Annotated in this window: 47 protein-coding genes and 1 riboswitch (1 of these 48 running past the window's edge); of the genes, 31 read left to right on the top strand and 16 right to left on the bottom strand. The window is 37.9% G+C overall.

Going from position 1 to position 43506, the window contains the following annotated elements:
- The 3 genes in view from OK414_RS01650 to OK414_RS01660 are tightly spaced (at most 39 nt apart) and all read left to right on the top strand, a layout consistent with a single transcriptional unit that may run on beyond the window.
- Nucleotides 1–122, top strand: the 3' end of a protein-coding gene (locus OK414_RS01650; protein ID WP_013055128.1) for a low molecular weight protein-tyrosine-phosphatase. Its footprint begins 352 nt before the window's first position; only the last 122 of its 474 coding nucleotides appear in the window; its start codon lies off the left edge, out of view; the stop codon is at nucleotides 120–122.
- A gap of 39 nt (nucleotides 123–161) precedes the next feature.
- Entirely contained in the window at nucleotides 162–500 is a 339-nt protein-coding gene (locus OK414_RS01655) for a hypothetical protein (RefSeq protein ID WP_013055129.1), read from the top strand.
- Between the two features lie 14 nt (nucleotides 501–514).
- Nucleotides 515–1354 (top strand): YihY/virulence factor BrkB family protein, encoded by an 840-nt coding sequence (locus tag OK414_RS01660; protein WP_016762848.1) that lies wholly within the window; start codon nucleotides 515–517, stop codon nucleotides 1352–1354.
- Nucleotides 1355–1583: 229 nt separating this feature from the next.
- Here OK414_RS01660 and OK414_RS01665 read toward each other — a convergent pair whose 3' ends face one another.
- Both OK414_RS01665 and OK414_RS01670 read right to left on the bottom strand, forming a co-directional pair.
- On the bottom strand, nucleotides 1584–3503 hold the full coding sequence (locus OK414_RS01665; protein ID WP_095380375.1) for a heavy metal translocating P-type ATPase: 1920 nt from the start codon (nucleotides 3501–3503) through the stop codon (nucleotides 1584–1586).
- Nucleotides 3504–3727: 224 nt separating this feature from the next.
- Nucleotides 3728–3877 (bottom strand): BH0509 family protein, encoded by a 150-nt coding sequence (locus OK414_RS01670; RefSeq protein WP_013055132.1) that lies wholly within the window; start codon nucleotides 3875–3877, stop codon nucleotides 3728–3730.
- A 208-nt stretch (nucleotides 3878–4085) separates the two neighbouring features.
- On the opposite strand from OK414_RS01670, the gene OK414_RS01675 reads away from it, so the two are divergent.
- A complete protein-coding gene (locus tag OK414_RS01675; protein WP_013081523.1) occupies nucleotides 4086–4403 on the top strand; it encodes an ArsR/SmtB family transcription factor in 318 nt (105 codons plus the stop codon).
- Between the two features lie 15 nt (nucleotides 4404–4418).
- On the top strand, nucleotides 4419–5342 hold the full coding sequence (locus OK414_RS01680) for a cation diffusion facilitator family transporter (protein ID WP_013081524.1): 924 nt from the start codon (nucleotides 4419–4421) through the stop codon (nucleotides 5340–5342).
- Nucleotides 5343–5357: 15 nt separating this feature from the next.
- Here OK414_RS01680 and OK414_RS01685 read toward each other — a convergent pair whose 3' ends face one another.
- Complete coding sequence (locus tag OK414_RS01685; RefSeq protein WP_263045961.1) at nucleotides 5358–6542, bottom strand: MFS transporter; 1185 nt, start codon at nucleotides 6540–6542, stop codon at nucleotides 5358–5360.
- 375 nt (nucleotides 6543–6917) lie between these two features.
- Between OK414_RS01685 and OK414_RS01690 the strand changes: the two genes are divergently transcribed.
- Both OK414_RS01690 and OK414_RS01695 read left to right on the top strand, forming a co-directional pair.
- Nucleotides 6918–7406: a phenolic acid decarboxylase gene (locus OK414_RS01690; RefSeq protein ID WP_043975666.1), complete on the top strand. Its 489-nt coding sequence runs from the start codon at nucleotides 6918–6920 to the stop codon at nucleotides 7404–7406.
- A 189-nt stretch (nucleotides 7407–7595) separates the two neighbouring features.
- Complete coding sequence (locus OK414_RS01695) at nucleotides 7596–7979, top strand: OsmC family protein (RefSeq protein WP_016762854.1); 384 nt, start codon at nucleotides 7596–7598, stop codon at nucleotides 7977–7979.
- Between the two features lie 145 nt (nucleotides 7980–8124).
- Here OK414_RS01695 and OK414_RS01700 read toward each other — a convergent pair whose 3' ends face one another.
- Nucleotides 8125–8541: a pyridoxamine 5'-phosphate oxidase family protein gene (locus tag OK414_RS01700; protein WP_016762855.1), complete on the bottom strand. Its 417-nt coding sequence runs from the start codon at nucleotides 8539–8541 to the stop codon at nucleotides 8125–8127.
- Between the two features lie 200 nt (nucleotides 8542–8741).
- Here OK414_RS01700 and cax point away from each other — a divergent pair, with 200 nt between their 5' ends.
- Together cax and OK414_RS01710 are read left to right on the top strand one after the other, a co-directional pair.
- Complete coding sequence (cax, locus tag OK414_RS01705) at nucleotides 8742–9797, top strand: calcium/proton exchanger (RefSeq protein ID WP_016762856.1); 1056 nt, start codon at nucleotides 8742–8744, stop codon at nucleotides 9795–9797.
- A 177-nt stretch (nucleotides 9798–9974) separates the two neighbouring features.
- A complete protein-coding gene (locus OK414_RS01710; RefSeq protein ID WP_034654789.1) occupies nucleotides 9975–10775 on the top strand; it encodes a YfkD famly protein in 801 nt (266 codons plus the stop codon).
- 36 nt (nucleotides 10776–10811) lie between these two features.
- Here OK414_RS01710 and yfkAB read toward each other — a convergent pair whose 3' ends face one another.
- The gene (yfkAB, locus tag OK414_RS01715; protein ID WP_205662169.1) at nucleotides 10812–11930 is read right to left on the bottom strand and encodes a radical SAM/CxCxxxxC motif protein YfkAB; all 1119 of its coding nucleotides are present in this window, start codon (nucleotides 11928–11930) and stop codon (nucleotides 10812–10814) included.
- Between the two features lie 203 nt (nucleotides 11931–12133).
- Here yfkAB and OK414_RS01720 point away from each other — a divergent pair, with 203 nt between their 5' ends.
- The 6 genes from OK414_RS01720 to OK414_RS01745 all read left to right on the top strand — a co-directional run bounded on the left by OK414_RS01720 (nucleotide 12134) and on the right by OK414_RS01745 (nucleotide 20794).
- Nucleotides 12134–12319 carry an SE1561 family protein gene (locus OK414_RS01720; protein ID WP_013081532.1) on the top strand — a complete coding sequence of 62 codons (186 nt, stop codon included), beginning with the start codon at nucleotides 12134–12136 and terminating at the stop codon, nucleotides 12317–12319.
- Between the two features lie 163 nt (nucleotides 12320–12482).
- Nucleotides 12483–14024: a fumarate hydratase gene (locus tag OK414_RS01725; protein WP_016762857.1), complete on the top strand. Its 1542-nt coding sequence runs from the start codon at nucleotides 12483–12485 to the stop codon at nucleotides 14022–14024.
- Nucleotides 14025–14118: 94 nt separating this feature from the next.
- On the top strand, nucleotides 14119–14928 hold the full coding sequence (gene pdaA / locus OK414_RS01730; RefSeq protein WP_034654793.1) for a delta-lactam-biosynthetic de-N-acetylase: 810 nt from the start codon (nucleotides 14119–14121) through the stop codon (nucleotides 14926–14928).
- A gap of 162 nt (nucleotides 14929–15090) precedes the next feature.
- Complete coding sequence (gene rlmD, locus OK414_RS01735; RefSeq protein WP_034654795.1) at nucleotides 15091–16476, top strand: 23S rRNA (uracil(1939)-C(5))-methyltransferase RlmD; 1386 nt, start codon at nucleotides 15091–15093, stop codon at nucleotides 16474–16476.
- A gap of 251 nt (nucleotides 16477–16727) precedes the next feature.
- Nucleotides 16728–16808: riboswitch (glycine riboswitch) on the top strand.
- Between the two features lie 159 nt (nucleotides 16809–16967).
- Entirely contained in the window at nucleotides 16968–18320 is a 1353-nt protein-coding gene (locus OK414_RS01740; RefSeq protein ID WP_016762860.1) for an amino acid permease, read from the top strand.
- A gap of 332 nt (nucleotides 18321–18652) precedes the next feature.
- Entirely contained in the window at nucleotides 18653–20794 is a 2142-nt protein-coding gene (locus OK414_RS01745; protein ID WP_263045962.1) for a PAS domain-containing sensor histidine kinase, read from the top strand.
- Nucleotides 20795–21220: 426 nt separating this feature from the next.
- Here the strand turns inward: OK414_RS01745 and OK414_RS01750 are convergent, their stop codons facing one another.
- The 4 genes from OK414_RS01750 to OK414_RS01765 all read right to left on the bottom strand — a co-directional run bounded on the left by OK414_RS01750 (nucleotide 21221) and on the right by OK414_RS01765 (nucleotide 24346).
- Nucleotides 21221–21337 (bottom strand): YfhE family protein, encoded by a 117-nt coding sequence (locus OK414_RS01750; RefSeq protein ID WP_013055148.1) that lies wholly within the window; start codon nucleotides 21335–21337, stop codon nucleotides 21221–21223.
- A gap of 101 nt (nucleotides 21338–21438) precedes the next feature.
- Nucleotides 21439–21999, bottom strand: coding sequence for a GNAT family N-acetyltransferase (locus tag OK414_RS01755; RefSeq protein WP_013055149.1), 561 nt, complete (start codon nucleotides 21997–21999; stop codon nucleotides 21439–21441).
- Between the two features lie 255 nt (nucleotides 22000–22254).
- A complete protein-coding gene (locus OK414_RS01760; RefSeq protein WP_263045963.1) occupies nucleotides 22255–23382 on the bottom strand; it encodes an amidohydrolase in 1128 nt (375 codons plus the stop codon).
- 61 nt (nucleotides 23383–23443) lie between these two features.
- Nucleotides 23444–24346, bottom strand: a complete 903-nt coding sequence (locus tag OK414_RS01765; RefSeq protein WP_016762863.1) for a TIGR01777 family oxidoreductase — start codon at nucleotides 24344–24346, stop codon at nucleotides 23444–23446.
- Between the two features lie 97 nt (nucleotides 24347–24443).
- On the opposite strand from OK414_RS01765, the gene recX reads away from it, so the two are divergent.
- Nucleotides 24444–25253: a recombination regulator RecX gene (gene recX / locus OK414_RS01770; protein WP_013081541.1), complete on the top strand. Its 810-nt coding sequence runs from the start codon at nucleotides 24444–24446 to the stop codon at nucleotides 25251–25253.
- A gap of 289 nt (nucleotides 25254–25542) precedes the next feature.
- Here the strand turns inward: recX and OK414_RS01775 are convergent, their stop codons facing one another.
- Nucleotides 25543–26196: an SDR family NAD(P)-dependent oxidoreductase gene (locus OK414_RS01775; RefSeq protein WP_016762864.1), complete on the bottom strand. Its 654-nt coding sequence runs from the start codon at nucleotides 26194–26196 to the stop codon at nucleotides 25543–25545.
- 82 nt (nucleotides 26197–26278) lie between these two features.
- On the opposite strand from OK414_RS01775, the gene OK414_RS01780 reads away from it, so the two are divergent.
- Nucleotides 26279–26593, top strand: coding sequence for a YfhH family protein (locus OK414_RS01780; RefSeq protein ID WP_034654804.1), 315 nt, complete (start codon nucleotides 26279–26281; stop codon nucleotides 26591–26593).
- Nucleotides 26594–26671: 78 nt separating this feature from the next.
- Here the strand turns inward: OK414_RS01780 and OK414_RS01785 are convergent, their stop codons facing one another.
- Entirely contained in the window at nucleotides 26672–26827 is a 156-nt protein-coding gene (locus tag OK414_RS01785; protein ID WP_016762865.1) for a small, acid-soluble spore protein K, read from the bottom strand.
- 135 nt (nucleotides 26828–26962) lie between these two features.
- On the opposite strand from OK414_RS01785, the gene OK414_RS01790 reads away from it, so the two are divergent.
- On the top strand, nucleotides 26963–27232 hold the full coding sequence (locus tag OK414_RS01790) for a YfhJ family protein (RefSeq protein ID WP_013055156.1): 270 nt from the start codon (nucleotides 26963–26965) through the stop codon (nucleotides 27230–27232).
- 63 nt (nucleotides 27233–27295) lie between these two features.
- Here OK414_RS01790 and OK414_RS01795 read toward each other — a convergent pair whose 3' ends face one another.
- Complete coding sequence (locus OK414_RS01795; RefSeq protein ID WP_026106492.1) at nucleotides 27296–28276, bottom strand: metal-dependent hydrolase; 981 nt, start codon at nucleotides 28274–28276, stop codon at nucleotides 27296–27298.
- A 239-nt stretch (nucleotides 28277–28515) separates the two neighbouring features.
- Between OK414_RS01795 and mutY the strand changes: the two genes are divergently transcribed.
- Nucleotides 28516–29610, top strand: coding sequence for an A/G-specific adenine glycosylase (gene mutY, locus OK414_RS01800; protein ID WP_263045964.1), 1095 nt, complete (start codon nucleotides 28516–28518; stop codon nucleotides 29608–29610).
- Nucleotides 29611–29643: 33 nt separating this feature from the next.
- Here mutY and OK414_RS01805 read toward each other — a convergent pair whose 3' ends face one another.
- Nucleotides 29644–29868, bottom strand: coding sequence for a hypothetical protein (locus OK414_RS01805; protein ID WP_014461827.1), 225 nt, complete (start codon nucleotides 29866–29868; stop codon nucleotides 29644–29646).
- A 116-nt stretch (nucleotides 29869–29984) separates the two neighbouring features.
- On the opposite strand from OK414_RS01805, the gene fabL reads away from it, so the two are divergent.
- The 5 genes from fabL (at nucleotide 29985) to OK414_RS01830 (ending at nucleotide 34225) form a co-directional block, all read left to right on the top strand.
- Entirely contained in the window at nucleotides 29985–30734 is a 750-nt protein-coding gene (gene fabL / locus OK414_RS01810) for an enoyl-[acyl-carrier-protein] reductase FabL (protein ID WP_016762867.1), read from the top strand.
- Nucleotides 30735–30831: 97 nt separating this feature from the next.
- Nucleotides 30832–31125: a gamma-type small acid-soluble spore protein gene (locus tag OK414_RS01815; RefSeq protein WP_013081547.1), complete on the top strand. Its 294-nt coding sequence runs from the start codon at nucleotides 30832–30834 to the stop codon at nucleotides 31123–31125.
- Between the two features lie 189 nt (nucleotides 31126–31314).
- The gene (locus OK414_RS01820; RefSeq protein ID WP_014461824.1) at nucleotides 31315–31575 is read left to right on the top strand and encodes a YgaB family protein; all 261 of its coding nucleotides are present in this window, start codon (nucleotides 31315–31317) and stop codon (nucleotides 31573–31575) included.
- A gap of 195 nt (nucleotides 31576–31770) precedes the next feature.
- Nucleotides 31771–32307 carry a DUF402 domain-containing protein gene (locus OK414_RS01825; protein WP_013055163.1) on the top strand — a complete coding sequence of 179 codons (537 nt, stop codon included), beginning with the start codon at nucleotides 31771–31773 and terminating at the stop codon, nucleotides 32305–32307.
- 169 nt (nucleotides 32308–32476) lie between these two features.
- A complete protein-coding gene (locus OK414_RS01830; protein ID WP_263045965.1) occupies nucleotides 32477–34225 on the top strand; it encodes an ABC transporter ATP-binding protein in 1749 nt (582 codons plus the stop codon).
- 35 nt (nucleotides 34226–34260) lie between these two features.
- Here OK414_RS01830 and OK414_RS01835 read toward each other — a convergent pair whose 3' ends face one another.
- Together OK414_RS01835 and OK414_RS01840 are read right to left on the bottom strand one after the other, a co-directional pair.
- Complete coding sequence (locus OK414_RS01835) at nucleotides 34261–35349, bottom strand: FUSC family protein (protein WP_013081550.1); 1089 nt, start codon at nucleotides 35347–35349, stop codon at nucleotides 34261–34263.
- 548 nt (nucleotides 35350–35897) lie between these two features.
- Entirely contained in the window at nucleotides 35898–37196 is a 1299-nt protein-coding gene (locus tag OK414_RS01840) for a glutamate-1-semialdehyde 2,1-aminomutase (RefSeq protein WP_028410116.1), read from the bottom strand.
- Between the two features lie 202 nt (nucleotides 37197–37398).
- On the opposite strand from OK414_RS01840, the gene OK414_RS01845 reads away from it, so the two are divergent.
- From OK414_RS01845 to perR, 6 genes are all read left to right on the top strand, one after another.
- Complete coding sequence (locus tag OK414_RS01845) at nucleotides 37399–38412, top strand: ATP-binding cassette domain-containing protein (protein WP_263045966.1); 1014 nt, start codon at nucleotides 37399–37401, stop codon at nucleotides 38410–38412.
- Nucleotides 38405–39196 (top strand): ABC transporter permease, encoded by a 792-nt coding sequence (locus OK414_RS01850; RefSeq protein ID WP_013081552.1) that lies wholly within the window; start codon nucleotides 38405–38407, stop codon nucleotides 39194–39196. The genes OK414_RS01845 and OK414_RS01850 overlap by 8 nt, the downstream gene beginning before the upstream one ends.
- A gap of 9 nt (nucleotides 39197–39205) precedes the next feature.
- Nucleotides 39206–39991: an ABC transporter permease gene (locus OK414_RS01855; RefSeq protein WP_034655325.1), complete on the top strand. Its 786-nt coding sequence runs from the start codon at nucleotides 39206–39208 to the stop codon at nucleotides 39989–39991.
- Nucleotides 39992–40084: 93 nt separating this feature from the next.
- Nucleotides 40085–40477 carry an ion channel gene (locus OK414_RS01860; protein ID WP_013081554.1) on the top strand — a complete coding sequence of 131 codons (393 nt, stop codon included), beginning with the start codon at nucleotides 40085–40087 and terminating at the stop codon, nucleotides 40475–40477.
- A gap of 69 nt (nucleotides 40478–40546) precedes the next feature.
- Entirely contained in the window at nucleotides 40547–41017 is a 471-nt protein-coding gene (bcp, locus tag OK414_RS01865; RefSeq protein ID WP_013055171.1) for a thioredoxin-dependent thiol peroxidase, read from the top strand.
- Nucleotides 41018–41271: 254 nt separating this feature from the next.
- Entirely contained in the window at nucleotides 41272–41706 is a 435-nt protein-coding gene (perR, locus tag OK414_RS01870) for a peroxide-responsive transcriptional repressor PerR (RefSeq protein WP_013055172.1), read from the top strand.
- A 22-nt stretch (nucleotides 41707–41728) separates the two neighbouring features.
- Here the strand turns inward: perR and OK414_RS01875 are convergent, their stop codons facing one another.
- The gene (locus OK414_RS01875; protein WP_013055173.1) at nucleotides 41729–42088 is read right to left on the bottom strand and encodes a YgzB family protein; all 360 of its coding nucleotides are present in this window, start codon (nucleotides 42086–42088) and stop codon (nucleotides 41729–41731) included.
- Between the two features lie 222 nt (nucleotides 42089–42310).
- On the opposite strand from OK414_RS01875, the gene OK414_RS01880 reads away from it, so the two are divergent.
- Entirely contained in the window at nucleotides 42311–43177 is an 867-nt protein-coding gene (locus OK414_RS01880; protein ID WP_034654810.1) for a nucleotidyltransferase-like protein, read from the top strand.
- The last annotated feature ends 329 nt before the right edge of the window (nucleotides 43178–43506 follow it).

Here is a 43506-nt window from a genome sequence, read left to right on the forward strand (position 1 = left end):
TACATATTGAAGATGTGCCTGATCCTTATTTCACGGGAAATTTTGACGAAGTATATGACTTAGTTCAAGAAGGATGCAAGGCTCTTTTAGACGAAATTATAGAGAAGCATTTTTCGGAATAAGCGATACTTAAAAAATAAAAAACGGAGGAGAAACGACAAATGGGTAAACGAAATAAGCTAGTAGAAGGTATTGTCATTGGAGCAATTATAGGAGGAGCTGTTTCTTTATTTGATAAAGAAACAAGAAGCTCCGTCATTCAAGGAAGTAAAAAACTGAAAGACAAAACAACAACTCTTATTCAGCACCCTGAACTTGTAACGGATACTGTCAAAGAGAAATATGAAACCATCCGTACGACCATCGAGCAAGTTTCTGAAGATGTATCATTTGTAGCAGGAAAAGTAGAAAAGTTAAAAGAAACAACACCTCAGGTGATGGAAATTGTAAACGATACAAAAGAAGCATTTGTGGAGAAGTATGGTGATGAACAAAAATAAATAAGGAGGCACATATGGCTGGAATGTACATAAATAACATCGTAAGGTTTGGCAAAGAACTGATGGGCCGCATTCATCGAGATGAGCTGCCCAGTTTATCAGCTGAATTGGCTTATTATCTGCTGCTCTCGCTATTTCCTTTTTTAATTTTCTTAATTACGCTGATTGGATTTTTGCCATTAGAATCAACAGACCTGCTTGACCTGGTCGAAAATGTAGCGCCACAGCAAACGCTGCACATGATTGAAAGCAACGTTTCCCATATCATTGGTTCTCATAATGAAAAGCTATTATCCTTTGGTATCATTGCCACGATGTGGTCTGCTTCAAATGGAATTAATGCGATCGTAAGAGCATTTAACCGAGCATATCACGTACAAGAAAATCGGCCTTTTTTAGTGGCGAGAGGTATGGCAGTTCTCCTTACTTTTGCGATGATATTTGTTATTATTGTAGCGCTTTTACTTCCTGTTTTCGGTCATATGATAGGCCTTTATTTATCGTCTACATTTGGGTTTTCAGAAACTTTTCTCGCTTTATGGTCTGCTTCCCGCTGGATTATCAGCGGCCTCATTTTATTTACTGTTTTTACGGGGTTATATTACTTTGCTCCTAATAAAAAACTGCTGATTCGAAATGTTGTAAAAGGAGCGGCTTTTGCTACGATCGGATGGACAGTGGTATCGATGCTGTTTGCATATTACGTAAATCATTTCAATAACTATACAGCTACATATGGAAGCTTGGGCGGAATTATTATCCTGCTTATTTGGCTGTACCTATCGGGGATGATTATCGTTATTGGAGGAGAAATTAACGCTATTTTCTACGACCGTCGAGTCAAATCTTCATAGTCATAAATTGGGATGAAATCATTCGCAAGATATGAGCATACTAACAAAGTGAAAGGGAGGTTTTACATCATGACAAAGCATACAAAAAAAGACGGAAGCAATACAAAGCAAAATAAAAAGAGCCAGCCAAAGCATAAAACAAGCAACAGCCAAAATGGACAAAACGGTTACCATTAAGGCATTGATTTCCATAATAAAAAGCCTAACAAATACGTTAGGCTTTTTTGCGTTAAGATTTTAGCAAGCGAAGGCCGTTTAAGATAACTAAAATGGTGCTTCCTTCGTGACCTATAACACCAAATGGCATATCAAGCACTTGGAAAAAATTCGAACAAATTAATAAAAAGATGACGGCAATAGAAAAAATAACGTTTTGTTTCACAATTGAGTTCATTCGTCTGGAAAGAGCTACTGCATCCGAAATTTTTGATAGATCATTTTTCATTAAAACGATATCGGCTGTTTCAAGTGCCACATCCGTTCCTTCTCCCATAGCTACTCCAACGTTAGCAGTAGCAAGAGCAGGGGCATCGTTAATGCCATCTCCCACCATTGAAACGGTAGGGAATTTTTCTTTTAACGCTTTAATTTTATCTACTTTCGCTTCAGGCAAACATTCTGCAATGTATTCATCGACTGCACACTCTTTTGAAATAGCTTCGGCTGTTTTTTCGCTGTCTCCTGTAATCATGACGGTATGAATGCCCTGCTCTTTAAGAGATTTAACAGCGTCTACAGCTTCTGTTCGTACAACGTCTTTTAGCGCAAGCAATCCCACAATACCATGCTGGTCTTTTGCGTACACAATCGTTTTTCCTTCACTGGCAAGCGTAGATGAAATCCCATTTTCAAATTCAGCTGCATCTTCTTTACCTACAAAATCTGCTTTTCCTATTTTCCACGTATCTCCTTGAAGAGACCCAATGACACCGTATCCGGGAACGTCTTCAAGCGAATCTGGCTGAACAAGCGTCAATTCCTGCTTATTTTTCACAAAGTCAACAATAGATTGAGCAAGCGGATGATTGGACTGACGTTCAATTGATGCGATTTTAACAAGAAATTCCTGTTCGTTTATATCAGAACGGACAATGACATTTGTTACTTCTGGCTTTCCTTTTGTTAACGTTCCTGTTTTATCAAAAGCAATTGCGCTTAAATGGCTTAACCTTTCCAAATGCACGCCGCCTTTGAACAAAATTCCTTTTTTTGCTCCGTTTGAAATAGCAGATAGCGAAGCAGGGGTGATAGATGCAACCAGAGCGCAAGGAGACGCTACAACTAAGAGAATCATTGCACGGTAAAATGTCTCGGTCCAGCTCCATCCAAGCACATAGTGTGGGAGAAATAGCATAACTGCCACAACCGATAGAACAATTTTTACGTATGTGCCTTCAAATCGTTCAATAAACAATTGAGAAGGCGACTTTTCACTTTGAGCCGTTTGAACAAGTTGAATGATCTTTTGAAACAGCGTCTCAGCACTTGGCTTTGTCATTTTAATGGTAATGGCGCCTTTCACATTCACCGTGCCCGCGAATACTTCATCATCGAGCTGTTTTAATACAGGAACAGATTCCCCTGTAATAGCAGCCTGATCAATCGTTGTTTGACCTGAGACAACAATACCATCGGATGGCACTCGTTCACCCGGCTTAACTAACAGCAAGTCACCGATTTGTAAATCCGAAATGGATACAATTTCTTCTTGATCTCCAATCAGACGCGTTGCTTCTTGCGGCTGTAAATTCATCAAGGCGCTAATTTCTCGGTTGCTTTTATTCATGGTGTACGTTTCTAATGCACCGCTTAATGCAAAAATGAAAATAAGCATAGCACCTTCTGTCCAGTAGCCAATTACAGCCGCTCCAATGGCTGCAATAATCATTAACATTTCGACATTCAATTCTTTATTTTCAATCGTTTCTTCAATGCCTTCTTTTGCTTTAGCAAATCCGCCTATCACGTAAGCTAATACAAAGAGCGTAATAGATACAACAGTATCCTGCTGTTTTGATAGCAGCCAGCCGGCTAAAATCAGCACTCCGCTCAACAGTGCAGCAATGAGTTCACCATGTGTTTTTAATACGTTGACAGCAGAAGATGTTTGAGGCGTTTGTTCTTGTTTTTTAGGTAACGCATTTTCCATACAAATCCTCCTTGAACGATAATTGAGAAGAATAATCACAATCATTACCCCTAAAAAAACACGAAAGCTGCCATCTCAGCGATAGCAGCACATTTTTTTAGTTCTTCTCTTTTAAATTGGGATATTTAGTATAGTATAGCACGGAACAAGCAAGGAGGTAACGACTAACGCCTAAAAAATAAAAACAGAATGCAGCTGGACGTCTGCATTCTGTAAAAAACGTACTACATATCTAAATGTTCTTCATAATATTTATAAGCGGAAGTGTAAATGTGCTCGATATCGGCATCCGTCATGTACATTAAGGTTTCACGGTCAATCCCCTTCATTGTTTCAATAAATGTAATCATGTTTTTGCGTTCTTGTCTGCTCATTTATTATTCTCCTCTCCATCTGTTTTAATACAGTTTATTATATTTAATTGTATTATATAACAGAAAAAGTATTTTGTGTGGATTTTTTTTAAAAATAGGCAAAAAAATTTAGAAAGACGTAAATAATTGACTATATAGAAAAAGGTGTTTTATAATTTATATATGAACATATGCTCATATACTTGCATATAATGAACGGAGAGATGGTATGAAAAAAGATGAACATTCGTTTTTATCGCCTCAAACAGTAGAAGAAGCGTCAAGAATACTAAAAGCTATTTCAGATCCTACGAGAATGAAAATTCTTTATTTGCTATTTCAAGAAGAGTGTTCAGTCGGTCATATGGTTGAAGTGCTTGGTGTTTCACAATCAGCTATTTCACATCAGTTAACTCACTTGCGTCATTTACGTTTAGTAAAATATCGCCGTGAAGGCAATACGTATTTCTATACGTACGATGATGAACACGTGGTTGGAATACTGCATCAAGTAATTCAGCACGTAGAATGCGCACATAATGAATAAAAGGAGGGGCTTTGCATGAGTCATGATCATCACCACCATCATGGTCACCATCACCATTTTGATACACAGCGTGAAGGCAACAAAAAAGGTCTGTTAATTGCACTCATTATCACCGCGGGTATTATGGTTCTTGAGTTTGTTGGAGGGCTTTTTACAAATAGTTTAGCGTTATTATCCGATAGCGGACACATGCTTTCTGATACAAGCTCACTTGCTCTTAGCCTTGTAGCGATATGGTTTGCTAACCGAGCTGCATCGGCTAAAAAAACGTACGGTTACTATCGTTTTGAAATATTAGCGGCTCTTTTTAACGGAGTGGCACTGTTTGTAATAGCAGGATTTATCATCTATGAAGCCTATCAGCGCGTATTAGAGCCGCAGTCTGTAGCAAGCGGCAGCATGATGCTGATTGCTACTGTTGGTTTACTCGCTAATTTAATCAGCGCATGGTCACTTATGAGACAAGGCGATGTAAAAGGAAATGTAAATTTACGCAGCGCTTACTTACACGTATTGGGAGATGCTTTAGGATCTATTGGAGCTATTGTAGCAGGACTTCTTATGATGATGTTTGGATGGTATATTGCTGATCCTATTATTTCTGTAGTTGTGTCTGTATTAATTTTAAAAAGCGCTTGGGGCGTGCTTGCTCATAGCGTTCATATTTTGATGGAAGGCTCTCCTGAAGGGGTAGATCACAGTGAAATAAAAAACCTTCTTAAAAACATTGAAGGAGTCAAAGATGTGCATGATTTACACATTTGGACGATTACTTCAGGACTGGACTCATTGAGCTGTCATATGCGCGTAGAAGATGAAAAAGATTGTCAGCAAATTTTGCAAAAAGCCATCGATTTAGTACATGATCACTGCGGCATTGAGCATACCACGATACAAATTGAAAAATCAGCTCTTCAGCATCGAACGCTAAAAGTTTAAAGAACGAGCGAGAACCTATAGGTTCTCGCTCGTTTTTTGTTGCATAGGTACCTTTTGTCCGAATACAAAAAGAATAATAAAAATAAAGCCAAACATCCCGCTAATAATATTAAAAAAGCTGATATGGTGAAAGAACTGAATAAAAGTACCGCCTATGTAAGGGCCGGCAAGGCTTCCGATACTAAAAGCAATGCCGCATAGTAAATTACCTGTAGGCAGTAGACGAGCAGGAATCAAATCCGTCATATAGCTGATTCCTAAACTAAACGTCGAGCCTACAACCATGCCAGCTATAAATAAACAAGCTACTAATGGAATAGCGGTCTCTTCCAAGAGGCTTGCTGTAAAAAACGTAACGGCTCCAATGGATAAAATCCATCCTAATACTAATTTCCGTCCAAATTTATCGCTCAGTATTCCGAGAGGAAGCTGAAATACAATAGCTCCAACTGCAAAGGAAGTCAGCAGCAGTGAAATAAACTCTACTTGCAAACCAATTCGTAAGCCATATACAGGAAAGCTTCCGTTCAGTGATGATTCTAAAAATCCATATCCAAAAGGAGGCAAAAAAGCAATCCAAGCATACTTAGCCGCCTTAGAAAATCGCTTAGCCGTTTCTTTTAATGAATTAACCTCCACTTCCTGTAGGGGAAATTCATTTTTTATCAAAAATAAAAACACCCATGTTATGAGGCAAAGAGCTGAAGAAATCATAAAAGGAAGCGCTTGATTAATTTCAATTAACGGCGTCATTAAAGGGCCAACAGCAAAACCAATACCGAAAAAAAGCCCGTACAATGAAATGTTTCGACCTCGTTTATCAGCAGGTGAAGACGATGTAATCCACGTTTGAGTACCAAAGTGCAGCGCGTGATCTCCTATTCCAATAAATAAACGGAGCACAAACCAAAAAACAACAGATTTCCAGAGGGGAAACAAAGCTAAAGATACAATAACTAAAAGTCCCCCTGCTGCGATAATTGGTTTATATCCGTATCTGCGAAGCGGCCCTTCCATGAAAGGAGAAATAAATAAAATACCTAGATACAATCCAGTTGCGTTTAATCCGTTTATAGTAGAAGAAAGACCATCTTTCTCCAAAATAATAGCAATTAAAGGAAGCAGCATACCTTGGCTGAATCCAGAAATGGCGACAAGGCTAACTAAAATCCAGAAACGTTGTTTATGAGTAGCACTCATAGCATTCAACCTCTTTTTATCTATATTTTGTCAATCCAACTGTTTAATCGTACAAGGAAAACGCTTTATTGACAAGGATGTAGACGTGCTGTGCTGTTAATTTGACATCTTTTTATAAGGAAAGTAGAATAAAACATGTAAATAGTTACATGTTTTAATTTACAAGTAAAAGGTGATCGCTAGAATACAAACAGTGCTTAGGAAAATAGCGACATTCACAATCAATGTCGGTACAACAAGTGTCATTGGTCATACAGGAAGTGCAAAATATAAACGCTTACACAACTGCGTTTTTCTAGGCATTGCTGTGAGACACTTAGATCGCGTTGTGTCAGACATATACGAAGTGTTATAAATCAAAGGAGCGATATAAAAATGGAAAAATTTATTGGAAATCATATGATTTACACATACGAAAACGGATGGGAATATGAAATTTATATCAAAAACGAAAATACAATCGATTACCGTATTCATAGCGGAATGGTGGCAGGACGATGGGTTCGCGACCAGAAAGTAGATATTGTGAAATTAACAGAAGGTGTATATAAAGTATCGTGGACTGAACCGACTGGAACAGATGTATCTTTGAACTTTATGCCTGATGAAAAACGGATGCACGGCATTATCTTCTTCCCAAAATGGGTACATGAACATCCTGAAATTACCGTGTGCTATCAAAATGACCATCTTGATTTAATGCATGAATCCCGTGAAAAATACGAAACATATCCTAAATACGTTGTACCCGAATTTGCTGACATTACATTTATCAAAAATGTCGGAGCGAACAATGAGGAAGTTATCGCTCAAGCGCCTTACGAAGGAATGACAAATGATATTCGCGCCGGAAAATTAATTTAACACAGAGTCATAAAAAAGACTGAGGCAAAAGTATTATAGCTGAAGGAAGATCCGAACGATGAATCGAGATTCTTGATGGAGAATCAAATTCGTTCGGATCTTTTTATGGTGACGGTGTAACAAGTATCCGTATTGAGAGTAGTTGGTTATATAAAAAGCGGTTTATAATGAAGTAAAGGAGTGAAGGAAATGGAATTTAACATGAAAAAAGAGGCGGGATTTACAACAAATCTTCCTTATGGAGAGCTACATATCGCCGGAGATGAAGAGTATGGCTTTCGTCCGTATCAGCTAATGGTATCGTCCATTGCTGTTTGCAGCGGAGGCGTGTTAAGAAAGATTCTAGAGAAAAAAAGAATTGCTTTTTCTGATTTACGAATCCAAGCTGGTGTGACGCGGAATGATGAAAAAGCGGGGCGAATCGAAAAAATTCATTTGCACTATATCATTACAGGAGAAGAGCTTCCATTAGACAAAATTGAAAAATCAATTGAGCTAGCACGAAAAAATTGTTCGATGCTACAGTCGGTTATTGACAGTATTGAAGTGACAGAAACCTTCGAAATTAAATGAGGTTGGGACAAAAGTATTTTAGCTGAAGAAGATCCGAACGATGAATCAAACTCGTTCGGATTTTTTATGGTGTTATTACAAGCGGTGCAGCGCTTTGCACCCATTTGTTCGTCTTTAGATGAATGGACTTAGCTACGCCTCAATCTCATATTTCCTTCGGTTTGCTGCCGGCTTTATCAAAATAGCGCATGCGTTCAGGAGTCAGCTGAAGAAGCAAATAATTTGGGTCATCTGGACTTTTAATCCACTCTTTTAACTTTTCATTCCAAAATTTCTTTTTTAACTCTTCGTTTGTTTCTACATTTACTTTGGCTTCTACCTCTACATACGGATCACTCCAACCTTGCCCATCATAGCCTAACAAAATATGAACATAAGGGTTTTTTTCTAGTTCTTCGACTTTATGGGTATCTTTATTGGTGGCGGTGTAGAGCACAAGATCTTCATGAAAAAACATCATAAAGCGTGAATAAGGATTTCCATCTTGAATTGTAGCTAATGTTCCAATTGTATAGTCATCCAGTACGGATAAAATTTGATTTTTCACATCATTATTGCTCATTTTTTCACTCCTTATTATATCTTTTCACCCTTGGTAGTTTGGCTGATTTTTAACTATCTTAAACAAAAATCAATTAAGGGTTTATCATTTATAAAAATAGGTTAAAAATACTAACATTGACGGTGAGTCTATACAAATTCCATTAATTTGATATGATTGATTTTGTTGTCAAAAAATGAATAAGGTGGGTGTACATATCGATGATCAATCGGATTTTTCTTATAGCGGTTATTCTTGGGGTGCCGCTATCTGTTATTGGGCACATGATGCACTGGTCAGATGTTCTTATGTTTATTATTTACTGTTTAACAATCATTGCCCTCGCAGCTTTTATGGGGAGAGCAACAGAGAGCTTAGCTGTTGTAGCTGGTCCTCGAATAGGCGGTCTATTAAACGCTACGTTTGGTAACGCTGTAGAATTAATTATTTCTATTTTTGCTCTAAAAGAAGGCCTTACAGCGGTGGTGCTTGCATCGTTAACGGGTTCTGTATTAGGAAATCTTCTTCTTGTAGGCGGTCTTTCATTCTTCATTGGAGGATTAAAATTTAAGCGTCAAGAATTTAATGTCTATGATGCAAGACATAATTCTGGATTATTGATCTTTGCCGTTATCGTTGCGTTTGTTATTCCTGAAGTGTTTGCTAGCGAAATGGACGAAGCGAAGACCATGTCCCTGAGTGTCGGAATCTCCATTATTCTCATCATCTTGTACTTAGCGGCGTTATTTTTTAAGCTGGTAACGCACCGAGGGGTGTATCAGCATAAAAGTGAAGAAGTGGAAGAACATGAGGAGCCAGAATGGTCAATGTGGAAAGCGATTACTGTTCTCTTTTTGTCTACGTTAGCTGTAGCTTACGTATCCGAAAGCTTGGTTAGTACAATCGAAATTGTATCGGAAAGTTTTGGGTGGAGTGAGCTGTTCATCGGGGTCATCATCGTAGCGATTGTTGGAAACGCAGCAGAACACGCTTCGGCTATTATTATGGCCGTTAAAAACCGCATGGGTGTAGCTGTTGAAATTGCTGTGGGATCCACTTTACAAGTAGCGATGTTTGTAGCACCAATATTAGTGTTAGTTTCGCTGATGTTCGAAAACCAAATGTCTCTTGTCTTTACTTGGCCTGAGTTGATTGCGATGGTAACGGCCGTATTTTTAACTATTGCTATTTCTAATGACGGAGATACAAACTGGTTCGAAGGTGCAACTCTTTTAGGTGCTTATATTATTATGGGAATTGGTTTTTATCTTATTTAAAAAGAAGAGGCTGAGACAAACATGTTTTAGTTGAAGGAAGAATCCGAACGATTAATCGTTCGGATTCTTTTTGTGTAAGTGAATAGAAGAATTTCCCTTTTGGTATTCAGGATAAAACAGGAGATGTTTGAAAAAACTATGGTTGCATTCATTAACGATGTTGAAAGGAGTTTCTAGATGTTACGTAAATTGCTTTTATTTGTGTTTACCATCATTATTTCATTTTCATGTTCAACGAAGATCGCCATTGCGAAAACAGCTCAGCCGACCATCAACGTGCCTTCTTCAGCTTTAAATATTTCAAAAGAAAATACGTATCCAAATGCTAGTCAAGATACGCCATATTTGCAGCCAAGTGAGTTTACAAAAGAGCTCATTGAAACATCAAATGTAAAAATTGAAAACCCTGATTTAATTCGTATATTAAATGAATCAAACATTTCTAAAACTCCATGGGCAATTGGTTTTAGAGCAACCGTCTTTTTAGGACAGTGGCCATTAAATTACGAATCAACAGAAACAAACGTTAACTGGCAACACCAGCGAATCAATACAAATCATTATGATAACAGAGCAGGAAAAACTCAGTACAAAATGATGTACAGTCAGGAAAATCAAAGTCATGTAAAAGGCGGATTAACAGCAAAAGTGCCTCAGCCTGAGCATGTTAAACAAATGATGCTAATTGAAGCAGCTAAAAAAACAAAGCTCACTTTATCATTTCAAACGTTTGTAGGTGCCGGAACGAAAAAAGACCAGGTCTATAACGTAGCTCCTAAAAAAGTAGGTTATCTGTATGCGTATACGCCTGCTGTAAGTGAAAAGGGAAAAGTAACATATGGAGAAGTGTATGTTACAGTAAAAGGCAGCAAGCGCTCAATTGTGGTGAGAAATGTAACGTCTCAAGGAATTGGAGCATGGATTCCAGTACAAGATTATGTTTCCTTAAGCTTTGGAGCTTATGACCAGCCGAGATAACAAAAAAGAGATTCCATTGTGGGAATCTCTTTTTTGTTATTTTGTAATGCTCGCTTGGAGTTTGCTAAAATCAGTATCTTGATAATAGCTGTTTTTCACCAAAATATTAGGTCCTAAACAAGACACTGCTGAACAATGACAGCTAAGTTCTTTAGAAATCGTGCTTTGCTGCCACATATCAAAAGCGTCTGTAAGCTTTGTATCTTGAATGTTGCCAAGAGGAGGCGTATCACCAAAATCCGTTACGATAATATCTCCGTCGAAAATATTTACATTTAGGCGAGAGCGCCCGTCTGGATCGTTTCGAACGGTTACATTTTTACTGCTAAACAAACGCTGTAAAAGCGATAAGTCTTCCTCATTATTACTGCATGCATAAAACGGTAACGTACCGAATAGCATCCACACATTTTCATCTCGAATATCAAGAAGGTGATGAATAGCTTTACGCATTTCAGGAAGAGATAATGTTTCTAGAGTGCTAGCAAAGTCACTTGGATACATAGGGTGTACTTCGTGACGCTGACAAAGCATTTCATCAACAATTTGACGATGAATCTTTTCCATGTGAGGAAGCGTACGTTTGTTTAACATCGTTTCAGCTGATACGGTTACACCCGCTTTTACAAGCGCGCGGCTGTTTTCAATCATACGATCGAAATATTTGGCGCGCTGCTCATAAGTAGGCTTTCGCTCCATCATTGCAAAGCCAGCTTCCACAAAATCGTCCATCGTTCCCCAGTTGTGAGAAATATGTAAAACATCTAAATAAGGAATGATTTGTTCGTAACGAGCAAGATCTAATGTTAAATTTGAATTAATCTGTGTACGGACACCTCGTTCATGTGCATACTTTAATAAAGGCACCACATAATTTTTCACAGAAGATAGAGACATCATCGGCTCTCCGCCCGTAATGCTTAACGCTCGAAGAGTTGGAATTTCATCGAGACGTTTTAAAATTAAATCAAGCGGCAGTGCGTTTGGGTCTTTTGGCTGCAGCGTATATCCAACTGCACAGTGCTCACATCGCATATTACAAAGCGTCGTTGTGGTGAATTCAACGTTTGTAAGCGTCGGTTTGCCATATTGTTTCATATCTAAATACGCTTCCCACGGATCGAACTCCGGGGTAATTCGTTGTAAAGTGGCCATAAAAAAACTCCTTTTATTTTTCCGTAAAGTGAAATGATGATGAAAACATCTCACGGTCCGTCCTGCTAGACTAAATTATACGTCTCATTCAAAACGGACACCAGTGACTATTATGGATTTTATTGCTTTTAGTTGTCAAATATGAAAGTATTCGTTAGGATATAAGGAAATACGATTGAAAAGCTATATCAGGAGGGTTTAAAATGGGAAACGCCGTTCGAGATAAAGATTCACAAGTACGTTATTTAAAAGATCGTTTAAATATGTTTGTACACGTATTAGACTCTATGGAGCCTGAAAACACAGACCTAGAAGACATTGACCGTTTGATCACGATGATTGATGACCTTGAAGCAAAATGTGAGCAGTTTAAAAAAGATAAAGAATGAACAAAGAAAAAAGCGCTAGAAAAACTAGCGCTTTTTTGCTTGAAGTGGAAATCCTCCTATAAAGGTCTTTCGAAACAATTTTTGAAGGAGTATAATAAATTTTGAAAGTTGTACGACAGATAGATAAATACATACATTAGCGGGATATGGGAGGAATTAAGTGATGATTGAAGCTTTAAAACAAAGCATGTACGATTTAATTGTTGAAACATCTACAAAATTGCCAAAAGACGTTCGACGTGCTATCGCAAAGGCAAAAGCGCGTGAAAATGCAGGAACGCGTGCAGCAATGTCTTTAGCGACCATTACCAATAATATTAAGATGGCGGATGATAATTTATCGCCAATTTGTCAAGATACAGGTATGCCAACATTTAAAATTAAAACCCCCGTAGGAGTGAATCAGCTTCAAATTAAAGAAGCGATTTATTGGGCAATTGAAGAAGCAACAAAGCACGGAAAGCTTCGCCCTAACTCCGTAGATTCGTTAACGGGAGAAAACAGCGGTAATAATTTAGGCGGAGGCACGCCGGTTATTAAGTTTGAACAGTGGGAAAATGACTATATTGATGCGCGTCTTATTTTAAAAGGCGGCGGCTGTGAAAATAAAAACATTCAGTATAGCCTGCCTTGTGAAGTAGAAGGGTTAGGTCGAGCTGGCCGCGATTTAGACGGCATTCGTAAATGTGTGATGCACTCAGTATACCAAGCGCAAGGTCAAGGCTGTAGCGCCGGCGTCATTGGTGTTGGAATCGGTGGCGACCGTACAACAGGCTATGAATTAGCAAAAGAGCAGCTGTTCCGAAACTTAGATGACGAAAATCCAAATGCTCAGCTGAAAGAATTAGAAGAGTATGTAATGGAAAATGCTAATAAGTTAGGAATCGGTACGATGGGTTTTGGTGGAGAAACGACATTACTTGGCTGTAAAGTCGGCGTAATCAATCGTATTCCTGCTAGCTTCTATGTGTCAGTTGCGTATAATTGCTGGGCTTACCGCCGCTTAGGTATTAAAATCAACGCCGATACAGGAAGTGTTCAAGAGTGGCTGTATCAAGAAGGCGAAGAAGTAGATTTTAATAAAAATGCAGGCGCCGAAGAGAAGCAAAATGCGGATGAAACAAAAGAAGTTGTATTACAAGCACCTATTACAGAAGAGCAAATTCGTGAATTAAAAGTTGGTGACGTGGTGCGCATCAACGGTATGATGTATACAGGACGCGACGCTATCCATAAACATTTAACAGATCACGATGCACCAATTGATTTAAATGGACAAATCATTTATCACTGTGGTCCGGTTATGTTAAAGGACGAAGACGAAAAATGGCACGTAACCGCTGCAGGACCAACAACAAGTATTCGTGAAGAACCTTACCAAGGGGATATTATGAAGAAATTTGGTATCCGCGCGGTTATCGGTAAAGGCGGTATGGGTCCTAAAACGCTTGCTGCTCTTCAAGAGCACGGCGGCGTGTACTTAAATGCTATCGGCGGAGCTGCACAGTACTATGCTGATTGTATCAAGAGTGTAGAAGGCGTTGATTTGATGCAGTTTGGTATTCCTGAAGCAATGTGGCATTTAAAAGTAGAAGGCTTTACAGCTGTAGTGACGATGGATTCACATGGAAACAGCTTGCATGCAGATGTAGACAAGTCTTCATTTGAAAAGCTTGAGCAATTTAAAGAGCCGGTATTTAAATAAACATACATTCAAAGCGTATGGTAAAAAGTAACGTTCATGAACGAGAAAATTGAGTGGATACTAAGCGTAAAATGACTTCCGAAAGGAGCTTCTTATGCGCCGGTTCACCTTTTTTCTCGTTTTTTTATTCGTGATGTCAACAGGCATAGCATCTGTTGAAGCACAAATGTATCCAAACACTCCGATCAGCTGGGGATTTCAAAAAAGTAAAAATCACAAGCCCGCATCCGCAGGTACAGCTTATGAACAAATTCTTGCTAAGTATGATGCTTTTTACCTCGGAGATACAAATAAAAAAAATATTTACTTAACGTTTGATAATGGTTATGAAAATGGTTATACACCGCAGGTATTAGACGTGCTCAAAAAAAGAAAGGTTCCTGCCACATTCTTTGTAACAGGACACTATTTAAAAGAAGAGCCTAAGCTTATTAAGCGAATGGTAAAAGAAGGGCATATTGTCGGGAATCATTCATGGCATCACCCTGACTTAACTCAAGTGGATGACGCACGTTTTAAAGAGGAATTGCAAAAAGTAAAAGATGAATACAAGAATATTACGGGTCGTGATGAAATGAAATACCTTCGCTCACCTAGAGGGGTATTTAGTGAACGAACGCTAGCTCTTTCAAAGCAAGAGGGCTATACGAATGTATTTTGGTCACTTGCATTTGTTGACTGGAAAGTGAATGAACAAAAAGGCTGGCGCTACTCATACGACAATATGATGGCTCAAATACATCCAGGTGCGATCATGCTTTTGCATACCGTTTCAAAGGATAACGCAGATGCGTTAGATCAAGCCATTGTGGATTTAAAAAAGCAGGGCTATACGTTTAAAAGCATTGATGATTTAATGAACGAACGCAAACAAATGAAGAAAAGTCCTTCTAAAACGAAATAAAGATAAAAACCGATGGGAATGTTTCTCCTGTCGGTTTTTTGCTGTTGAAGTGTTATAATATGCGTTGATATCTTTTTTAAAGCAATACGGTCTAATAGGTTTTAAGCAGATAAAGACCGTTAATAACTATATAAAGAATTTAAACTAATCGGAGTTGGTCTCATGAATAAACCAAAAACTGAAATGAAAGTTCAAAAAGGACAAACGTTTCCGTTGACTATAAAAAGACTCGGTATTAATGGAGAAGGCGTAGGATATTTTAAGCGCCAAGTCGTCTTCGTGCCGGGAGCATTGCCGAATGAAGAAGTGGTTGTAGAAGCAACAAATGTTCAGCAAAAGTTTGCCGAAGGAAAAATTAAGCGAATTCGCAAAAAATCTCCTCACCGCGTAGAAGCACCCTGTCCTATTTACGACCAGTGCGGAGGCTGTCAGCTTCAGCACTTATCCTATGAAGGTCAGCTAGAATCTAAGCGCGATATTGTTCTGCAAGCGTTCGAACGTCACAGTTCATTAAAAAAAGTAGAGGAAAAAACACGCCAAACAATTGGCATGGAAGATCCTTGGGGCTATCGTAATAAATCACAGTTCCAAGTAGGTGTGGATAAACAAAAAGTTATCGCTGGTTTGTACGGACTGAATTCTCATCGACTGATTGACATTGAAAACTGTCCGATTCAGCATGGAGCCACAAATCACGTGACAAAAGAAATAAAACGAATTTTACAAGATCTTCAAATTCCTATCTACAATGAGCGCAAACGCCGTGGTATTGTACGTACCATCGTATCTCGAGTAGGATTTGAAACGGGTGAAGTGCAAGTTGTCTTGATTACGGCCAAACAAGAAATTCCGAAAAAAGAGCTTGTGATCAAAGAAATTAAGCGCCGTCTACCGGAAGTGAAATCGCTCGTACAAAACGTAAACGGTCAAAAAACATCGCTTATCTTTGGAGACGAAACGTTTACGCTATCTGGAAAATCGGTGATTCAAGAAACGTTAGGCGATATTTCATTCGAACTTTCAGCGCGTGCATTTTTCCAGTTGAATCCTCTTCAAACAGTGAAGCTGTATGACGAGGTGAAAAAAGCAGCTGCGCTAACAGGCAGTGAAAAAATTGTAGATGCTTACTGCGGAGTAGGGACAATTGGCTTATGGCTTGCTAAAGATGCCAAAGAAATTCGCGGAATGGATACGATTGAAGAATCCATTGTAGATGCGCGAAAAAATGCCAAAGATCATGGATTTGAACACGCCACATATGTGACGGGTCCAGCTGAAAAGTGGATGCCGCAGTGGGTAAAAGAAGGCTGGAAGCCAGATGTTATCGTCGTTGACCCGCCGCGAACAGGCTGTGATGATAAGCTTCTAAAAACGATTTTACAAGTAAAGCCAAAGAAAGTGGTTTACGTATCTTGTAATCCATCCACATTAGCGAAAGATGTGCAGCAGCTGTCGAAGGCTTATTATGTGGATTACATTCAGCCTGTGGATATGTTCCCTCATACGGCGCATGTGGAGAATGTGGTGAGTTTGACGTTAAAGAAATAAATAGATGAAGAGTAAAGGGCAGATTTGATTCTGCTCTTTTTTGTTTGTAATAGGGTGATCTTTGTCACAAGTAAAGAAACAAGATTTTTATGTAGTGTCTTCTTTTAAAGAAGGTAAATAAATGAAAATTATTTTTCCTGTTGACAAAGCATCCAACTGGTATTAGAATAAACAACTATTCGACAGTCATTCTATTGATTGAAAAATTGAATACGTAGAAAGCTATGATTGCTATGGATCACACTATAGCAGGAGCAGCTTCTGGAGAGATCGCGATAGTTTCGCGACGCCGAAGGGTTCACAATCTCAGGCAAAAGGACAGAAGAGTACCGGATATTTATTTGGCATGTTACTAATTGGTAGTATGTACCATAATATTTGTTATTCTTATGACCATGAGATTGGAGCGCATCCAATCTCTTTTTTTATTGGGCTTTATTTTGTAGTCTGCACGATCGTATCAAAGGTTTTATTGTTAGGAGGAGTTAGAGTTGGAACAACGAGAATTAAAGAGGGATTTATCCAATCGTCATGTTCAGCTAATCGCGATTGGAGGAACCATTGGGACAGGATTATTTTTAGGTTCTGGTAAAGCAATACAGCTTGCAGGTCCCTCTATCATCTTTGCTTATTTAATTGTGGGTATTGCGCTTTTCTTTGTGATGAGAGCGCTAGGAGAACTACTGCTGTCTAAAGCAGGTTATCAATCTTTAACAGATATTGCTGAAGAGTATCTTGGACCGTGGGCGTCGTTTGTAACGGGATGGACGTACTGGTTTTGCTGGATTATGACAGCTATGGCTGATGTGATTGCAGTTGGCGTATATGTGAAATATTGGTTCAATATTCCTCAGTGGATTCCCGCACTTATTTGTGTAATCATTTTATTAGGTCTTAACTTATTAACCGTAAAATTATTTGGAGAATTAGAGTTTTGGTTTGCTTTAATAAAGGTTATTACGATTCTTGCATTAATTATTATTGGCGTTATTTTGCTGGTAATGGGATTTAAAACAGACGCGGGATCCGTTACTGTTCAAAACCTTTGGAATCACGGAGGGCTATTTCCAAATGGGGTTTCAGGTTTCTTACTTTCATTCCAAATGGTTATATTCGCATACGTTGGGGTTGAATTGGTAGGGGTATCGGCAGCAGAAACATCAAACCCCAAAAAAAATATTCCATCGGCCATTAATAAAATTCCGCTACGAATCTTATTTTTCTATGTTGGAGCGCTTATCGTCCTTTTATTTATTAACCCGTGGATGGAATTAAATGCAGCAGAAAGCCCATTTGTTAAAACCTTTAGTTTAGTCGGAATTCCGCTTGCTGCTGGAATTATTAATTTTGTTGTACTAACTTCAGCCGCTTCTGCCTGTAATAGCGGAATGTTTTCAACAAGCCGTATCTTATATAATTTAAGTAAAAATGACCAAGGGCCATCTAAGTTTGCAAAACTGAACAAAAACCACGTACCAAGCAACGGATTGTTTGTATCTACGCTGGTTATCTCAGCGGGAGCTCTTTTAAGCAAACTTATACCAGACCAAGCTTTCGGCATTGTCACGACCATTAGCGCTATTTGTTTTATTTGGGTGTGGAGTATCATTCTCATTTGCCATCTAAGGTATAAAAAGACGCGTCCGCAGCTGCATGCAACATCAGCATTCAAAGCACCGTTAACACCATTCATAAACTATGTTGTGTTAGCTTTGTTTGCGGTGATTCTTGTTATTATGCTGTTTTCTGACGCGACGCGCCCAGCCTTATTGTTGACGCCCGTTTGGTTTATTCTCTTATTTATTTTTTACTGGACTAGAAGGAAAAAGAAAATAAATCTTTAAAGGCTAGAAAATCAGCAGGGAACAAACATAATTTTTTATAAAAGAATATAGTAAATTTCTGACCTCATCACTCTGTGATGAGGTCTTTTTAGTGGAGGATAAATAATTGATTTCTACTGCATGAATAAAATGCAGGAAGCAAAGTTTATAGAAGAAAACTAAAAATTTGTTCTAACAGAAAACACAGTGAGAAAGCTCGTAGTTTTCTGATAGGAATGTAGAACAAATTGCTTTTCTTCTGTGTCTAAAGATGGAATTCCGTCATTTATATGGAAAAGTTTTCATTTTGCAGTACAATGGAGGTAGACTTCATTAGATTAAGGTGAACAAACATGAAATGGTTTAAATCTCATACGTTTTGGAAAATCTTCACGATTAATGTGCTTCTTATTTGTACCGTACTGATGCTAATGTTTATTGTTTCAAGAGTGATGCTGCCTAATATTTCTCAAGATCAATATCGGCAGGTAACTGATAAAACCGTCAAGAGAATGAAAGAGCAAATTAACGTCGTCATTAAAGATATTTGGAGCCTAGGCGACGAGGTACAGCAAGATCCTATTTTTTTATCGGATGATGAACAAGAAATAGACAAAGAATTGCAGAAAATAGTTAATATTTCACCGTATATCGATAGCGGAACCATTTTTAACGTAAAAGGGTATGTTGAGCATTATTACCCGAACGATTTAAAGAATATGAAACATGTGAACTTAAGTAAAAGAAAATATTTTCAAGAAGCGCTGCGAACCAAAAAAATATATTTAAGCGATGTCGTTTCAGCAGATACAAAGCACTACATTGTGGTGATGGCGATTCCTATTTTGGATGGGCAGCAAAATGTAAAAAAGGTCGTAAATTTAGCGCTGCGAATTGAAGAAAATAAAAGTTTTCAATCCATCTTTCAAACGTTCGATATAGGAGAGAACGGCTATACATTTATTGTAGACCGCAATGGTAGAATTATTTCCCACCCAGAGAAACAGAGAATCGGTGAAAATGCTAAGAAAAACGAAATCGTTCAGAAAACGATGAATCATAAATCAGGATATCAGCGCGTGGTGAACACCGAAGGTAAGTATTTCTTTGCGTCTTTCGAATATATTCCTGTTTTAGATTGGGGAATTGTCGCTGAATTACCCGTTGAAGACATTTACAGGCCTTATAAAATGTTTGAAAAAACGCTTTGGATCGTTTCAGGTGTTACGATTTTACTGCTTTCTTTTTTTACTGCGTTATATGCAAGGCAAATTGTGAATCCAATTCATAAACTATATGAATTGGCGGGACAAGTAGCGCGCGGGAATTTTAATCAAAAAATTCCGGAACGAGAAATTGAGCGGGGCGAAATCGGTATTTTATCTAAACAGTTTAATGAAATGATTAGCTATATACGCCATTCTAAAGCGAATTTACAGCAAAAAGAAAATCAGCTGGAGGAACAAAAAACGTTTTTAAGACAAGTTATTGACATTAATCCAAGCTATATTTATGCTATCAATCAAAAAAGGGAATTCATTCTCGTCAATGAATCTTTTGCGATGCTCTTAGGTGAAAAATCTGATGACTTAATTGGACAATCAATTGATAAATATCAGTTCAACCTTCAATCAGATCTTTTATATAAAGGAGCGTTTTCAAACTGTACCCAAAAAGGGACGGTATTAGAAGAACAGTTTAAAGATTCAAAAGGAAACCGGCGCTGGGTCGAAACAGCAAAACTTCCTATTATGAATGAAAAACAGGAAGTGATTCAAATGCTGTGCGTATCGACAGATATTACGGAGCGTAAAAAGGCAGAAGAGAAGCTTAGAACTTCTGAGAAGCTTGCCGTTGTAGGAGAACTTGCAGCTGGAGTTGCCCACGAGATCAAAAATCCTTTGACGTCTTTAAAAGGTTTTGTTCACTTATTAAAAGAACAAAATCCCAAAGATGCTTTGTATATAGATATCATGGAAACTGAATTAGAACGAATGAATGGAATCGTAGAAGAATTTTTGATGTTGGGAAAACCTCAGGTTATGAATGTTGAACCCTTGAATATGCAAGCGCTTGTTCAAGAAGTGTGCTTGCTTCTTGAACCTGAAGCAGTAGAAAAAAAGGTAGCTTTCATATTTGAAAGGGACGACCAGTTACCACAGGTATATGGAGATAAAAATCAGTTAAAACAAGTATTTATTAATATTATTAAAAACTCTATCGAAGCAATGCCGGAAGGAGGAGGGATTCATATTACTATTAAAGCAAAAGAAAACCACCTTTGGCTGCAGCTTGCTGATGAAGGGCAAGGTATTCCTCCTGAACGGTTAATGAAGATAGGTGAGCCTTTTTATAGTACAAAAGAAAAAGGTACAGGTTTAGGGCTGATGGTCAGCTACCGGATTATTAAAGCTCACCGTGCGCAGATGACATTTTCTAGTCAGTTAAATCAAGGAACAAGTGTGGATATATTGTTTCCAATAATAAAAAGGTAGGGGAAGTTTCCCCTACCTTTTTATTATTATACTTATAATATATCGAAAGCCTTGATGGTATTAAAATAAATGAAAGTACTAAAGAAGATATCCACAGGTTAACAAGAAGTTAACTGCTGAATTATATAGGATATTCACAATTTTATCCACACTATTCACATTTTTTCAGAAAATTTACATAAAAATTACCCACTGTCATTTCAAGTTATGAAAGCGGTAATATGCATATTCAATAAAGTTATGCACATTATCCACATAATTGTGGGTAAACTTTGTGGATATAGTAGAGTAGTAAAAAAACTTCAATAACATCTATAAAATCTTCGTATTATTATGTCTGCATAATATAAAAACGTCCTTCCGATACAAACTGTACAGAAAGGACGTTAAGATGATCAAGCGTTGGATAGAGATGTTTTGCCTCACTTATTTTTTCGTGTAGCCGCCTGCACGGTCTGCTTTTTTAAACTCACGGCCGTAATAGATTTCTTGAGCGCTACTTAACGTATTTTTTGCGTTTTCTTTTCGTTTTTTTTCAGACATAAAAAAACCTCCAATTAACGTTTTTCGATCATGCTACTTATTTTTTCCAGAATCTCTCGTTTTTAATCATAAAAAAAGCTCTCCGTTACACGGAGAGACTCTTACGCTTCTTTAAGCTGGTGATCTTCTTGAACGTCTTGTTCGTGACGCAAGTAGTATAATGTATACAAGTCTTTTGGAATTTCGTATAAATCATATACGTCTTCATGTTGATTAATTTCATCGTATAAAGCTTTGTGTGTTTCATTTGCAAGTACTGCATAAGGCAGTTTTTCTGCAGCCTTAATAGACCTGATATTGATTTTACGAATTCGCATAAAAATTCGCTCTATATTTAACTCAAAGAACAGTTCATTAAAGAACGCTTCTTTTGCAATTTGATTATATCCTTTTCCATGAAACGGTTTGCCAAGCCAAGTGCCTAAAAAACCAGCTTGGTCCTGTACATCAAATAAATTAATGGTGCCGATAGGGTTACCCCATTCGTCTAAAATCGTGCGAGAAATAATTTCTCCATGATCTTCTGCTTCCATCGTTTGTTTAGTCACAAATAAAAATTCTTCATAGGAATGGGCTTTATGACGAACAAAAGGGAAGACATCAGGATGTACCATGAGTTCGTATAGAGATTGACAGTCATTTAGGTCACGTTTTTTTAACATAACTTTTCCCTCCTGATCGAGGGTATATACAGACTCCAATCAAGTCCCCACCCTCGAAATTTTTTAATAATTAAAAAAATTTCGGGGTGGGAATCGAACCCACTAGAACCAGTTACCTGGTGGCGCACCATTTGCCTTCCCATTACAAGTCAACAAACATAAAAAGTCAACGTGTGATGTTTATGCTTTTGTGAAATTCACATGCTTCTAAACGTATCATACTAAAAAAAATAAAAAAAGAAAATAGGTAAAATGTTAATTTTTTTTAAATAATATTTTACCATCTATCATGGTGAAAAGGGGCTTTGCTAAGTAGTGAAAGGGATGATGGCTCCATAGCACTAAATCAGCGTCTTTTCCTACTTCGATACTGCCGATTCGCTGATCAATACGAAGATTTCGAGCAGCAGCAATCGTGATGCCTTCTAATGCTTTTTGTTCTTCGAGCCCTTCACGTACGGCAATGGATGCACAAATATTTAGGTACTGAATGGGCGTATAAGGATGGTCTGTTGTAATAGAAACTTCTACTTCTTCATTGCAGAGAGCTTGATAGGTTTTCCATGTTTTATTCTTCAGTTCAACCTTTGAGCGGCGTGTTAAAGTTGGTCCCACGCTTACTTTTAAGTTTCTTCCGCCTAGCTCTTTAGCAATTAAGTGACCTTCTGTACAGTGTTCAATACGAACGTCTAAATTAAATTCATCTGCCAAGCGCAGAGCTGATAGAATATCATCGGCTCGGTGAGCATGAATTCGAACGGGAATCTCTCTATTCAGTGCTTGAATGAGTGGTTTGATTCGCAAATCATCTTTATTGTCACTGCTTTTTGCATGATAAAAGGCTTCTCTCAGCATCCCCATAATACCCATTCGTGTAATGGATTCCTTGTTGCCATGGCTGTGGATTCGTTTTGGATTTTCTCCTAGCGCAATCTTAAGTCCAGCTGTCTCTTGAATCAACATTTGAGAAATACTTGTTCCGGCTGTTTTAATAACGGACGTTGTACCTCCGATCACATTTGCACTTCCAGGCATAATGTGTACAGACGTAATACCCGCTTCAATGGCATCTTTAAACCCAGGATCTAAAGGATGTACGCTGTCAAAAGCTCGGATATGCGGAGTCATAGGCTCGATTGTTTCGTTAGCATCATTTCCGGCCCAGCCGGTTCCTTCATCATATAGTCCTAGATGTGTATGAACATCAATAAATCCAGGGAATAAGTAACGCTGTTTGCAGTCAATGACTTCTACTTGAAGAGGAGGCTGCAAGTTTGGCCCAATTAAAACAATTTTTCCATCTTGAATGAGCACATCATTATTATAAATAGGTTTTGACGTAATAGGATAGAGCGTTGCATTTTTCAAGAGAATGGTTTTCATAAAGGATGCTCCTATCTATCGGCAGCTTAGTCACCTGTTTTAGGTAAATATCAGGAAATAACTAGAGTAAATCTCGCAATGCATCTTCTAATACAGTATATGTAAAAATGTAATTCTGTTGAATCAATTTTTCAGGTAAAACACGCTGTCCTTTCAAAATAATCATACTCATTTCTCCCATCAGCAGCTGAAGGCCAAAGCTAGGTACGGGCATCCAGTGAGGGCGATTTAACACTTTGCCAATCGTCTTTCCAAACTCTTTCATTTGGACGGGATTTGGGGCAGTTACGTTAACAGGTCCTTCTATTTGTTTGGTATGAATACAATAATCAATAATTTTGACGACGTCTTGAAGATGCACCCAAGACATCCACTGCTCTCCTGAACCAACTGTTCCTCCTGCAAATAATTTATAAGGAAGGGCAGTAGAAGGGAGTGCCCCGCCATCTTTGCCTAATATAACGCCGAACCTTGTTAAAACAGTACGAATATTGAGTTCCATCGCTTTTAACGCTTCATTTTCCCACTTTTTTACCGTTTCAGCTAAAAAGTCTGTGCCGATGGATGGAGAAGCTTCTGTGAATGTTTCTGTAGTTGATGTCCCGTAATAACCAACTGCGCTTGCATTTACATAAAGGGACGGTTTTTCGGGTAAGGCAGCCATAATACGAAGGATTTCTTGAGTAGAAGAAAGGCGACTTTCCACAATGGCTTTTTTGCGCTCGTCCGTCCAGCGGCCGCTGTTAAGTGAAACGCCAGCTAAATTGATAAAAACGTCTGCTCCTTCTACATGCTCTTCAGGTTGGCTGCTTTCTTGCATCCACTCTACATATTTAAGTTTCGGATCTCTTGCAGCTTTATCTGCATTGCGTGTTAAAATATATACATAATGTTTTTGTGTTAAAAAATGTTTTGTTAAAGCTTTACCTACGAACCCAGTTCCTCCAGCAATAACAATTTTCATACGAATTTCCTCCTTTATTGAGATAAATAAAAATGTGTATGATATGTTTGGCGGTTCTTCAGCCATCAATTTAATAAGAAATATGAGGTGAAGGTGTATGCCTGTTGTCACAAAAATCACAACGCAAAAGAATAGCGGTGAACGTTATAATGTGTACTTAGATTATGGTAAAGGTGAAGAGTTTGGCTTTGGTGTTGACGAAAATGTCCTCATCAAATATGACTTGAAAAAAGGTCGTGAGCTTGATGAATTTGAATTAACGGAAATTCAGTACGCAGATGATGAGAAAAAAGCTTATAATTTAGCGATCACTTACTTATCTTATCGAATGCGCTCTGAAAAAGAGGTACATGATTATTTGAAGAAAAAAGAAATTAACTCTACTATTATTCAACAAGTTATTCAGAAATTAGTCAGCCACCGTTATTTAAATGATGAAGAGTTTGCAAAAGCATTCGTGTTAACTCAAATGAACACGACATCAAAAGGACCAAGTGTGATTCAAAGAGAATTAAAAGAAAAGGGAATTTCTGATTCCACTATTACCCTTAGTTTATGTGAATACCCTGAAGAACAGCAAATTCAAACTGCTGTGAAATTAATTGAAAAGTTAAAAGGAAAATATAAAAAATTATCTCAAGTAATGATGAAACAAAAAATGGAACAAGCATTGGCAGTGAAGGGTTATTCATTTTCTATTATTCAAGAAGCATTTCAGCGCACGAATACAGAAAAAGAAAGCGATGAGGCATGGGAAGCTCTGCAATACCAAGGAATGAAAGCTCATCGTCGTTTTTCAAAGTATGAAGGCTGGGAATATCAGCAAAAAATGAAGCAGGCTCTTTATAGGAAAGGATTCTCTATTGACCAAATTCAATCATTTCTAGATTCTATTGAAGAGGAATAAAGGCGGGACAAAAGTATGTTAGTTAAAGGGAAATCCGAACGATGAATCGAGATTCTTGATGGAGAATCCAACTCGTTCGGATTTTTTATTGTGATGGTAAACATAAACTTCATGTGTTTAGTTGGTTCTAGCAGTGGATTGGAGGGCAAGACGAAGACTCCTGCCGTCCCCAGAAAGGGAGAAGTCCTGCACGGAAATCACCCGCTGTGTCACAAGCAATTCCTATAAGATCATTTATACAATGTGTTTATCTTTAGAATAGATTAATGCAGTTATGTTTCACTCTTTTTTAAAACAAAATATCTTCTGAGTCATTCTGCTGTTTATAAATAATCTCAGCAATTTCGGAAGCCGAGCGCAATCGGCTTTTATCTTTAATGTGGTTGTTGTGATCCCAAAAAGGGGTATTCATGCCTCCCATGTAAGCTGCAATCACATGAAGGCTGGTATCTTGGTATTCCACTTTTAAACTTTCTGTAAATCCCCTTACGCCAAACTTACTTGCCACATAGACGCTTTCATTAGCTTTCCCGCGAAGTCCTGCAGTTGAAATGATATTCATAACTTTAGGTTCAGGTCTCGTCAAGAGATGAGGCATAAGCGCTTGTGTTAAAAAAATAGTTCCTTTTACATTTGTATCGATGACTTCATCGATGGCTTGTTTTGTATAATCGGTCAAAGGACCAAAATGTCCAATGCCTGCATTGTTGATAAGGATATCTACTGAATGCTGCATCAGCAGTTTTTCTACAGATTTTCCTACTTCTTCATACTTTGTAATATCTACAGACATCGTATATACGTTGTCTCCTAGCTCATGCTGCGCCTCTTTTAATTTATGTTGATTGCGTCCAGCTAGAATGACGTTGTAGTCTTTTGCGTAAAGTTTAGCGAGCTCTTTTCCAAGACCCGTCGCACCGCCCGTGATTAGCACTGTTTTCATTCCCAAAACTCCCTTTTCATAGTCTCCCTTTAGTTATACCTTTTGTTATAATAAAATGAAAGCAAACAAGGGGGAAAACAGCATGTCTGAAAAACGTTACAGTGATATGACGACGTATGAACTTCAACAAGAAATTGGGTCTCTTCAAGAAAAAGCACGAAAAGCTGAGCAGCTTGGCATGGTCAATGAGTATGCAGTATTAGAAAGAAAAGTAACAATGGCTAGGTCGTATTTATTGGATCCCGAAGCGTTTAAAGCAGGGGAAGTATATGAAATTCAAGGAGATCCGGGTTCATATTTTAAAATTGATTATATGAACGGAGTTTTTGCGTGGGGATTTAGGCTTGGCTCACCGCAAAACGAAGAGGCACTGCCTATTTCCATGTTGAAAAAATAAAGGGATGAACAAGCAGCACGAAGTGTGCTGCTTGTTTGATTTCTATATTCACTCTATTTTTAAACGTAAAGCAAGCGGTTATTCTTCGCGCTCATTAGAAGCATGCATACGTTCTTGAGGATGCGTGTTAATTGTTCCATTTGCACGTTTTGAAGCGTACTCAGCTTTTGCGCGAGGTTCGCCTTCAAGCTTAGTATGATGTTGGTTTGTAAAATCTTTTGCTTTATTGCGCATAGATACCTCTCCTTTTACAACAGAAAGCGTTGCGGTTATGATATAGTACATGAGGGAGTGAATAACTCCGCATTTATAGTGTAAGTTAAAAGTGCAAACATACTCATAAAGAATTTTGGTAATCGAGGTGTTCTTATGAACGATATATTTGAAAGATTAACGAATCAGCTCTTAAATAAAAACAGTTCGCTCTCATATGCTCAAGCACGCACGTGGGTCGAGCTTTTCTGGGAAGATTTTGAGTCATCTTACGCAAAAGCAGGATATGATTATAAAGGGAAAGAAGCGACGGAAAAGGTTGTTACGATGTATATCAACAGCTACGGAGACAAACTTCATGAAATCGCGGTTAAAAACCCTAAATATCAGCATTTATTAAATAACGATGACTATTTAAAACATTAAATAAAAACGAACCGTCTTCTCAAGACGGTTCGTTTTTGGGTTTCATATTTGTTCTTGTTATGATTAGTGCGGGAGATAATCAAGCTTTTTACGCAATTTTTTCTCACTGAAAATCCAACCTGTGTACGAACAAATGATATTTAAATCGTAATCAAGCTGGACTACGGCTACAAATGGATAGTAGTCTTTGCTGCGGTAGCGTAAATCAATAAAGCGCACTTCAATGTGGTCGTTATATTCATCCAGTTCCCATCTATAAATAGGTGAAAATGAAAGAAAAGCAGATAAATTTTCATCTTTTTTCGCTACTTCAATTACGGCTGATTCGGGAATTGGAACTTTATCAAACGTATCATAAATAAAAATTTCTTCTCCGATTGCTCTTCCTACATGAAAATACTTTTCGGTCGTCACAGCTAAGTGCCAGTGAGTGAAACGCAGCGTAGGAGAGATATTGAGCTTGATAACATCAGGAAACTGTTTTCGAAGCTTCTTGGCGATTTGGTGGCGCATATAAAAGCGCAATCCATAGTAAAATGCCAATAACACATACAGCGTAATGAATGTTGGTCCTGGCTCTGCTCCAATAAACCAGATTAAAATCGCAAGTACGTGAGCTGAGAAAATCACGTAATCAAACGTGTTGATTACGCCAAGCGCAATCCATTTATTTGTGAAAGGCCGTAAAGCTTGCGTACCATAAGCGTTAAAGATATCAACAAAAACGTGAATAATGACGCCTGCAAAGGTCCACATCCATAGATGCAGCAAGTTAGCTCCTGGCAGCAGAAGCGAAAGAATGAGCACAATAAGCAAAGGCCATAAAATAACGGCCGGGATAGAATGTGTAATTCCACGGTGATTGCGGATATACTGTGCATTGTTTCGCAACTTTAAAACAGTGTCTAAATCAGGTGCTAATGACCCGGCCATTACGCCAATCATTACAGCATCCAGTGTGGCTGTATTCGCAGATACAGTGGGGTCTAATGTTGCAAGGCCGCCTAAAGCGATTCCCATTGCAATGTGTGTACCAGTATCCAGAGCGAACTCCTCCTTTGTAAAATGACAATCTTAGAGTATCCTAATTCAGCATGGAAGCTTGATTCAGGGCGAAAAATCTCGCTTTATTACTAACGCAGCAAATTAGCTGTTTTTATTCATTATTTGAACAATTCATTTTACTATTCATATTTGTAGTTGTTATAAGGTTATCATAAAGTTACTAAGATTCAAAAAGCAACACATTGTATATGTATAGTTAATACCTCGGAGGCTATGACGTGAAACAAAGTAAAGATATTGTACAAAATTTCGATATTCGAGCATTTCAAGATGACTTAATCTCTTGGTTTGAGCAGGAACAGCGCATTCTACCTTGGCGTCAAGATCAGGACCCTTATAAAGTGTGGGTATCTGAAATTATGCTTCAACAAACGAGAGTAGATACGGTCATTCCGTATTTTAATAATTTTATTAGCAAATTTCCCACTATTAAAGATTTAGCTTATGCGAATGAAGATGATGTGTTAAAAGCGTGGGAAGGATTAGGCTATTATTCCCGTGCCCGTAATTTACAAACCGCCGTTCGAGAAGTTCACGAACAATACGGGGGAGAAGTTCCGAATACGCCAGCAGAAATCTCTAAACTAAAAGGAGTAGGCCCTTATACAACAGGAGCTATTTTAAGTATTGCATACGGAGTGCCGCAACCTGCTGTAGATGGAAATGTCATGCGTGTGCTATCGCGCATTTTATCCGTTTGGGATGATATTGCAAAACCGAAAACAAGAAAGCTGTTTGAAGATATCGTGCATGAAATTATTTCAAAAGATAATCCTTCCTATTTTAATCAAGGCATGATGGAACTGGGCGCCATTGTCTGTACACCAACTTCTCCTTCCTGTTTGTTATGTCCAGTTCGCGAACACTGCCGCGCGTTTGAAGAAGGAGTGCAGAATGAGCTTCCTGTTAAATCAAAGAAAAAAGCGCCGCGTGCTCTTCAGCTTGCTGCAGTGGTGATTAGAGACGAGGACGGAAATTATCTGATTCATAAACGTCCAAGCAAAGGACTTTTAGCTAACCTATGGGAATTTCCAAATATAGAAGTAGATCTTAGTATAGCGCCAGATCATCAGCAGCTTCAGGCATTTATTCAAAATGAGTACGGAGCTGATATTAAAATTAATGCGCCGTTTACCACAATTCAGCACGTATTTTCTCATATCGTCTGGAACATCACAGTATATGAAGCAGAGCTGGTAAGTGATATCAGTGCATTAAAAAACTTGAAAGTAGTTTCTGAAAAAGATTTAGAACAATATGCATTTCCTGTTTCCCATCAAAAAATCTTAAAAGAATATTTACTTGTTAAATAAAAGAAGCGTGGATAAACTCCGCGCTTCTTTTATTTAATCATATGAAACATGCGTGCCGTGTGTATAATCTGCTTCGTGGCGCTGTAACCCGCCCCGTGCTTCAATTTCTTTAATAATTTGCTGATGAATACTTTGTCCTTCAGCATTTAAATACGGCGTCATTTGCTGTAAAGAGTGATGGAAAAACGCAAGCTCGCTGTCTTTCCACTCGCTTTTAGAAATCATTGAAAGAGCCGTCATGTCTCTACCTACATACATTCTATTCACCTCGTTCATTTTATCAAGTTTTATCTATTTTCCCTATATTACTTGTTTCTTATGCGATAAAATCAGTACAATGTAAAGATAATATGATACATAAGGGAGATGACATCATGTCACAAAAGGTAGCACTAGTTACAGGAAGCAGCAGAGGTATTGGTAAAGAGATTGCCTTACGTCTGGCTAAAGAAGGATACGATATTGTATTAAACTATGCACGAAGCAAAAGTGCAGCTCAGGAAGTAGCGGAAGAAATCAAAGCATTAGGCAGAGAAGCATTAGTTGTTAAAGCAAACGTAGGAAAAGTAGAAAAAATTAAAGAAATGTTTGAGCAAATTGATGAAGCATTCGGTCGCTTAGACGTATTTGTAAGTAATGCGGCTTCAGGGGTTTTACGTCCTATTATGGAATTAGAAGAAACTCACTGGAATTGGACAATGGACATCAATAGTAAAGGATATTTATTCTGTGCACAAGAAGCGGCTAAACGTATGGAAAAAGTAGGGGGAGGAAAGATTGTTACCATCAGTTCGCTTGGGTCTATTCGCTATTTAGAAAATTATACAACAGTAGGCGTGTCAAAAGCTGCTGTAGAAGCGTTGACCCGCTATTTAGCAGTGGAGCTGGCTCCAAAGAATATTGTGGTAAATGCTGTATCTGGAGGGGCTGTGGATACAGAAGCATTAAAACATTTCCCAAATCGCGATGAGCTCCTAGATGATGCGCGCAAGCATACTCCAGCTGGTCGTATGGTGGAGCCAAAAGACATGGTAGATGCAGTTATGTTCTTAGTGTCCGATCAAGCAAATATGATTTGCGGTCAAACGCTTATTATTGACGGAGGGCGTTCACTTTTAATGTAAGGTAAATGTGTTTTTTGCTTACACCTTAAAATACTGAAAAAAGTTTGCATACCCTATTTACCTCCCGGGCATATTAATTTTCGTGGAGGTGATTACAATGGCAAAACAAACAAACAAAACAGCATCTGGTACAAGCACACAACACGTGAAACAACAAAATGCTCAAGCATCTAAAAACAATTTCGGTACTGAATTTGGTAGCGAAACAAATGTACAAGAAGTGAAACAACAAAATGCTCAAGCAGCGGCAAACAAAAGCCAAAATGCTCAAGCATCTAAAAACAACTTCGGTACTGAATTTGCTAGCGAAACAAGTGCTCAAGAAGTGAGACAACAAAACGCACAAGCTGAAGCAAAGAAAAACCAAAACTCTGGTAAATACCAAGGTTAATATCAAAAGCGAGCTTAACGTCTTTCATACGGCGATGTTAAGTTCGCTTTTTCTTATATAAAAAGCAACAAAGTATGACAAAACTTCTTGAAACTTTACATAGCTCGTCAAAGGAATCTGGATCACCTAAACAGAATGTTAACAGAAGTGCCGCGTGTATGGTTAAAGCAAATAGGGAGGAGCTATCGTATGAAAAAATTTGATCAGCTAGTGACTCAACAATTGGAGACCATGGATCAACTTCTGTTTTTGCAGTCTGAGATTGAGCGCTGTCAGGAAATTGAAGGTGAACTAGTAAAACTTCATGAAGAAGCAAAACTGCATTCTGTGCAAGATGAAATTAGTGAAATGAAGCTAAAATTAAAAGAGATTCAATTGACGTTTGAAGCACAAACCGAAGACATTATTCGTACATATAAAAGTGAAGGGGCTTGCTCTACACTTGCTTAATGAACATTGATGGGTCACTTCCTCTCTTTTTTAAGGCTGCCAAGCAAAGGAAAAGTAGGGGAAGTGACTTTTTTGAACTCAAGAAGGTTAGCACATTTGTGTTAAAATGAGAGAGAAACCGTTATAATAAACATAAGACAAATGGAGACGTTATATGAATTTTTTTAAGTGCTAAAATGAAAGTAGGTATTGGAGATGGGAATTCCGGTGGAAGGAGAAACAATTCAAATACACAGCTACAAGCATAATGGACATATTCATCGCGTGTGGGATCGGACAACCGTATTAAAAGCAACCAATAACTTAGTGATTGGAGGAAATGATCGCACGGTCGTTACAGAATCAGATGGACGAACATGGGTCACAAGAGAGCCTGCAATTTGTTATTTTCATGCTCAGCAGTGGTTTAATGTCATTGGGATGATCCGTGAAGATGGAATTTATTATTACTGCAATATTAGTTCGCCGTTCATTTATGATGACAATGAAGCGCTCAAATATATTGATTATGATTTAGATATCAAAGTCTATCCAGATATGACATACACCCTTCTTGATGAAGATGAATATGAGAAGCATCGAAAAGAAATGAATTATCCAGAAGTGATTGACCGTATTTTACATAATCACGTTGAGGAGTTAAAAGGTTGGATTCGACAGCGAAAAGGCCCGTTTGCTCCAGATTTCATTGACATTTGGTATGAGCGCTTTTTAACATATCGGCATTCTTGATGAATGATCTAGAGAACATTATGTTAGGCCGTCTAAAGCTGACTGTTTGATATAATGTTCTTTTTGGCGTTATGCTCACCATCTTTTAGAAGAGATAAAAGCACTAAAAAATCGACGCGTGTACATATACTAAGAAAGCTTGCCCTCATAGATAGAAAGGGGAGATTTTATGGGAAGTATAAGACGCTACATGAAGTTTGTACAGCCATACAAATGGCAAATTGTCGGTACTGTATTAATTGGTATTATTAAATTTGCTATTCCTTTATTAATTCCGCTGCTTTTGAAATATGTGTTGGACGATATCGTAAATGGACATGGCATGTCCTCCTCTGAAAAAGTTCATAAAATGGTGACGATTATGGGGATTTCGTTTGTTGTATTTTTAGTGTTAAGACCTCCCATTGAATATTACAGGCAGTATTATGCTCAGTGGGTATCGAGCAAAGTACTATATGATATACGAGATCAGCTGTTTAGCCATATTCAAAAGCTTAGCTTGCGTTATTATGCAAATACGCGAGCGGGTGAAGTGATTTCACGAGTCATTAATGATGTAGAGCAAACAAAAAACTTTGTTATCACAGGTTTAATGAACGTATGGCTTGATATGATGACGATTGTAATAGCCATTGTGATTATGTTTACGATGAATGTACCTTTAACACTGGTATCGATTATTTTGCTGCCGGTTTATGCGTTCTCTGTAAAATATTTTTACAGTCGTCTTCGCCATTTAACAAGAGTCCGTTCGCAGGCTTTAGCGGAAGTGCAGGGGCATTTACATGAAAGGGTTCAAGGGATCTCTGTTATTCGCAGCTTTGCTATTGAGCCTCATGAGCAGAAGCAATTTGATAAGCAAAATTCAAATTTTCTACAAAAAGCAATCAATCATACGAATTGGAATGCAAAAACATTTGCAGTAGTGAATACCATTACCGATTTGGCACCTTTAATCGTGATTACATTTGCTGGATATCAAGTCATCACAGAAAGTCTTAGCGTAGGAACGATGGTAGCATTTGTGGCCTATATTGACCGCTTGTATAATCCGCTTCGCCGCTTGGTCAATTCATCGACTACGCTCACGCAGTCTGTGGCATCTATGGACCGGGTGTTTGAGTTCATTGATGAAGAATACGATATTACAGACAAGAAAGATGCAAAAGAATGTACTGAGCTTCATGGAAAGGTGCAGTTTGAGCACGTTTCATTTGCTTATGAAGAAGAAAAACCTGTGATTCATGATATTAATTTAGATGTAGAAAAAGGAAAATCCGTTGCGTTTGTTGGAATGAGCGGAGGAGGGAAATCCACGCTTATCAGCTTAATTCCGCGCTTTTATGATGTGACAGAGGGTAAAATTCTCATTGATGACATTGATATCAAAACCTATAAAGTACGCAGCCTGCGAGATAAGATTGGAATCGTCCTGCAGGATACGGTGTTGTTTAGTGACACGGTTAAAAACAATATACTGCTTGGAAAGCCAGGAGCGACAGATGAAGAAGTAATTGCTGCGGCAAAAGCCGCAAATGCCCACGATTTTATTATGAATTTGCCCGAAGGATATGATACAAAAGTGGGAGAGCGGGGAATGAAGCTATCAGGAGGACAGAAGCAGCGTATTTCCATTTCGCGCGTATTTTTAAAAAATCCAGCTATTCTTATTTTTGATGAAGCCACTTCAGCTCTAGATTTGGAAAGTGAGCACTATATTCAAGAAGCACTAGCTGAACTAGCAAAAGACCGTACGACTTTCATTGTAGCCCATCGTTTATCTACAATTACTCATGTTGATGAAATTGTACTTTTAGAAAATGGAAGAGTAGTCGAACGAGGTTCTCATGAGGAGTTAATTAAGAAAAAAGGTCATTACTATCAGCTCTTTAACGTTCAGCAGCTTGATACAATTTAAAAACACCACCTATTGTCTAACAATAGGTGGTGTTTTTAATCTTCTTGTCGCTGATGATTAATATCAAATGAGTTAGCATCCTTGTGATAGTTTTGGAACGTATCAATCAGCTTATCAAGATGCTCTAACTCTTCACTATACTCAATGATGACAGAAATTAAAGGGAAGATATGATAAATAACCTTATTCTCTTCATCATTATCGTATATTTTGTACTGCATAAATTTATCGATTAAAGCTCGTTTTCCAACGCAGGCTTCGTTTGGTACAGTAGTGGTTGGCTGTACGCGTAATTTCCCAATGAATTTTAATAATACTTGCTCATGATACATTAACAGGCACTCAACTTCAGATTTGATTAAATCTTGAAATTGCTGCGGCATGACTTGAAGATCATTTTCCACTCGGTGAAGTAGTTTCAAGGTTGTAAGAGCTCGTGTTGTTACGGTAATCATTTGACGAAATAAAACGAGCTTGCGTGACTTAACAAAACGTTTTTTGGTTGAATAAGTGCGTTCTTCTTTGTAAAAATCAAAGATTTGATTCATTTTAGCCACATTGTCTTTCATTTTTTCAATGTCTTCTTTTAGCAATGTGTGCTCAGATGCGTGATAAAGATTCATGCGAATCCATTTAATAATTTCTTCCGTTGTGCTTACAATTTTATAATACAACCTTGTTTCATACTTTGGCGGAATAAAAATAAGATTGACAATAAATGCTGAGAATACCCCAAGTAACACTGTACCAAAGCGTATAAGTGCATATTCAACGAAATTATCTCCTGGATTTTCCATGATTGCAATTACTGTCACAAGCGCAAGCCCAATTGTATTATTAATACGTAATTTTAAGTTAACTGCAATGACAACAACAGCGGTAAAACCAATAATGATGGGATGGGTACCAAAAATAAGTCCAAAACAAACTGCAGAAGCAGCTCCAATCACATTCGCCTGTATTTGCTCCAATATTGTTAAATAAGATCTGTAAATAGACGGTTGAATTGCAAAAACTGCCGCAATTGCCGCAAATATTGGAGATGGTAAACTTAGAAATTCACCTAATAACAATGAAAGTGTAATGGCAATTCCCGTTTTTAAGATGCGGGCACCAAGTTTCATGTGCGTTCGTAGTTCCTTTCTGTAAAAAAGTTTTTTCGTTATGAAGAATGTTCCCCAAAACAAATGATAAATTGCAAAAATCAGTCCTTCTTTATTACATAACCTGTTGGAAATAATATAAACAATAACATACTATACAAGGTTTAAGAATGGATATCAAGAGAAAACAAGCAGAAAAATAAGGGTATTTCTCGGGATTTTTCGACAGGCTGAAAAAAAGGAGATGACGCGTAAGAAATGGTTATGAAAGGTGGGAATGTTCTATAAGGAAACCCGAAGGTAAAACGAAAAAGAGGTCGAGACATAACGAAATAAATCCAATCTAAAGACGAACAAATAGGATACATGAACTGAACCGCTTGTGACACAGCACTTGATTTCCGCAGCAGTCTTCCACTTGCCCTTCAATCAACTGCTAGAAAGACCTGTACACACGAAACCTACGTTTATCATAACAAAAAAACGAACCACTAATCAAACATCTTGATCAATGGTTCGTTTTTCACTTCGTCTAAAATCCTTTTATTTCAGCCTCTTTAGAATAAGAATTAACGTTCTTCACTTAATTGTTTAAATGCTTTTTCGACTGCTTCTAATGTGTCGGTAATATCTTGTTCTGTATGAGCTGTAGTAAGGAACCATGCTTCATATTTCGAAGGAGCTAAGTTGACACCTTGGTGGAGCATTAGTTTAAAGAAGCGTGCGAATAATTCGCCGTCTGTATTTTCTGCTTGTTCATAGTTTTTGACCGTTTCGGTTGTAAAATAGACAGTAAGAGCGCCTTTTAATCGATTGATAGTAATAGGCATGTTATATGTACGAGCATGTTTTAAAATACCCTCTTCGAGCATCGCCCCTAACTTATCCAACTGTTCATAAACACCTTCTTGCTTTAGTACTTCTAGGCAAGCAATCCCAGAAAGAATAGAAGCTGGGTTTCCAGCCATTGTACCTGCTTGATAAGCGGGTCCAAGCGGCGCCACTTTTTCCATGATTTCTTTTTTACCGCCGTAGGCTCCGATTGGAAGGCCGCCGCCGATGATTTTTCCAAATGCAGTGAGATCAGGTTTTACACCAAGTAAATCTTGAGCTCCACCGTACATAAAGCGAAACGCTGTAATAACTTCATCGTAAATAACAAGTGCTCCAGCTTCGTGAGTTAATTCATTAACTTGTTCTAAAAAGCCAGGTTCCGGCTCAACAATTCCGAAGTTTCCAACGATTGGTTCTACTAAAACAGCTGCAATCTGATCGCCCCATTTTTCTAATGCTTCCTTGTAAGGCTCGATGTCGTTAAAAGGAACTGTGATGACTTCGTTAGCGATACTTTTTGGTACACCAGCAGAGTCAGGAGTGCCAAGTGTAGAAGGACCAGATCCAGCTGCTACTAATACAAGGTCAGAATGGCCGTGGTAGCAACCTGCAAATTTAATAATTTTATCGCGTCCAGTATAAGCGCGTGCTACACGGATAGTTGTCATAACGGCTTCTGTTCCAGAGTTGACGAAGCGCACTTTATCTAATGCGGGCATCGCTTCTTTGAGCATTTTAGCAAATGTGACTTCATGAGCAGTTGGCGTACCGTAAAGAACACCCGTTTCAGCTGCTTTTGTAATAGCTTTCGTGATATGAGGATGAGCGTGTCCCGTAATGATAGGACCGTAAGCTGCTAAATAGTCAATATATTTATTTCCATCAACGTCCCAGAAATAAGCTCCGCTTGCCTTCTCCATTGCAACAGGGGCTCCGCCTCCTACGGCTTTATATGAACGTGAAGGGCTGTTAACGCCGCCTACAATATGCTCGAGCGCTTCAGCGTGTAATTGTTCTGATTTTGTAAATTGCATAGTATGCCTCCTAATGAAAAGTTCAACTTCTTTATTCTATCAAACTTATTTGTTTCTTGAAAAACATTCGAGAACGTGTATGATAGAAATTTGTGAGCTAACTGCTAGAAAATAGTTCCTCGTCTCTTGGAGGAGTTGCTAGCAAGGGCGCCGGAAACAATAAAAGAAACCACTAATACGTCGACGTAACGGAGGGAATACAATGAAAAATGCTATTGAGGTGAATCAACTTCGGAAAGAATTTAAAGCCTATTCTAGCCGCTCTGGCCTTAAAGGGGCATTCCGGGATCTATTTACCCGTAATTATAGAGTCATGAAAGCTGTGAACGATATATCGTTTACCGTAAAACAAGGGGAAATGGTAGGGTATATAGGAGAAAACGGAGCGGGGAAATCGACCACAATCAAAATGCTGACAGGAATCTTAACGCCTACTTCAGGCGACATTACCGTAAATGGAATGAATCCCCATAAGGAAAGAGAAAAGTTTGCCCAAACGATTGGTGTTGTTTTTGGTCAACGCTCTCAGCTGTGGTGGGATATTGCCGTACAAGAATCTTTTCGCCTGTTAAAAAAAGTATACAAAGTGTCAGATGAAGATTATAACGCTCACATGGAGCACGTTATTCAAACGTTAGATATCGGGCCGCTGCTAGATAAGCCAGTGCGAAAGCTTTCTTTAGGTCAAAGAATGCGCTGTGAGCTGGCTGCTGCTCTTATTCACAATCCGCCGCTTCTATTTTTAGATGAACCGACGATTGGTTTAGATGTACTAGTTAAATTAAAAATCCGTCAATTTTTAAAAGAAATTAATGAAAAATACAACACGACAATTTTGCTTACAACACATGATTTAGCAGATATTGAAGCTTTATGTGAACGCGTTGTAATGCTGGATGAAGGCAGTATTATTTATGACGGATCGCTGCAAAAGTTGCGTTCGAACTGGGGCGACCTTAAGCAGGTTACGTTTGAATTCGGAACTGCGCCAAATAAAGAGCAGTTGAAGCTATTGACGCAAGGAATGCCTGTTAACTGGATTGAAGGTGATCAAAAATATTTGTGGATAGCACAGCTTCAAAATAAAGGAGACTTAATGTCGCAGCTGATTGCTAAAGTGGTGGCAAAGCATGAAATCAGCGATATTAACATTGAAGAAATTTCGACGGAAGAAATTATTCGCAACATTTATGAAGAAGGTGTTGTGAATGGATAAATATATAGAGATGATACGCATTCGTTTTTTAATGATGCTAGCGTATCGGACGAATTATTACAGCGGAATATTGATTTATGCAATTAATATTGGTGCTTACTATTTTTTATGGTCCGCTATTTATGGAGGAAAAGAGAATATTCAAGGTTTATCCATCACTCAAATGACAACGTATGTAGCCGTTTCATGGATGGCAAGAGCCTTTTACTTTAATAACATTGACCGTGAAATGGCAACGGAAATTAAAGATGGCAAAGTGGCTGTAGAGTTAATTAAGCCTTATAGCTACCTTGGTATGAAAACGATGCAAGGACTGGGAGAAGGGATTTTTCGGCTGCTGTTTTTCTCAGTGCCCGGCATGATTATTGTCGCGTTTTTATTTCCAGTACAGTTCTCAGCAAATGCAGCAACATGGCTTTATTTTGGACTGTCTTTAATTTTTAGTTTCATTATCAATACACAAATTAATTTATTAACGGGTATTACGACTTTCTTTCTCTTTAACAATGATGGACTCATTCGAGCGAAGCGCGTTGTTATTGATTTGTTTTCAGGACTTCTTCTGCCCATCAGCTTCTATCCTTTCTGGGCGCAACATATTATGAGCTATTTCCCTTTTCAAGCCATTAGTTATATTCCGAGCATGATTTTCACAAATGGATTTAAAGGGCAGGAAGTAATAAATGCTCTTATCACACAAGCAGTTTGGTCAGGACTTCTATTTATCCCTATTGCATGTTTGTGGAACATAGCGAAGAAAAAAATGGTTATTCAAGGAGGGTAGTCTATGAAAATGTTTTATTTTTCGATTTTCTTTCAGTACATCGGTCAATATATGAAAACAAGGCTTCAGTATCGTACCGACATGGTAGTTGAAATCATATCGGACTTATTATTTCAAACGGTTAACTTAATTTTTATTTTAGTTGTATTTGGTCATACTCAGTCGCTGCACGGATGGTCACGAGAGGAAATTATCTTTATTTATGGTTTCTTTTTAGTTCCTTTTGCTATTTTTTCGTCTTTCTTTAACATTTGGGATTTCAATGAACGCTACATTGTTAAAGGAGAAATGGACCGAATTTTAACGCGGCCGATTCATAGTTTGTTTCAAGTTATTTTGGAGCGAATGGAGCTAGAATCATTGTTTGGTGGTGTCACTGGGATTGCCGTAATGGCTTACGCTGCGTCTTCTTTACATCTTCATTTCCAGTGGTATGATGTTTTTATTTTTCTATTATTCATTTTAGGAGGAGCGCTTGTATACGCAGGAATTTTCATCGCCTTAGCAAGCATAGGCTTCTGGTCGGATGCCAGAACCTCTATTATGCCTACTATTTATAATATTGGAAACTATGGAAGGTATCCTGTAGATATTTATAATAATGTCATCCGATATGTTTTAACGTGGATTCTTCCTTTTGCATTTGTAGGCGTATATCCAGCTGCTTATTTCTTAGGGAGGTCAGAATGGTATGGATATGCATTTTTAACCCCAGTTATGGGAATCGTCTTTTTTGTAATCTCTATTTTCTTATGGAATACAGGGGTCAAAAAATACAGAGGAGCAGGCAATTAAATGCCTGCTCTTTTTGGTGGATTCGGAGTAGTAATGATTGGACAAGAACGCGCGTATAGTGGTAGTAAGAGTATAAATTAAAGGAGTAGAATGATGGTTATTTTTCTAATCCTCGTTATCATTGTTTTTGTAATTGGTAGTATGAAGTTTCTCTTTGAAAAAGAACTTGGAGAATTTCATTTTTTCTCAATTGGTCATTTCTTTGTCTTGTTTTATTCATATATTACAGTTTTATTGGGATTTAGCCTTATTTATACAGTATGTGAGATGGGGAGTATTCCAGTATTAAGCGGAGGGTTTGAACATGAAGGTCATTATTTCTATACCCTGTTTAACAGTATGTATTTCAGCGCAGCGACGTTATTTTCAGTAGGCTACGGAGATATGTATCCGGTTGGAATTGGGAAATTATTTGCAACTTTTGAAGCGTTTATCGGCTATATTATGCCTGCAATCTTTGTGATGCGAACTGTTACCCGCACTTAAACTTGTCATCTTATCTAATATTAGGTACGCTATTCAAAGAAAATGAAAAGCGTAAAGGAGAAGATAAATATGACAGCTGTAGTTGGAGAAAAAGCACCCGATTTTGTATTGATGTCTACAAATGGAGAGCAAGTATCACTAGCGTCGATGAAAGGAAAAAACGTTGTGCTGTATTTTTATCCGAAAGATATGACGCCAGGCTGTACAACAGAAGCCTGTGATTTCAGAGATCAGCATGAAAATTTTGAAGAGCTAGATGCGGTAATTCTAGGAGTGAGCCCGGATCCAATCGACAAACACCATAAGTTTATTGATAAGCACGGCCTTCCATTCTTACTTTTAGCTGACGAAGATCACAGCGTAGCTGAAGAGTATGGAGTATGGACACTGAAAAAAAACTTTGGAAAAGAATATATGGGCATTGAACGCTCCACTTTTATCATTAATAAAGAAGGAATGCTCGTAAAAGAATATCGTAAGGTTCGAGTGAAAGGGCATGTGGAAGAAGCTTTATCATTTATTAAAGAAAAAATGGCATAAAAACAGGCAGATAACTAGAGCAGTTTTAGTCTTTGAACATACAATATCAGTGTAGGGCATACCTCCTCAGATGTTAATATATTTAAAAGTGTGGATTGATTTCCACACTTCTTTTTTTGCATAAAATATATGAAAAGTTTCTACTTATTACATAAAATAGGAATAGGCATCAAGTTGACAAAACGTGGGTAAAACATGTAGACTAATTATAAGAATTATAAAGTAATAATACTTACAGAAGAGGGGTGCATGACGTGTCAAATCATTTACAAGAAGCCCTTGAAACGTTAAAAGGTACTGGCGTTCGTATCACACCACAACGTCATGCTATTTTAGAGTATTTAATCAATTCAATGACACATCCAACAGCAGATGATATTTATAAAGCGCTGGAAGGTAAGTTCCCAAATATGAGTGTAGCGACCGTTTACAATAATTTAAGAGTATTTCGCGAAGTAGGTATTGTAAAGGAACTAACATACGGTGATGCATCAAGCCGGTTTGATTATGTTACAACAGAGCATTACCATGTGATTTGCGAAAGCTGCGGAAAAATTGTGGATTTTCATTATCCTGGTTTAGACGAAGTAGAAAAGCTGGCTGCTCATATTACTGACTTTGATATTAGTCACCACCGAATGGAAATTTACGGAACGTGTCCTGATTGTACGGCTAAAAAAGCGCATTAATAAGCTGATAGTAGTGATACTATCAGCTTTCTTTTTGTTTTTTTCTATTATACTTTTCGTCGAATTGTTTTCCTTCAAGAGACTGGTCAAGCGTAAGCGGCTCATTGCAATACATACACATATCTACGCGCCCTAGCATTTTGGTTTGCTTTTGACATGTAGGGCAGGTTACTTGAACCGCTTTTGTAGAAAGCATGCCAATCCAGAAATAAACGCCGGTACTAGCTACGATGCACAGCAAACCCAAAAGCATAAAAATAGTCATTAGCCAGACTGAAGATCGAAAGAAAATTCCCCCATACATAACAATGAACCCAACAAAGATCAGACTGAGTGCAAACGTGCGAATCTTGTTAATTTTATTTGAATACTTTATCCCCATCAGTATCCCCCCTATTACCAATATATCATAGAGTGAGACAATGAATGATAATGAAAATTGAATCTTCGGAAAATTATTGTTGGTTTTTGAGCTTTCTGAATGATTTCCATAATTCTGAGTGGGATATCCGTTATACATCGTATATAATAAAAAAAGAAATCTTAGTCCATAGCCTTTAAAATTTTGAAAAATATTTGTTTATTACAGTTAGGAGAGCTCAAAATGGAAGATGTTTTACGGCCAATATATCAAGAAAGAGCTAGCAATAAAGACACACTAGGTATTTTACTGATTGAAAAAAAGAAATCAGAATCTCCAGTGACGGATAATTTGGATGCTATCTTATTTATTGTGACCAAAACTACAGAAACTTCTCTTTTTATTAAACAATACGAATATGAAAATGAGCGTGCGGCACTTTATATGGCTTCTGAACAGCAAATGAGTGAATGGATTATGAGGGGGACGAACCGCCGTATTATTGATTGGATCTTAAATGGTAAAGTGCTATTTGATCGAAACGAATATATGGAAAACTTAAAGAAACGCTTAATTGATTTTCCTAGAGAAGATCGGACAAAGAGAATAGGTGTCGAGTTTGCTAAGTTGATTCGCCGATTTAAAGAAGGAAAAGACTTTTATGCGTCTAATCATTATTTAGATGCATTCAATCATGTCATTCATGCTCTTCATCATTTAGCACGACTGTCTGTGTTGGAAAATGGATTTCACCCAGAAGTGACAGTATGGAACCAAGTGAAAAAAATAGAACCTGAAATTCATCGTCTTTACGAAGAGCTAATTATTAGCCAAGAAGAGGTTAGCAAGCGTTTAGAGCTGCTTTTCTTAGCGAGTGAATTTCTAGTAAATAAAAAAACTGAATTAGGTGCCAAGCATCTTGTTCATATTATGAAAAGTAAAAAGCAGGAATGGACGTTTAATGAACTGGTTCATCATCCCGAAATACGCCCTTATGCTATTGATTTAGGAATACTTCTTGAGTTTTTAATTGAAAAAGATATCATTATGGTAAAAAAAGTAGAAACCAAAGGAAAGAGTTTGTACCATAGACACTATGTGGCGAAATGATAGAGAGGATAAAGGGTATCTGATACGGTGCGGTTATGACGTGCAGATACCCTGACATATGACTTTATAGCCTGGATAAAAGGTTTTTCTAAAAAAACACGATTTATTTTAAAAAATCTATTGACGCTTTAAAATATCCGTGGTAAATTTATATACGTCGCCAATGAGCGATACTAAATTTATCAAAAACTTGAAAAAACTTCTTAAAAAAGTTGTTGACAAGAAAGAGATAAACTGATAAGATAAAAAAGTCGCTTAAGAGCGGCGGTTGAACTTTGAAAACTGAACAAAGCGACAAACGTCAACGTTAAATTTTATTTTTTATTAAT

The sequence above is a fragment of the Priestia sp. JV24 genome (assembly GCF_025910025.1).
GTDB lineage: Bacteria > Bacillota > Bacilli > Bacillales > Bacillaceae_H > Priestia > Priestia megaterium.

Coding starts and splice junctions, on each gene's coding strand:
- OK414_RS01825 (WP_013055163.1), top strand. CDS start 31,771: ATGGGAATTCCGGTGGAAGGAGAAACAATTCAAATACACAGCTACAAG.
- recX (WP_013081541.1), top strand. CDS start 24,444: ATGCCTGTTGTCACAAAAATCACAACGCAAAAGAATAGCGGTGAACGT.
- OK414_RS01685 (WP_263045961.1), bottom strand. CDS start 6,542: ATGAGTGCTACTCATAAACAACGTTTCTGGATTTTAGTTAGCCTTGTC.
- OK414_RS01700 (WP_016762855.1), bottom strand. CDS start 8,541: ATGAGCAATAATGATGTGAAAAATCAAATTTTATCCGTACTGGATGAC.
- OK414_RS01830 (WP_263045965.1), top strand. CDS start 32,477: ATGGGAAGTATAAGACGCTACATGAAGTTTGTACAGCCATACAAATGG.
- OK414_RS01720 (WP_013081532.1), top strand. CDS start 12,134: ATGGGAAACGCCGTTCGAGATAAAGATTCACAAGTACGTTATTTAAAA.
- OK414_RS01815 (WP_013081547.1), top strand. CDS start 30,832: ATGGCAAAACAAACAAACAAAACAGCATCTGGTACAAGCACACAACAC.
- OK414_RS01745 (WP_263045962.1), top strand. CDS start 18,653: ATGAAATGGTTTAAATCTCATACGTTTTGGAAAATCTTCACGATTAAT.
- OK414_RS01760 (WP_263045963.1), bottom strand. CDS start 23,382: ATGAAAACCATTCTCTTGAAAAATGCAACGCTCTATCCTATTACGTCA.
- OK414_RS01850 (WP_013081552.1), top strand. CDS start 38,405: ATGGATAAATATATAGAGATGATACGCATTCGTTTTTTAATGATGCTA.
- yfkAB (WP_205662169.1), bottom strand. CDS start 11,930: ATGGCCACTTTACAACGAATTACCCCGGAGTTCGATCCGTGGGAAGCG.
- OK414_RS01695 (WP_016762854.1), top strand. CDS start 7,596: ATGGAATTTAACATGAAAAAAGAGGCGGGATTTACAACAAATCTTCCT.
- OK414_RS01680 (WP_013081524.1), top strand. CDS start 4,419: ATGAGTCATGATCATCACCACCATCATGGTCACCATCACCATTTTGAT.
- OK414_RS01855 (WP_034655325.1), top strand. CDS start 39,206: ATGTTTTATTTTTCGATTTTCTTTCAGTACATCGGTCAATATATGAAA.
- OK414_RS01840 (WP_028410116.1), bottom strand. CDS start 37,196: ATGCAATTTACAAAATCAGAACAATTACACGCTGAAGCGCTCGAGCAT.
- OK414_RS01725 (WP_016762857.1), top strand. CDS start 12,483: ATGATTGAAGCTTTAAAACAAAGCATGTACGATTTAATTGTTGAAACA.
- fabL (WP_016762867.1), top strand. CDS start 29,985: ATGTCACAAAAGGTAGCACTAGTTACAGGAAGCAGCAGAGGTATTGGT.
- OK414_RS01690 (WP_043975666.1), top strand. CDS start 6,918: ATGGAAAAATTTATTGGAAATCATATGATTTACACATACGAAAACGGA.
- OK414_RS01765 (WP_016762863.1), bottom strand. CDS start 24,346: ATGAAAATTGTTATTGCTGGAGGAACTGGGTTCGTAGGTAAAGCTTTA.
- OK414_RS01875 (WP_013055173.1), bottom strand. CDS start 42,088: ATGGGGATAAAGTATTCAAATAAAATTAACAAGATTCGCACGTTTGCA.
- bcp (WP_013055171.1), top strand. CDS start 40,547: ATGACAGCTGTAGTTGGAGAAAAAGCACCCGATTTTGTATTGATGTCT.
- OK414_RS01860 (WP_013081554.1), top strand. CDS start 40,085: ATGGTTATTTTTCTAATCCTCGTTATCATTGTTTTTGTAATTGGTAGT.
- OK414_RS01665 (WP_095380375.1), bottom strand. CDS start 3,503: ATGGAAAATGCGTTACCTAAAAAACAAGAACAAACGCCTCAAACATCT.
- cax (WP_016762856.1), top strand. CDS start 8,742: ATGATCAATCGGATTTTTCTTATAGCGGTTATTCTTGGGGTGCCGCTA.
- OK414_RS01660 (WP_016762848.1), top strand. CDS start 515: ATGGCTGGAATGTACATAAATAACATCGTAAGGTTTGGCAAAGAACTG.
- OK414_RS01675 (WP_013081523.1), top strand. CDS start 4,086: ATGAAAAAAGATGAACATTCGTTTTTATCGCCTCAAACAGTAGAAGAA.
- OK414_RS01755 (WP_013055149.1), bottom strand. CDS start 21,999: ATGTTAAAAAAACGTGACCTAAATGACTGTCAATCTCTATACGAACTC.
- OK414_RS01710 (WP_034654789.1), top strand. CDS start 9,975: ATGTTACGTAAATTGCTTTTATTTGTGTTTACCATCATTATTTCATTT.
- OK414_RS01790 (WP_013055156.1), top strand. CDS start 26,963: ATGAACGATATATTTGAAAGATTAACGAATCAGCTCTTAAATAAAAAC.
- OK414_RS01805 (WP_014461827.1), bottom strand. CDS start 29,868: ATGTATGTAGGTAGAGACATGACGGCTCTTTCAATGATTTCTAAAAGC.
- rlmD (WP_034654795.1), top strand. CDS start 15,091: ATGAATAAACCAAAAACTGAAATGAAAGTTCAAAAAGGACAAACGTTT.
- OK414_RS01780 (WP_034654804.1), top strand. CDS start 26,279: ATGTCTGAAAAACGTTACAGTGATATGACGACGTATGAACTTCAACAA.
- OK414_RS01845 (WP_263045966.1), top strand. CDS start 37,399: ATGAAAAATGCTATTGAGGTGAATCAACTTCGGAAAGAATTTAAAGCC.
- OK414_RS01785 (WP_016762865.1), bottom strand. CDS start 26,827: ATGCGCAATAAAGCAAAAGATTTTACAAACCAACATCATACTAAGCTT.
- OK414_RS01750 (WP_013055148.1), bottom strand. CDS start 21,337: ATGTCTGAAAAAAAACGAAAAGAAAACGCAAAAAATACGTTAAGTAGC.
- OK414_RS01880 (WP_034654810.1), top strand. CDS start 42,311: ATGGAAGATGTTTTACGGCCAATATATCAAGAAAGAGCTAGCAATAAA.
- OK414_RS01775 (WP_016762864.1), bottom strand. CDS start 26,196: ATGAAAACAGTGCTAATCACGGGCGGTGCGACGGGTCTTGGAAAAGAG.
- OK414_RS01670 (WP_013055132.1), bottom strand. CDS start 3,877: ATGAGCAGACAAGAACGCAAAAACATGATTACATTTATTGAAACAATG.
- pdaA (WP_034654793.1), top strand. CDS start 14,119: ATGCGCCGGTTCACCTTTTTTCTCGTTTTTTTATTCGTGATGTCAACA.
- OK414_RS01655 (WP_013055129.1), top strand. CDS start 162: ATGGGTAAACGAAATAAGCTAGTAGAAGGTATTGTCATTGGAGCAATT.
- OK414_RS01835 (WP_013081550.1), bottom strand. CDS start 35,349: ATGAAACTTGGTGCCCGCATCTTAAAAACGGGAATTGCCATTACACTT.
- OK414_RS01820 (WP_014461824.1), top strand. CDS start 31,315: ATGAAAAAATTTGATCAGCTAGTGACTCAACAATTGGAGACCATGGAT.